Origin of the sequence: Paenibacillus alkalitolerans (genome assembly GCF_016482785.1) — a bacterium.
Lineage (GTDB): Bacteria > Bacillota > Bacilli > Paenibacillales > YIM-B00363 > Paenibacillus_AE > Paenibacillus_AE alkalitolerans.
The window spans coordinates 1-57671 of sequence record NZ_JAEMXM010000013.1; the positions used below are offsets into that span (position 1 = coordinate 1).

53 protein-coding genes, 1 other RNA gene and 1 riboswitch (1 of these 55 running past the window's edge) are annotated in these 57671 nt (G+C 54.4%); of the genes, 48 read left to right on the forward strand and 6 right to left on the reverse strand.

The genetic code is table 11. From position 1 onward, the window contains the following. Nucleotides 1-70: 70 nt before the first annotated feature. Entirely contained in the window at nt 71-1072 is a 1002-nt protein-coding gene (locus tag JET16_RS18810; RefSeq protein ID WP_199618654.1) for an MraY family glycosyltransferase, read from the reverse strand. A gap of 206 nt (nt 1073-1278) precedes the next feature. Here JET16_RS18810 and JET16_RS18815 point away from each other — a divergent pair, with 206 nt between their 5' ends. Beyond that, nucleotides 1279-2964, forward strand: a complete 1686-nt coding sequence (locus tag JET16_RS18815) for a diguanylate cyclase (protein ID WP_199618663.1) — start codon at nt 1279-1281, stop codon at nt 2962-2964. Between the two features lie 113 nt (nt 2965-3077). Here the strand turns inward: JET16_RS18815 and JET16_RS18820 are convergent, their stop codons facing one another. Next, nucleotides 3078-3296, reverse strand: a complete 219-nt coding sequence (locus JET16_RS18820) for a hypothetical protein (protein WP_199618665.1) — start codon at nt 3294-3296, stop codon at nt 3078-3080. Between the two features lie 59 nt (nt 3297-3355). Further along, nucleotides 3356-3496 carry a hypothetical protein gene (locus tag JET16_RS18825; RefSeq protein WP_199618667.1) on the reverse strand — a complete coding sequence of 47 codons (141 nt, stop codon included), beginning with the start codon at nt 3494-3496 and terminating at the stop codon, nt 3356-3358. A gap of 315 nt (nt 3497-3811) precedes the next feature. Between JET16_RS18825 and serC the strand changes: the two genes are divergently transcribed. From serC to JET16_RS18845, 4 genes are all read left to right on the forward strand, one after another. After that, nucleotides 3812-4900: a 3-phosphoserine/phosphohydroxythreonine transaminase gene (gene serC / locus JET16_RS18830; RefSeq protein WP_199618677.1), complete on the forward strand. Its 1089-nt coding sequence runs from the start codon at nt 3812-3814 to the stop codon at nt 4898-4900. Between the two features lie 130 nt (nt 4901-5030). Beyond that, nucleotides 5031-5657 (forward strand): zinc dependent phospholipase C family protein, encoded by a 627-nt coding sequence (locus tag JET16_RS18835; RefSeq protein ID WP_199618680.1) that lies wholly within the window; start codon nt 5031-5033, stop codon nt 5655-5657. Between the two features lie 41 nt (nt 5658-5698). After that, nucleotides 5699-6214 (forward strand): orotate phosphoribosyltransferase, encoded by a 516-nt coding sequence (gene pyrE / locus JET16_RS18840; protein WP_199618682.1) that lies wholly within the window; start codon nt 5699-5701, stop codon nt 6212-6214. A gap of 152 nt (nt 6215-6366) precedes the next feature. Continuing rightward, the gene (locus JET16_RS18845; protein ID WP_199618685.1) at nt 6367-6699 is read left to right on the forward strand and encodes a hypothetical protein; all 333 of its coding nucleotides are present in this window, start codon (nt 6367-6369) and stop codon (nt 6697-6699) included. A gap of 102 nt (nt 6700-6801) precedes the next feature. Here the strand turns inward: JET16_RS18845 and JET16_RS18850 are convergent, their stop codons facing one another. Further along, complete coding sequence (locus tag JET16_RS18850) at nt 6802-7743, reverse strand: ArsR/SmtB family transcription factor (RefSeq protein WP_199619232.1); 942 nt, start codon at nt 7741-7743, stop codon at nt 6802-6804. A 374-nt stretch (nt 7744-8117) separates the two neighbouring features. Between JET16_RS18850 and addB the strand changes: the two genes are divergently transcribed. The 31 genes from addB (at nt 8118) to rnpB (ending at nt 46431) form a co-directional block, all read left to right on the forward strand. Continuing rightward, nucleotides 8118-11657, forward strand: coding sequence for a helicase-exonuclease AddAB subunit AddB (addB, locus tag JET16_RS18855; RefSeq protein ID WP_199618688.1), 3540 nt, complete (start codon nt 8118-8120; stop codon nt 11655-11657). After that, on the forward strand, nt 11654-15550 hold the full coding sequence (addA, locus tag JET16_RS18860; protein WP_325176726.1) for a helicase-exonuclease AddAB subunit AddA: 3897 nt from the start codon (nt 11654-11656) through the stop codon (nt 15548-15550). Before addB ends, addA begins: the two co-directional genes overlap by 4 nt. 29 nt (nt 15551-15579) lie before the next feature. Further along, complete coding sequence (locus tag JET16_RS18865) at nt 15580-16773, forward strand: exonuclease SbcCD subunit D (RefSeq protein WP_199618692.1); 1194 nt, start codon at nt 15580-15582, stop codon at nt 16771-16773. Beyond that, nucleotides 16770-20204 carry an AAA family ATPase gene (locus JET16_RS18870; protein WP_199618695.1) on the forward strand — a complete coding sequence of 1145 codons (3435 nt, stop codon included), beginning with the start codon at nt 16770-16772 and terminating at the stop codon, nt 20202-20204. The genes JET16_RS18865 and JET16_RS18870 overlap by 4 nt, the downstream gene beginning before the upstream one ends. 54 nt (nt 20205-20258) lie before the next feature. Continuing rightward, nucleotides 20259-20450, forward strand: a riboswitch (cobalamin riboswitch). Between the two features lie 751 nt (nt 20451-21201). Further along, nucleotides 21202-23427, forward strand: a complete 2226-nt coding sequence (locus tag JET16_RS18875; RefSeq protein WP_199618713.1) for a ribonucleoside-diphosphate reductase subunit alpha — start codon at nt 21202-21204, stop codon at nt 23425-23427. A 60-nt stretch (nt 23428-23487) separates the two neighbouring features. Continuing rightward, nucleotides 23488-24525 carry a ribonucleotide-diphosphate reductase subunit beta gene (locus tag JET16_RS18880; RefSeq protein ID WP_199618715.1) on the forward strand — a complete coding sequence of 346 codons (1038 nt, stop codon included), beginning with the start codon at nt 23488-23490 and terminating at the stop codon, nt 24523-24525. Nucleotides 24526-24664: 139 nt separating this feature from the next. After that, on the forward strand, nt 24665-24856 hold the full coding sequence (locus tag JET16_RS18885; protein ID WP_199618718.1) for a hypothetical protein: 192 nt from the start codon (nt 24665-24667) through the stop codon (nt 24854-24856). Between the two features lie 107 nt (nt 24857-24963). Continuing rightward, a complete protein-coding gene (locus JET16_RS18890) occupies nt 24964-25305 on the forward strand; it encodes a histidine triad nucleotide-binding protein (RefSeq protein WP_199618721.1) in 342 nt (113 codons plus the stop codon). Nucleotides 25306-25406: 101 nt separating this feature from the next. Beyond that, nucleotides 25407-25580 (forward strand): 30S ribosomal protein S21, encoded by a 174-nt coding sequence (gene rpsU, locus JET16_RS18895; protein WP_199618723.1) that lies wholly within the window; start codon nt 25407-25409, stop codon nt 25578-25580. Nucleotides 25581-25594: 14 nt separating this feature from the next. Next, on the forward strand, nt 25595-26038 hold the full coding sequence (locus tag JET16_RS18900) for a GatB/YqeY domain-containing protein (RefSeq protein WP_199618725.1): 444 nt from the start codon (nt 25595-25597) through the stop codon (nt 26036-26038). A gap of 232 nt (nt 26039-26270) precedes the next feature. Then, nucleotides 26271-27641, forward strand: a complete 1371-nt coding sequence (locus JET16_RS18905) for an NfeD family protein (RefSeq protein WP_199618727.1) — start codon at nt 26271-26273, stop codon at nt 27639-27641. A 29-nt stretch (nt 27642-27670) separates the two neighbouring features. After that, nucleotides 27671-28651, forward strand: coding sequence for a flotillin-like protein FloA (floA, locus tag JET16_RS18910; RefSeq protein ID WP_199618735.1), 981 nt, complete (start codon nt 27671-27673; stop codon nt 28649-28651). Nucleotides 28652-28836: 185 nt separating this feature from the next. Beyond that, nucleotides 28837-29190 carry a hypothetical protein gene (locus JET16_RS18915; RefSeq protein ID WP_199618737.1) on the forward strand — a complete coding sequence of 118 codons (354 nt, stop codon included), beginning with the start codon at nt 28837-28839 and terminating at the stop codon, nt 29188-29190. Between the two features lie 606 nt (nt 29191-29796). Further along, nucleotides 29797-30072, forward strand: coding sequence for a sporulation protein YqfC (gene yqfC / locus JET16_RS18920; protein ID WP_199618746.1), 276 nt, complete (start codon nt 29797-29799; stop codon nt 30070-30072). 24 nt (nt 30073-30096) lie between these two features. Then, on the forward strand, nt 30097-31311 hold the full coding sequence (yqfD, locus tag JET16_RS18925; RefSeq protein WP_199618748.1) for a sporulation protein YqfD: 1215 nt from the start codon (nt 30097-30099) through the stop codon (nt 31309-31311). A gap of 35 nt (nt 31312-31346) precedes the next feature. Next, nucleotides 31347-32333, forward strand: coding sequence for a PhoH family protein (locus JET16_RS18930; RefSeq protein WP_199618750.1), 987 nt, complete (start codon nt 31347-31349; stop codon nt 32331-32333). Nucleotides 32334-32348: 15 nt separating this feature from the next. After that, nucleotides 32349-34646, forward strand: coding sequence for an HD family phosphohydrolase (locus JET16_RS18935; protein WP_199618752.1), 2298 nt, complete (start codon nt 32349-32351; stop codon nt 34644-34646). Beyond that, nucleotides 34643-35110, forward strand: coding sequence for an rRNA maturation RNase YbeY (gene ybeY / locus JET16_RS18940; RefSeq protein WP_199618754.1), 468 nt, complete (start codon nt 34643-34645; stop codon nt 35108-35110). The genes JET16_RS18935 and ybeY overlap by 4 nt, the downstream gene beginning before the upstream one ends. Before the next feature lie 8 nt (nt 35111-35118). Then, nucleotides 35119-35475 (forward strand): diacylglycerol kinase family protein, encoded by a 357-nt coding sequence (locus JET16_RS18945; protein ID WP_199618757.1) that lies wholly within the window; start codon nt 35119-35121, stop codon nt 35473-35475. A gap of 40 nt (nt 35476-35515) precedes the next feature. Then, nucleotides 35516-35929: a cytidine deaminase gene (gene cdd, locus JET16_RS18950; RefSeq protein WP_199618769.1), complete on the forward strand. Its 414-nt coding sequence runs from the start codon at nt 35516-35518 to the stop codon at nt 35927-35929. Beyond that, nucleotides 35929-36828 carry a GTPase Era gene (gene era / locus JET16_RS18955; protein WP_199618775.1) on the forward strand — a complete coding sequence of 300 codons (900 nt, stop codon included), beginning with the start codon at nt 35929-35931 and terminating at the stop codon, nt 36826-36828. The genes cdd and era overlap by 1 nt, the downstream gene beginning before the upstream one ends. A gap of 109 nt (nt 36829-36937) precedes the next feature. Next, complete coding sequence (locus tag JET16_RS18960; RefSeq protein WP_199618777.1) at nt 36938-37090, forward strand: YqzL family protein; 153 nt, start codon at nt 36938-36940, stop codon at nt 37088-37090. Next, nucleotides 37075-37839, forward strand: a complete 765-nt coding sequence (recO, locus tag JET16_RS18965) for a DNA repair protein RecO (protein WP_199618779.1) — start codon at nt 37075-37077, stop codon at nt 37837-37839. Before JET16_RS18960 ends, recO begins: the two co-directional genes overlap by 16 nt. 313 nt (nt 37840-38152) lie before the next feature. Beyond that, the gene (locus JET16_RS18970; RefSeq protein ID WP_199619238.1) at nt 38153-39538 is read left to right on the forward strand and encodes a glycine--tRNA ligase; all 1386 of its coding nucleotides are present in this window, start codon (nt 38153-38155) and stop codon (nt 39536-39538) included. A gap of 60 nt (nt 39539-39598) precedes the next feature. Continuing rightward, the gene (locus JET16_RS18975; RefSeq protein WP_199618780.1) at nt 39599-40075 is read left to right on the forward strand and encodes a YaiI/YqxD family protein; all 477 of its coding nucleotides are present in this window, start codon (nt 39599-39601) and stop codon (nt 40073-40075) included. Nucleotides 40076-40114: 39 nt separating this feature from the next. Beyond that, nucleotides 40115-41950 (forward strand): DNA primase, encoded by a 1836-nt coding sequence (gene dnaG / locus JET16_RS18980; protein WP_199618782.1) that lies wholly within the window; start codon nt 40115-40117, stop codon nt 41948-41950. 18 nt (nt 41951-41968) lie between these two features. Next, a complete protein-coding gene (gene rpoD, locus JET16_RS18985; protein ID WP_199618784.1) occupies nt 41969-43081 on the forward strand; it encodes an RNA polymerase sigma factor RpoD in 1113 nt (370 codons plus the stop codon). 177 nt (nt 43082-43258) lie between these two features. Continuing rightward, nucleotides 43259-44086: a hypothetical protein gene (locus JET16_RS18990; RefSeq protein WP_199618787.1), complete on the forward strand. Its 828-nt coding sequence runs from the start codon at nt 43259-43261 to the stop codon at nt 44084-44086. Nucleotides 44087-44089: 3 nt separating this feature from the next. Beyond that, entirely contained in the window at nt 44090-44866 is a 777-nt protein-coding gene (locus JET16_RS18995) for a tRNA (adenine(22)-N(1))-methyltransferase (RefSeq protein ID WP_199618790.1), read from the forward strand. Further along, on the forward strand, nt 44839-45954 hold the full coding sequence (locus tag JET16_RS19000; protein WP_199618801.1) for a Nif3-like dinuclear metal center hexameric protein: 1116 nt from the start codon (nt 44839-44841) through the stop codon (nt 45952-45954). Before JET16_RS18995 ends, JET16_RS19000 begins: the two co-directional genes overlap by 28 nt. Before the next feature lie 72 nt (nt 45955-46026). Further along, nucleotides 46027-46431: RNase P RNA component class A (rnpB, locus tag JET16_RS19005), an RNA gene on the forward strand. Between the two features lie 84 nt (nt 46432-46515). Here the strand turns inward: rnpB and JET16_RS19010 are convergent. After that, on the reverse strand, nt 46516-48471 hold the full coding sequence (locus tag JET16_RS19010; protein ID WP_233531898.1) for a S8 family peptidase: 1956 nt from the start codon (nt 48469-48471) through the stop codon (nt 46516-46518). A gap of 164 nt (nt 48472-48635) precedes the next feature. Here JET16_RS19010 and JET16_RS19015 point away from each other — a divergent pair, with 164 nt between their 5' ends. The 4 genes from JET16_RS19015 to JET16_RS19030 all read left to right on the forward strand — a co-directional run bounded on the left by JET16_RS19015 (nt 48636) and on the right by JET16_RS19030 (nt 50890). Continuing rightward, a complete protein-coding gene (locus JET16_RS19015) occupies nt 48636-49136 on the forward strand; it encodes a YpuI family protein (protein ID WP_199618804.1) in 501 nt (166 codons plus the stop codon). Nucleotides 49137-49194: 58 nt separating this feature from the next. Beyond that, nucleotides 49195-49425, forward strand: a complete 231-nt coding sequence (locus JET16_RS19020) for a DUF1540 domain-containing protein (protein WP_199618806.1) — start codon at nt 49195-49197, stop codon at nt 49423-49425. 42 nt (nt 49426-49467) lie between these two features. Next, on the forward strand, nt 49468-49950 hold the full coding sequence (locus JET16_RS19025) for a hypothetical protein (RefSeq protein WP_199618808.1): 483 nt from the start codon (nt 49468-49470) through the stop codon (nt 49948-49950). 244 nt (nt 49951-50194) lie between these two features. Next, a complete protein-coding gene (locus JET16_RS19030; RefSeq protein WP_233531899.1) occupies nt 50195-50890 on the forward strand; it encodes a lytic transglycosylase domain-containing protein in 696 nt (231 codons plus the stop codon). Between the two features lie 367 nt (nt 50891-51257). On the opposite strand, the gene JET16_RS19035 is transcribed toward JET16_RS19030, so the two are convergent. Further along, nucleotides 51258-51959, reverse strand: coding sequence for a TerC family protein (locus JET16_RS19035; protein WP_199618810.1), 702 nt, complete (start codon nt 51957-51959; stop codon nt 51258-51260). Nucleotides 51960-52248: 289 nt separating this feature from the next. On the opposite strand from JET16_RS19035, the gene JET16_RS19040 reads away from it, so the two are divergent. From JET16_RS19040 to JET16_RS19075, 8 genes are all read left to right on the forward strand, one after another. Next, nucleotides 52249-52911 (forward strand): TerC family protein, encoded by a 663-nt coding sequence (locus tag JET16_RS19040; protein ID WP_233531901.1) that lies wholly within the window; start codon nt 52249-52251, stop codon nt 52909-52911. Between the two features lie 90 nt (nt 52912-53001). Beyond that, nucleotides 53002-53478: a hypothetical protein gene (locus tag JET16_RS19045; RefSeq protein ID WP_199618816.1), complete on the forward strand. Its 477-nt coding sequence runs from the start codon at nt 53002-53004 to the stop codon at nt 53476-53478. 108 nt (nt 53479-53586) lie between these two features. After that, nucleotides 53587-55422, forward strand: coding sequence for a translational GTPase TypA (gene typA, locus JET16_RS19050; protein ID WP_199618827.1), 1836 nt, complete (start codon nt 53587-53589; stop codon nt 55420-55422). Then, entirely contained in the window at nt 55419-55724 is a 306-nt protein-coding gene (locus JET16_RS19055; protein WP_199618829.1) for a YlaH-like family protein, read from the forward strand. The genes typA and JET16_RS19055 overlap by 4 nt, the downstream gene beginning before the upstream one ends. Before the next feature lie 5 nt (nt 55725-55729). Next, nucleotides 55730-56170, forward strand: coding sequence for a hypothetical protein (locus tag JET16_RS19060; RefSeq protein ID WP_199618831.1), 441 nt, complete (start codon nt 55730-55732; stop codon nt 56168-56170). A 9-nt stretch (nt 56171-56179) separates the two neighbouring features. After that, complete coding sequence (locus tag JET16_RS19065) at nt 56180-56455, forward strand: hypothetical protein (RefSeq protein ID WP_199618833.1); 276 nt, start codon at nt 56180-56182, stop codon at nt 56453-56455. 18 nt (nt 56456-56473) lie between these two features. Beyond that, a complete protein-coding gene (locus JET16_RS19070; protein ID WP_199618835.1) occupies nt 56474-57562 on the forward strand; it encodes an LCP family protein in 1089 nt (362 codons plus the stop codon). Between the two features lie 78 nt (nt 57563-57640). Next, on the forward strand, nt 57641-57671 hold the beginning of the coding sequence (locus JET16_RS19075) for a pyridoxamine 5'-phosphate oxidase family protein (protein ID WP_199618847.1). 422 nt of this gene lie beyond the right edge of the window; the window shows 31 of its 453 coding nt (coding positions 1-31); its start codon is at nt 57641-57643; its stop codon lies beyond the right edge, outside the window.

Below are 57671 nucleotides of genomic sequence, written 5' to 3' on the forward strand. Positions count from 1 at the left end.
GGCTTTCTTCAAACTGTCCACCAACAAGGTCACAGTTCACACTTAACAGTGAACGGGCGGCGGTTTTTTATCAGATTTGCACTAGCAGCAATATAATCGAAGATAAACTAAAGCAGACGCTGATGAGACACAGGAACGCAACGACATGCTTCGGTTTCATGCCTGTCTTAAGCAGCCGATAGTGTGCTTGGCTTGCATCCGCCTGATAAATCGGTTTCCCTTGCAGAAATCGTCTTATAACAACAAATATGTTATCAAAAATAGGCACACCGAGGGCGAGAATAGGGATAAAGAGCGACAAAACGGTTGCCTGTTTAAACACGCCGTCCAAAGCGATGACGCTTAGAATGAAACCGAGGACCGTAGCTCCGGCGTCTCCCATAAATATTTTCGCTGGCGGTTTATTATACCGTAAATAAGCCAATGCGATCCCGACGAGAACGATGGCCATGATCGCTGAATTGCTTTGATCTTTGGCCAGGGCTACTATAAAGAGCGTTGCCGCGGAAATAGCCGAAAGTCCTCCGGCAAGACCATCCATTCCATCGGAAAAGTTGATCACAGTAGTGACGCCGAAGATCCATAGGACGGTAAGAATAAGCTGCAGCCAGACCGGCAGAAGCACATAATGCTCGGTAATTGGATTATAAAAGCCTGTGAATGCAATACCTGAAGCGAAGACCACCAGCGCTGCCGACACTTGTACAATCAGTTTCGGCAACGCAGGAAAGTCTTTGCCTCGCGTTTTATACCAGTCATCGATCGTACCGATAATTAATAAAAGGAGAGCACCGAACAAAATAGCCGCTGTCTGTAACGAGAAATCATTAGTTATCAGAGGATATGTAACCGCAAAACCTGCAAATATGGCGTAGCTGGCCGTAAGCGGAATCGGTTCGCGATGAATTTTCCGTTCTACGTCTTTACGGGGCTTGTCCACAAAATCAATCCGAAAAGCCAGTTTTCTAAGAGGCGGAATCAAGAAATAAACGATTGCGAACGACAGCAGAAATGCAAGCGCGTAAAGGATAACGATCAACTCCAACAATATAAAATTTACCAACGCTGACATACATTATTGTATACTTAAAGCTGGCGTTTGTCGACGAAGTTCGACCGTTCCGCTTAACAATCGACTCTATTCGCCTTTGCGGAGGACAGCCCCTCGAACCGTGATCGGTGCAATGCAGGATTTGTATGGGGAAACGTCGAATGAAGTAGTCAACTTTCCTAAACTCTTTCTGACATTACAAATCTCTTTCAGGGGAGGTTGACGATTTGACCTTATCCATTGAAAGCTGTCCTCAATGCACATTCCAGATCGTCTGGCACCCCGGAGTCAGCGAAGATGAAGTTTGTCCGCATTGTTCCCGCCCGCTAAGCGAAGATTGGAAACAAAACATGCGCGCCAAGCTGCAGGAACAAGCAACCCCGGCTTCGTTCGTTAAGCTGCTTGACCAGCTCGAGGTGATGTACAATCCGAACATCCGGCTGGCGGTTGAACCGGCCAGGCTTGCCCTTGATATTTCTGCGGAGCTTGCTATCGAAGAGTTGGAGAAAAGAGCGCAACTTGTTCACGCCAACGTGTTGGTGTGTCTCGGTCAGATGGCGGAGGGCGGCCGCATCTTGCGCAAGATCAACGCGTGGGCGATTGAACATAACAATACTCACGTCTTGGCGCGCAGCCACCGGCATCTTTCGGCATTTTTTCACCGGATCGGCGACAGTTCCAGCGCGTTAGAGTTTGCCCTCAACGCAATCGAGCATACACCGCGAAATATACCGCCCCAAATCAGGGCCGATCATCTGATGGTGCTGGCCATCGCGCTTGATTCGACCGGGTCGTATGACAACGCCCGCCGCCGCTTTCATGAAGTTCTGGACATCTCCATGGCGACCGGTCATGTACCCCTCGCGATGTATGCGCTAAATAATATGGCTTACACCAGCTACGAGCTCGGTGACGCGAAAGAGGCGGCATCGCTGGTGGCCAGGCTTCGGGTGCTTGCCGCCAAGCACGGCGTGCCTTTGGTTGCTCTCCATCTCGATACGATAGCGAGAGTAGAGCTTCTTCTTGGCAAGCCTGAGGATGCGGAAAGAACGCTGCAGCCGGTTATCGACGATTCCGCCGAACAGTTGGTTGGCGACCTTACCTCTCTCCCGGAGTGCATGCTGACGATTGCGGAGGCGCAGCGGCTGCAAGGGGCGTATGACCGTGCGCAGGAGACGATCGATAAAGCCCGGCAGCTTTGCGAAACTCACGGATTTGACGGATTCCGGGTAAAGGTAAGAGTTGAGCAAGCGCAGCTTTATGCGGCGACGGGACGATACCGCGAAGCCTATGAAGAGCATCTCGGTTTCCATTCGGATTCGGAAGCGCTTCGTTCGACCGAGCGCGAAGTGAGAGTGCGCATTCTGCAAGCGGTCTTCGAAACCGAAGAAGCGAGACGCAACAGCGAATATTTCCGGGAGATGGCGCTGCGCGATCCGTTGACAGGATTATATAACCGGCGTTTTATCGATGCTCATATCGACGGTTTGATAGGGAACTCCGTAACGATGAATGAACCTCTTACGGTTTTATTGATCGATTTGGATCATTTCAAGCTAATCAACGATACGTTCTCTCACGAGACCGGCGATGCGGTGCTCATACATTTCGCGCAAATCTTAACCGCATCCGCCGTCGATCCGGCAAAGTCGGCCCGTCTTGGCGGAGAGGAATTCCTCGTCATTCTCCCCGGATTCACATCGGTCCAGGGGCTGCAATTCGCTGAAGAACTGTGCCGCTTGATCCGCTTCGCCGATTGGGAGCAGATCGCTCCCGGCCTTTCAGTCACCGCCAGCATCGGAATCGCAACGACCAAAGCTCATCTGTTCACAAGATCCGCGCTGTTAGGGCTTGCGGACAAAAATCTTTACACCGCGAAAAATTTGGGCAGGGATCGCGCCGTGGCGTCGTAAGGTCAGGACACTTAGAATAGGGCTAGTAATGAGAACTCGTGAATGTCATTATCCTGTGACCGAATTAATGTATAAAGTCATTATTAATCCTCCTTAACGGGAGGATTTTTCCGTCAGCTTTGATTTTGATTCGGCGCATGCTGCTCCGTGTTGACGTTCGCGCCAGCCGCGCGCCCGGCTTGAGTCAACGACTGGATGCTGTCCAGCGAGCTTTGAATTTTTTGAATTTCCGCGGCAAGCTCGTTCGGTGAGTTGACAACAGCCTGCATCCGGCGGCCCGATTCCTCGATTTCTTTGGCTACTCTGTTCACTGTAGAAATATCGAATTGCATATGAGAGAAGCCTCCTCCACTATTTTGATTAGCTTATATTTTCCCGCAATTTCCAAATTTCATCCGGGCAGCAACGAGAGATTGCAGGCCGAATGGGTAACTTCGATTTTGGTGTAAAGCGTTTCCTCCCCATTGGAATTGCTGGATCTGCCCGTACCTTTTACATGAAAGACGGCAATGGCTAGTATTATTGGTTTCATTATTCTCACTCCACGTATTTTTTTAGTTGTAGTTATGATTGACATTAACCAAATGACAAGTATAATGTTAACAACAATCACAGAACCGGACCATGCCAATGATGAGCATCCAACTCGGAGGCGTTTTCGTCAAGATCATCCTTCCATGGATGTATCCTAAGTCAGCCGGATCCGCCCGTTATCGCGGAACCAAGAGGATCGAATAGTGCAAACAAATTCGATCAAGTTGGGTGGCACCGCGAGTCAACGCTCCTCGTCCCAAACGGACGAAGGGCGTTTTTTTGTTTTCCGAAAAATCTTATGGAGGTTGAGGGAATGATTTATCGTATCAACAATTTTAACCCGGGACCGGCGGCTCTTCCGCTGGAAGTGCTGCAGGAAGCGCAGAAGGAATTTGTCGAGTACGGCGGGCGCGGTATGTCGGTAATGGAGATGTCGCACCGCAGCAAAGATGTGGAACGTCTTAACGAAGAGACGCAACAGTTGCTTTTGGAGATATTAGGTCTGCCTCCGGGGTACCGGATTCTATTTATGGGTGGCGGTGCAAGCACGCAGTTTGCTTTGGTGCCGCTCAATTTTCTCAAGAGTGGAACGGTTGGGCGCTATATTGTGTCAGGCAGTTTTTCGGAGAAGGCATATATGGAAGCGATAACGGTCGGCAAAGCGGAAATTATCGCCAGCAGCAAAGCACATAACTGGAGAAGACTTCCTGATTTGAATGATGTTCAACTGGGAGCGGATACCGCCTATGTCCATATGACGACGAATAACACGATCGAGGGTTCGCAATTTCGGGCATTACCCGCCACCGGCCAGGTACCTCTGATCGGCGACATGACAAGCGATATATTAAGCCGCAGATTCGACTATACTAAGTTTTCAATGTTCTACGCATCCGCTCAAAAAAATCTTGGCTGTGCCGGAGTGACCGTCGCGGTCATTCGAGAGGAAATGTTGAAAGAATGTCCCGAACGAATTCCGGCGATATTTAGATACAGCACCTTTGTTCAGCATAACTCGCTTTATAATACCCCTCCGGTTCATTCGGTCTATATGATGAAGTTGGTGCTAGAATGGGTCAAGCGGCAGGGGGGCGTTGCCGAACTGGAGAAGCGCAATATCGAGAAAGCTAACCTGCTCTATGACGTCATTGATGTCAGCGGCGGTTTCTACCGAGGCTTTATCGAGAAACCTTACCGTTCATTGATGAATATCACGTGGCGAATGTCGGATGTGGAACTGGAGAAGCGTTTTGTGCAGGAGTCCGAGCGCAACGGCTTTGACGGATTGGCCGGCCATCGCAGTGTCGGAGGCTTGCGCGCTTCGGCATATAATGCGGTTTCCGTCGAGTCGTGCAGAGCGCTTGCCGATTTCATGATTGATTTCCAAAAACGTAACGGATGAAGACGAACAACAGCGAGAAACGATGAGGATTATCCATCAATTAGATTGATATGTTCGAAAAATCTATTATTTTGATGTTTAGCCCCTGGTAAAATAAGGTATGCCGCAAAAAACGGGGAGGATCGGTCATATGCCATGGCCTATGGTACATTTCTCGATAGCTTACGAAATGTTTGAAGGCAATCCCTGCAATGAATTCCTGCTCGGAAGCATTGCTCCCGACGCTGTTCAGCTAAGGAACGATAAGATCTCAAAGGCAAAGTCCCACTTGCATCACAGCAGGGGTGAATGCCCTGATTGGTCTGGATTAGTTGATTTTTATTACACTAAGGTAAATGATAGTAAAGACGACGGATTTAAAATGTTCCTTCTCGGGTATGTCAGCCACATTATTGCAGACGACCTATGGGTTAAGTATAAGCATGAACTGAGCGGTTCAGATAAACGGGTTTTGAAGACTTTGTGGGATGAAGAAAATAAGTATGATTTCCACCTTAAACGAACGGTTCCATGGCGAGATGTTGTGGAAGAGCAAGTTACTGACTCTGCTCTTTATATATTAAGCGATTTATACAACTTGGATGAACTGGATCACTGGAGACGTCATGCTTTTATATGGTTACATACACCAGGGAACGAGCTGTTGATTGAAAATCAATACTTGGACGATTCAAATGCAGGCGCCTTTATTGAAGAGACCGCTTCCACTATTTCCGGATGGATGAAAGCAAATGTAATTTATTGCGGTAGTGAATAGCAGTATATGGTAAACTCAGAAGAAAAACTTTGGGGTGCACTATGGAAAAGGCCGCTTTAGCCAACGAGATCTATAAGACGTCACATTTAGCAGGTCGTTTCACACTAAGGTCCGGAAAAGTTTCGAACGAATATTTTGATAAATATTTGTTCGAATCAAATCCAACTCTGTTGAGTGAAATTGCCGAGCATTTATCCAAATTGATTCCACAGGGTACGGAAATACTCGCAGGTCTTGAAATGGGAGGCATCCCCATAGCAACCGCATTATCGCTAAAGACAGGCATTCCGGTTGTTTTTGTGAGAAAAAAAGCTAAAGAATACGGTACTCGCAAACTGGCGGAAGGCGCAGAAATTCAAGGCAAAAATGTATGTATTGTTGAGGATGTCGTCACTACAGGCGGTCAAATATTGTTGAGCTCGGACGACTTGAAAGCATACGGAGGACGCGTTAAAAATGTGTTATGCGTAATCGAGAGGGAACCGTCGGGCAGAGACAATCTTGAAAGCGCGGGATTACAAATGTTTTCTCTGTTCACGATGGATGATCTGAGGTGAATTTGAAAGCCATGCAAATATAATCGTAAATGATGAGGCCGAAACGTTAAAATAAAGTTCATCAATCGATCATAATTTAATAACAATTATTTGGTATCATCAGGGTGAGAAAAACCAAACAAAAAGCAAATTCTGCAAAGGAGTGTTGCTTCATGAATGGTTTTCTAGTCGCTGTGATATTTGCTGTTGTGCTGCTGGGCTTCGTATATTGGAGACGTGCGAAGGTTTGGACAGTCGTTTTTGATGGAATGGAGTTGACGGAACAGGCATCGGACCAATATTCGTTATTGAAAGATAACGGTATCCGTTGCCGGATGCGCAATGCGCCGCTGCGCTCCAACCATAACGCCGATATTGTAAATAACACCTCGTCCGAGCCGTTCGAAGTAAGGATCATTATCGAAATTCATAAGGATGATATACAGAAAGCGAAACAAATACTGCAGCAGCACGTAAGCGGGCAATACGAATTCTCTTTTAAATGAATGAAACCTCCGGCACCGGTGTGTCGGAGGCTTTTTTCTTCTTATCATCAGAAAGAGCGGCAGAAAGTACCGCTGCATACGCGGGTTTCAGCGTTAGCATCATTACTGTGGCGCGTTTGCCAGAGGCATCGGTTGAACGCTTGCGGAGTAATACAGCTGAAACACAATATCTTGATTGTAATTTCCGAATCCGGTCCCGAATAAGGTGACGCCGCCGATATGCTTCGCATCGTCCATGCACGCGATCCGGAAAGTCCATTGCTTTCTTTGGATTTCAATGTCGGCGAGCGTCACGCCTGAAATCTTGTTGCCGTCCATATATGTTCCTTCCGGAGTAATTCGAAGATACTTGAGCAGCCCGTACTGGTTGATTTCCCTCGGCCACCATCCGGGGGTGTAATTGCCGCGGGTATCCCCGAAATCGCCCGGGCTAGTCCAGGTGCCCAGTTCCACGTGATTAAGGGAAAACGTGATGTCCGACGGCCAATTATTGTTTGTGGAAGGGGCTTCGGATGAAAGCTCCATCGAAATGACCAACTCTTGAGGAGTTTGGCTGGATAATAGAAAGTTCGGCACCTTATATTCAATATATCCTTTGCCGAACCACAAAATTTTGGCGTTTACTCTATCGGCATCCCAAAAATACCTCGGTTCGTCCAACTCTCCGATAATTTTCCACGTTGTGGCTAAACCGCAAGTCGGGTAGATCTCGAAGTCGGTGTAATGTCCTACCGATAATTCGGTTCGATGAAACTCTCGTTTCGATTCTTGTTTCGTCGGAAAGTCGATTTCCATTTTATCGACGCAAAGCATGCAAATTTTTTGCACTCCGCCTTTGCCCGGAACCATCTCCGTGCGGATGATGCCCGCTTTTTCCAATTTCTTGATGTGCATGGTCATGATTGCGCTGCTCAACCCGACGGCTTCCGCAATTTCTTTAATGTTCATCGGTTCTTTCGCCAACAGTTGAATGATCTGGAGCCGAACGTTGCTTGCTAGCGCCTCGTACACCGGCAGTGCATTTTCCGATATGTCTAGTCTCATCTGCATGGCGCAATTCTCCGTACACTATAGACGGAAAGGACGCGCCTTCCCTCCTCGTTTGAAATGTGAAATTTGTATACTTTGTTTCATTGAGTTGATCGATTGAAGCTTTTCATATTATAATAGAACATACATTCGCATATTGGAATACTAGAACTATCATTCATAGTGATTAATGAAAATGTTATATAAGTAATATACAACTTTATCGCTATTATCACAATAGGTGTAGACGGTACCCATTGGGCGGAAAAAAATGAACGTTGCCAGGAATGCCGCCGGGTGGTAAGTTGGAAAAAACGGGAGAAGAGCGGTAAGAAGACAACCGTGAGGTTGTCACGGTAGTGTTCTATCACGAGTAAGGGGGCCTGACTTTGGCGGTTCGATGGATGATCGGGGAAGCGGGCACGGGGAAAAGCCGCCGCTGCTTTGACGAAATCGGAGGGGAATTGCGCGCGTCGCCGGACGGACCTCCCCTCGTGCTGCTCGTTCCCGAGCAGATGACGCAAGCGGCGGACCGTGTGTTCGCGGCGGAAGTAGGAGGGACGGTTCGCGCGCAAAGCTTCAGCTTTCGCAGGCTCGCCTTTCGCGTCATGCAGGAAGTGGGCGGAGCGGCCCGCATACATATCGACGATACGGGAATAAAGATGCTTCTGTACAAAATAGCGCGAAGACGGCAAAAGGAGCTTCGCGCGTTTCGCCGCTTGGCCGGGGGCCAAGGATGGATCGACGCGGTCCAAGAATGGTTGGCGGAATGCAAAAGATACCGCGTGGATTCCAAGACGCTGCGGACGTTCGCGGAGAAGGAGGACGGCGAAGGCGGTTTGCATATCTTGAAGGACAAGCTGTCCGATTTATCCATGTTGTTCGCAGATTTGGAGAACGAGCTTAGCGGCAAGTACGTCGATTCGGAAGACTATCTTTCGATGCTGGCCGATATGATACCGCAATCTACATACATAAAGAACGCCCGAATTTGGGTGGACGGATTTCACGGGTTCACCCCTTCTGAACTGAACGTGCTGCAGCGGTTATTCCGGCATGCGGCGGAAGTTACCGTAACGCTTTGCCTGGACCGTGATTACGACGAATGGGAGGAACCGGACGAGCTGCACCTGTTCCATCCGACGGCGTCAACGCTGCTGCAATTGAAGCGGGCTGCGCAGGAAGAGTACGCAGAAGTGCGGGAGACCGTCTTGCTTGCGCATGAAGCGGACGAATGGCGCCATAAGGATAACCCGCAGCTGGCTGCGCTTATTCACGGTTTCGTGCAAAGGGAAACGGGAGAAGCCGTCAAGGGGCGGGCATTGCCTGTCGGCGGCGCCGTGCCCGCAGCGAAATTGTGTGCGGCGGCTCACCCGCGCGCCGAAACGGAAGCGGCGGCGAGAGAAATCGTGCGGCTTGCGGCGGAGGAAGGGTACCGGTGGCGGGACGTGGCGGTGTTCGTCAGAGATTGGGAACGGTACGCCGATGTGCTGTCGTCGGTGTTCGCCGACTACGGCATTCCTTATTTCTTGGATCAAAAGCGCGCCGTTCTTCATCACCCGCTGTGCGAGCTCATCCGTTCCGCTCTCGAGGTTGTGCAAAGCCGTTGGAGCTACGACTCCGTCTTTCGCTGCGTCAAGACTGATTTATTGCTGCCGAAAGATGCGTACCCTTACGATTCAATTGCCCGGTATGCGATGGACAAGCTGGAGAATTATGTGCTGGAGTACGGCATCCGCGGCGGGCGTTGGACGGAGAACGCAAGGTGGAAAATCATTGCAATGGCATCGCTTGAGGATGAAGAAGAGCAGGAGCGGCGCGGCCAACAACTATTGAAAGAAGAGGAAGAGCTGCACCGGTCCCGCACGCTCGTGGCGGCTCCGCTTCGCCGTCTGGAAGAGCGGCTGGGGAAGGCCGCCACGATGCGAGATCAAGCGGAAGCGTTATATTTGCTGCTGGAGGAGTGCGGCGTTCCGGCCAAACTCGAAGCATGGCGCGAGGCTGCGGAAAACAACGGACAGCCGGAACTTGCAAGGGAGCACGATCAACTATGGGACCGCGTTATCGACACGCTTGACCAGTTGGCCGAGCTAGTCGGCGACGAGCCGGCCGATACCGAATTGTTCGCAGGCATGCTTGGCGCTGGCTTGGAAAGCATACGCATGGGGCTCGTACCCCCGGCGTTGGACGGAGTGTTGGCGGGTAGCTTGGACCGCACGCGAACCTTCGGAGTCAAACGGTTGTTTTTACTCGGGGTGAACGACGGCGTCATTCCGATGCGTCCGAAGGAAAACGGCGCCATTACCGAGACGGAGCGCGAAAAGCTGCTCGACCGCGGCCTGCGCATCGCGCCTGACGCAAGGCGGCGATTGTTGGACGAGCGCTACCTGCTGTACTGTGCAATCGCCCTGCCTTCCGACGGATTATGGGTGAGCTATTCCTTGGCCGACCCGGAGGGGAAGACGCTTCTGCCGTCGGAATATGTCCGCGTGATTAAGCAGCTTGCGCCGGGGATCGCCGAACGGTTCGCAGCGGGCGAACCTCCGGCCGGGCTAAGCGACGAGGAGACGGCCGCGCTGCTCACGGGACCGGAGCGGGCCATATCCGAGCTGCTTCCGCAGCTCAGGCGTTGGAAGCGGGGAGAAGCCGTGTCCGGCGTTTGGTGGGCCGTATACAACTGGCTTAGCGAGCATGACGTTTGGCGGGACCGGCTGCGCGATCTGACGCCGTCGCTGTTTTATTCCAACCGTGACTCGAACTTGTCGGAAGCCACGGCCCGCGGATTGTACGGCGCCGTGCTGCGGTCCAGCGTCTCGCGCCTCGAACGGTTCGCCGCTTGTCCGTTTTCCCACTTCGCGGCATACGGCTTGCGTCTGAAAGAGCGGCGCATGTACAGGTTGGAGGCGCCCGATATCGGCCAGTTATACCACGCGTCTCTTAGTTTGCTGGCGAAGCGGCTTGCGGAAGAGGGGCGGACATGGGCCGATATGTCTTACTCCGAATGCATCGAACGCGCGTATATGACGGTGGAAGAGCTGGCGCCGAGGCTGATGGCGGAAATATTGTTCAGCTCGAACCGCCACAGGTACATTACTCGCAAGCTGAAGAACGTGGTCGGCCGTACCGCTTCGATACTTCGCGAGCAAGCGGTTCGCAGCGGCTTCCGCCAAGCGGCCGCTGAGCTCGAATTCGGTCCGGACGGCGCGATCCCGCCTTTGACGTTCCAGCTGCCTAACGGCGTTGTGATGGAATTGTCGGGCAGGATCGACCGGATCGACGGCGCGCAACGCGAGAGCGGATGGTACATGCGGGTGATCGACTATAAATCGCGCCAGCATCGATTGAAGCTGGAGGACGTATATTACGGATTGTCATTGCAATTGCTCGCTTACTTGGACGCGGCAGCGCGGCACGCCAACCTGCTGCTCGGAGCTCCGGCCGAACCGGCCGGCGCTCTGTATTTCCATGTGCACCGGCCGACGCTTGCGCGGAATAACGCGGCGGAACGCGAACGTGCGGAGTACGAGCAGTTTCGGAAGTTTAAGATGAAAGGGCTGCTTCTGAACGAGGAAGTCGCGGCCCGCTTAATGGATACGGGAACCGATAAAGGACATTCCCCTGTCGTTCCGCTGGAGTGGAAGACGGACGGCACGTTGTCGAAGCGCTCTTCGGCGGCGGACGCGCAGAGCTTGGAGCTGCTTCGCGCGTTCGTCCGGGAGAAGATGGCGGAACTCGGAACCGGCGTAAGCAGCGGAATCGTACAAGCAGCCCCGTACCGCAGAGGAGCGGAGACGGCTTGCACCTTCTGCAAACTAAAGCCGGTCTGCGGTTTCGACGCCGACTTGGAAGGCAGCGAGTATCGGAGCTTGCAGCCGTTATCGGATGATGAGGTATGGGAACGTCTGGGTAAGGAGGATGAGCGCCCATGATGGAAACGCAACAAGGTCACAATGGGCCTCCGCCAAAACCCGCGAATGCGACATGGACGGACGAGCAGTGGCGTGCCATAACGGAACGGGGAAGTCACCTGCTCGTCGCCGCGGCGGCCGGCTCAGGCAAGACAGCGGTTCTTGTGGAGCGGATTATCCGGACGGTCGCCGACGAGGAATCGCCCATCGACATCGACCGGCTGCTCGTAGCGACGTTCACGAATGCGGCGGCGGCGGAGATGAGGCACCGGCTGAGGGACGCGCTGGACAAGGCGCTGTCGTCCCGGCCCGGATCCCGCCACCTGAGAAGACAGCTGGCGCTCGTCGGACGGGCGTCGATCACGACGCTTCATTCCTTTTGCCTAGAGGTGGTAAGGCGTTACGCTCACCTCACCGAATTGGATCCGGCGTTTCGCATCGCCAACGAGACGGAAGCGGCGTTGCTCCGGCAGGAAGCGCTGGAAGCCGTATTTGAAGAGGCGTATGGCGGGAGCGAGGAAGGAAGCGCGTTCTGGCAGCTGTCCGAACGGTTCGGAGGCGAACGGGGCGACGAGGCGCTGTACCGGTTAACGGAGCGGCTGTTCGATTTTTCCCGCAGCCATCCGTTTCCGGAGCTTTGGCTTGAGGAGGCGGTTCAGGCGTTTCGCGTGGAAAGCGAAGGCGATTTGCCGCCCGGCCATCCGTGGCTCGCCAGTTTGGAGAAGGATGTGCGTCTTGAACTGGAAGGCGTCGCAGCGGCGCTGCGAAGAGCGAAGACGCTTTCGCAGCGGCCTGCGGGACCAGGCGCGTACGCGGAAAATTTGCAGGACGATATGACCGGCGTCGAGAAGCTGCTGCATGCGCTGGAAGCGGGCGGATGGCACGGTCTTCAGCAAGCGGTGGCGGAAGGGGTTGATGCCTCGGCGTTCGGCCGCCTGAAGCCTCAGCGTGGGGACGTAGACGCGCTGCTGCTCGAGCGGGTGAAATCGCTGCGGCAGGAAGCCAAGGAAAGGCTGGCCGCGCTGAAAGACCAGCTCCTAACGAGAACGCTGGAAGAGTACGCGAAGGAGCTGGCGGCGCTTGCTCCGATGATGGACGAGCTCGTCCGTCTGACGATGCGTTTCGGAGAAGCGTACCGGGAGCGGAAAGCGGAGAAAGGTCTCGTCGATTTCACGGATTTGGAGCATGCGTGCCTGCAGGTGCTGCGGGATCCCGCGTCGACTCCGGACCGGTTGGTCCCGACGGAAGCGGCGCTCGCTTACCGGGAGCAGTTTGTCGAAGTATACGTCGATGAATATCAGGATACGAACGCCGTACAAGAGACGATATTGCGGCTCGTATCGCGGGGCGACACACCGGAGGAAACCCGCGCGGGGAACCGGTTCATGGTCGGCGACGTGAAACAGAGCATTTACCGGTTCCGTTTGGCCGAGCCGGGACTTTTTTTACATAAATACAAGACGTACGGAACGGAAAAAGACGATCGCGGAACGCCGGCGGCAGGAGTCAGGATCGACTTGGCGCGAAATTTCCGCAGCCGGCGCGAAGTGGTTGACGCCGTTAATTTCGTGTTTCGCCAGACGATGCACGAAACGGCAGCCGAGCTGGATTATGACGAACGGGCGGAGCTCGTTTGCGGCGCATCGTATCCGGAAGGTGACCCCATCCACGATTTGTCAGCCGATCTCGTGCTGATCGACCGCTCTCCGGAGACGGATCAAGGCGGGGGTCGCAATTATGACCGAGCGGACTCGGAGGAGGACGGCGATGACAACACGGCGGACGAAGCCGATGGAACAGCCGATTGGAACGCGGCCGACATGGAAGCGCGCGTCATCGGGCAGACGGTCGCGCGCCTGATGGGACGCACCGGGCTTCCGCCGATGCAGGTGTTCGATAAGTCGGCAGGCGGAACGCGGGACCTCATGTTTCGGGATATCGTCATCCTGCTGCGCGCCGATAAATCGTGGGCGCCTGCGTTCTTGGAAGGGCTGCGCCAGTACGGCGTGCCCGCGTATGCGGAGCTTGGCGGAGGGTACTTTCAAGCGCTGGAAGTCGAAACCGTAATTTCGGTGCTGCAGACGATCGACAATCCTCTGCAGGACATTCCGCTTGCCGCAACGCTTCGATCCCCGATGTTCGGCTTTTCGGCGGAGGAGCTTGGGAAAATCCGGATTATCGGCGGCAAGGAAGGCAGCTTGTACGATTCGGTCGGCGCCGTCGCCGCGCTGCGGGAACCCGCGGATGAAACGGCGGCTGCGCTGAGGGATAAAGCCGCGCGGTTCCTGACGACGCTGGAGCCGTGGCGGACGGCTGCCCGGCAAGGAACGCTCGCCGATCTGATATTGCGCATATACCGGGAGACGGGTTATGCGGATTTCGTGGGCGGACTGCCTGGCGGCGCCCAACGGCAGGCGAATTTGCGCGCGCTTTACGACCGGACGCGGCAGTATGAAGCGACAAGCTTCCGAGGGCTGTTCCGGTTCTTGCGCTTCATCGAGCGCCTGCGCGATTCCGGGGCGGACCTGGGGGCCGCGCCGGCGCTCGGAGAGACGGAAGACGTCGTGCGCATCATGTCGATTCATAAGAGCAAAGGGCTTGAATTTCCCGTTGTCTTTGTTGCGGGATTGGGCAAGTCGTTTAACCGCAGCGACGAGCGCGAACCGTTCCTCATCCATAAAGAATTGGGCTTCGGCCCCCGGTTTGTCGATGCGGAATTAGGCGTCGCATATCCGACGCTGCCCCAACTTGCGATTCGCAGGAGGCTGCGCGCGGAGGCGTTGGCGGAAGAGATGCGGGTGCTGTACGTTGCGCTGACGAGGGCGAAAGAGAAGCTCATTCTCGTCGGGTCGGCCAAAGGATTGGGCAAGCGAATGGAAGCATGGGGGACCGCGGCAGCCGAAGATGGCCCGACACTTCCGGCTTACGCCGTCGCAAGAGCTTCTTCGTATTTGGACTGGCTCATTCCCGCATTGCTGCGCCACCCGGCCTCTGAGGAGCTAAGATCAAGATTCGGCATCGCCGTAGAAGGCTCGGAAATTCGGGACGGTTCCCGGTTCCGTCTTGCCGCGGTGCTGCCCGAATCGCTCGCTGAGGCCGCCGTCGCGCGCGAGAAGACCGAACAGTGGATCGACAATGCTATCCGCCAAGGGCTGCCCGTTCCGGACGATTGGACGGCGAGTGATACCGACGTTGCCAGAAGGTTGGGCTGGCGTTACGATCGGCCCGCGGCGGCCGCGCTGTACGCAAAGACATCCGTCACGGAGTGGAAACGCAGGATGGAAGAAGATGATACGGATATCTCCCATCCTGCCGCGATGGCGCGAATAAGCGCGGTTCCGGCCCGGCGGCCGAGATTTTTGGAACGCAGAGGGTTGACTCCGGTCGAACGGGGGGTTGCCTACCATTGCGTGATGCAGCATTTGCCGCTGCGCGCCGGTTTATCGTCAGGGGATGTGGATGCATTCCTTTCCGATTTGGTCATGCGCGAATTGCTTACCGCGGAGCAGCGGGAGTCGATCGATCCCGAGGCCGTCTGCCGGTTTATCGAGACCGAGGCGGGGGAGCGGCTGCTGCGCTCGAATAGGGTGTATCGCGAGCTGCCGTTCAGCGTAGGGCTTCCCGCGTCCATCGTATATGGACATGAAGCGGGCGGATTCATCCTCGATACGGAGACCGCCCGGGAGCCGGTGCTTGTGCAGGGCGTGATCGATTGTTTATTTGAAGAGGACGGCGGGTTCGTTCTCATTGATTATAAGACGGATAGAGTTTGGGAAAACCGCCTGGAACAACTGCAGGAGCGTTACAGGCTGCAGCTGCAGGTGTATGCGGAGGCGGTCAGCATGTCGCTTGGCAGGAACGTTTTGGCGAAATATTTGTATTTCTTCGACGGCGGCCGCCTGTTGAAATTGTAGAGTTTCTGTTGAGAGGCGGGGAGAAAAGGATGCGGTTATTACATACGGCGGACTGGCATTTCGGACGGACGCTCGAGGGGAGAAGCCGTTTTGAGGAACATGCGGCGTTCGTGGAGGAGCTGGTTCGCGTCGCGGACGAAGCTTGCGTCGATGCTGTTTTGATTGCCGGAGACGTGTACGATTCCGTCAATCCGCCGGCCGATGCGGAGACGTTGTTTTATGAAGCGCTGACCATGTTGTCCAAAGGCGGCGCCAGGCCTGTCATCGCCATTGCTGGCAACCATGACCATCCGGACCGGCTGAGCGCTTCAGGACCGCTCGCGCGGCGGCACGGCATCACGCTTGCCGGCTCTCCGACGGTGAAGACGGTCGAGTTTGGCGTCGAACGTACGGGGGAACGCGCCGTCGTTTACGCGCTTCCGTATCCCTCGGAGGCGCGGCTTCGCGAAGTGCTAAGCGTCCAAGCGAATGAGGAAGCTTTGCAGAGGGCGTACTCGGAGAGGATAGCGGAATTGGTCAAGGAAGCGACGGCCGAGCGCTTTGCGCCCGATACGGTCAATGTGGTGATGAGCCATCTGTATGCGCTCGGCGGATACGAGTCGGATTCGGAGCGGCCGATCCAAGTCGGCGGAGCGTATACGGTACACCCGTCCGCGTTCGGTACGGCTGCGCATTATGTGGCGCTCGGCCATTTGCATCGCGCGCAGATGGTAGGCGTTCGTGAAGAAGGCGCGCCGATCGTGCGTTACTCCGGATCGCCGATCGCGTTTTCTTTCTCGGAGCGCGGGCAGGCGAAGTCGGTGACGATTGTGGAAGTGTCGCCCGGGAACCGTTCTTCGGTTGTTCTCGAAGACGTGCCGTTGTCGTCAGGCAGGCCGTTGGTGCGCTGGGAAGCGAAGGAAGGGTTGGCTCAAGTGCGCGCGTGGCTGGATGAAGGGAAGGACGCCCGGGCGTGGATCGATTTGGAGCTGCACTTGACCGAGGCGTTGTCGATGGAAGACATTCAAGGGCTGCGCCGCGCTCATGAAGGCTTGGTGCTTATTCGCCCGGTGTATGCGATGAATAAAGAAGAGATTGCGCTGCGTTCGGAAGCGGGATTGCCGATCGACGAGCTGTTTCGCAGGTTCTACTCGCGCCAGACGGGCGGAGCGGAAGCGGGGGACGAGCTCGTGAGCTTATTTTTGGACCTCGTTCGCGAGGATGGGGAGGCGGAGCCGGCATGAAACCTGTTACATTGACGCTTGCCGGCCTGCAAAGCTACCGGGAAGCGCAGCGCATCGATTTTTCGGCATTGTGCGAAGCGGGCGTGTTCGGCATATTCGGTCCGACGGGCAGCGGGAAGTCGACGATCCTTGATGCGATCACCCTCGCAATGTACGGTTCTGTGGAACGCGCCGGAAACAGCATTCAAGGAATTATGAACGCGATGGAGGATGCGCTGTCCGTGTCTTTCGAGTTCGAACTGGCGGAAGGTACGAGGCGCAGAACGTACCGGGTGGAACGTACGTACCGCCGCAAGACGGACGGTTCCGTAGAACAGCGACTCAGCCGGCTCACGGAAGTCGGGGTTGAGGCCGGTTCGGAAGATGTTGTGTTGGCGGATAAATCCGGAGAAGTCACTTCGATGGTGGAGAAGCTCATCGGCTTATCCATGACCGACTTTACCCGGGCCGTTGTGCTGCCTCAAGGGAAGTTTTCCGAATTTTTAGGTCTGAAGGGGCGGGAACGGCGCGAAATGCTGCAGCGACTGTTCCGGTTGGAGCGGTATGGCGACGAGCTTGCCGGACGTCTCGCCGGACGGGTGCGCGGCGTAGAGTCGCGGATGAGGGAAACCGCGGCGGAGCTGCAGGGGCTTGGCGACGCCTCGCCGCAAGCTGTGGCGGCCGCCGAGAAGGAGCTGGCCGATGCGTCCTTGTCGGAGCAGGCCAGCCTCGAACGGCTGCGGGCGATCGAGGCGAAGCACGCCGAGACGGCGCGGCTTTGGGAATGGCAAGGGGAAGCGCGGGCGCTGGAGGCGGAACGGACGTCCTTGTCGTCCCGTGAAGAGGAAGCTGCGGCTATGGAGGCCGCGCTAGCAGACGCTGCAGCTGCGGACAGGCTTGTTCCGATGGCTGATGAACGCCGGGAAGCGTCGAATCGGGCGCAGCGATTGGAGGCGGAATGCCGCCGGTTGGAAGCGGCTTTCAAGGAGGCCGCCGATCGTTATGCGGCGCTGCGAGAGGAACACCGCGCCGCCGAGCTTCGGCTCGCCGAAGGAGAGGCGCCTGCGCTTGTCCGGCTGGAGCAGCTGCGTCAGGCGATTGAGCTGTCGGAACAAGTGCGCGCCGGGGAACAATCGGCGCTGTCTTGGGCAGCCGCCCGGGAGAAGGCGCTTATGGAACGCGATGCGTGCGCAGAAGCGCTGGAGAAGAAGACGACGCTGCGGACGAAAGCGTTGACTAAACAGAACGAGCTGAGGAAAGAGTTTGTAGGCTGCGACGTGTCCGCGGACGAGCGGCGTAGCGTTGCTTCCGCCGAAAGTGCGCGCAGCGCTTGGGCTGCCGCTGTTAAAGCGGCGCAAGCGGCCCGGGCGGAGGCTGACGCGTACGCGAAAACCGTTGCCGGCCGCGAAGCGGAAGTTCTCCGGTTGGAGGAACAGGCCGACGGGTACTTGCGCAGGCTGCTGCCGCTTCAGGATTCGCTGGGACGGTACGCCGCCGAATTGCGCGAAACCGACACGATCGTTGCGGGATGGGAAAGAACTCTTCCGGAAGCGATTGATTCCGCGCGCGCGGACATCGCCGCCGGCGAACGCAAGGCGCTGGCGCTAACATTGGCCCAGAGTCTCGTTCCCGGGGAGAGCTGTCCCGTGTGCGGTTCGACTCATCACCCCGGGATCGAGTCCTCCGCCGGTGATGAGGAGCATAAGCGAGGTCAAGAGAATCGGGAGCGGCTGCAATCGCTTGAGAAGCTGTTGACCGGCGTTCGCAGCTTGTCGGCGCTCGTGAGCAGGGAAGCGGCAGCCGCAGGGAACGGGTTGGACCGGCTTTTCGCCGCTTTAGGGGTGCAGAACGATACGGAGCGGGAAAGCAGCGCGGTTGATGAAGCGGCAGCCGCATTGGACGTGGCGGATGCGGGCGCACTATCCGAGGCGTTCGAGCAGCGCCGTACGGCAGTGGCTGAAGCGTCGGAGCATATCCGCGGCATTGCGGCGGAAATTGGGCCGGCGCTTCAACAATGGGAGGCGTGCAGGAGCCGCCTCCGGGACGCGTCCGCCGCGCTCGCGGCCGAACGCGGCGTGAAGGATACGGCCGTCTTTAAAGCGAACGCGCTCGAATCTGACGCGGCCTCTCTTGGGGCAGCGTGGGCGCGCGAGTTTCCCGGGCTTACGCCGGAAACTTTGGAAGAGCGCATGCGCGACATCGAGCGCCGCGATGAAACCGCCCGCGAGCTGCGGGAACGCCTTGATAAAAGCGAGCAGTTCCTTGCCGGCATCGCTGCGGAGCTCGAGGCGCTCCAGCGCGAGCTCGCGGAGAAGGATAAAGCGCTCATCTCCGCCCAAGCGCAAGAGGAGGCGGAGTCGCGCGCCCTCGCCCTTAAGCGGGAGTCGCTGCATCGCGCGGCGGGCGACGGCGGCGACCCTTCCGAGCAAGCCCGTCAGCTGCAGGCGTCGCTTGAACGGTTGCGCGAGCAGGAGCGCGGTTTGCGCGCCGCCGCCGAGGAGTCGCGGTTGTCGTCGGAAGACGCAAGCCGGGCGCTTGCGGCCGGAGCCGAGGCGCTGAAAGGCGCGCGAGAACGGCTGCAGGAAACCGAGGACCGCTGGAGGAAGTCGTTAGAAGCGAGTCCGTTCGAGTCGGAAGAAGAGGTCCTGTCGAAGCGGCTGCCGGAAGAAAGGCGCCAAGCGTTGGCGGAATCGGCTGCCCGTTACCGGGAATCGGTCGCGAGCGTCACCGCCCGGCTGGAGGCCGTATTGGCGCGCCTTGGAGGCCGGACGGTCGAAGAGGGCGAGTGGAAGGAAGCAGCCGATTCGCTCGAGTCCGCCAAGCGGGAGCGGGAAGCGGCGCTTGAAGCGCGGGCGGCGGCGGAGCGTTCGGCGGTTCAACTGAGGGAGAAGCACGAGCAGTGGATGCGGTTGACGAAGGAGCATGAGCAGCTGGCGGATCTGCACGGGAAGCTGTCCAAGCTGCAGGCTGTGTTCCGGGGCAACGCATTCGTGGAGTTTTTGGCGGAGAAGCAGCTGTACGGCGTGACGCAGGCCGCTTCCGAACGGCTTGCGCAATTGACGCGCGGCCGTTACGCGATCGAGGTCGATTCGAACGGCGGTTTTGTGATCCGCGACGATGCGAACGGCGGCATCCGCCGCCCGGTATCGACGTTGTCGGGCGGCGAAACGTTCCTGACGTCTCTAAGCCTCGCCTTGGCGTTGTCCGCTCAAATCCAATTGGGCGGCAAATATCCGCTCGAGTTTTTCTTCCTTGACGAAGGGTTCGGCACGCTCGATCCGGAGCTGCTGGACAATGTGGTCACCGCGCTCGAGCGGCTTCATGTCGAACGCTTTTCCGTCGGCGTCATTTCGCACGTGCCGGAGCTGCAGGCACGACTGCCGCGCAAGCTGGTCGTCAGAGCGGCGGACCCGCTCGGCGCCGGATCCCGCGTGCGAATGGAAACGATCTAACTTAATGTCATTGACAACATCCATATGTTGTATTATAGTACCTCTATCACAACTACATATTGTATCGTATAGGGTGCCCTGCCTAGCAGCAGGGCTTAATAGGGAAGACCGGTGAAAATCCGGCGCGGTCCCGCCACTGTAACGGACGAGCCCACAGCATTCATGCCACTGACCTGATCGGGTTGGGAAGGCGCTGACGGGTGTAGACTCCGCAGCCAGGAGACCTGCCTTATACTTGAAACACTGAAAAACCTACGGAAGATAGGGGGGTGTTGTGCGAAACGCGCCGCGATCGCAAGATCGGGCGTCCGTTCGTTTGTCATTGCGCGCACAAGCATTGCTTTCATTCCGGGAGCAATGCTTTTTTTGTTTTTGGCGGAGAAACTCCGGTTACAAGGCGGAAAATCGTGTCCACGACGCGAAATAGCCGGACAAACTCCGGTTACAAGGCGGAAAATCGGGTCCGCGACGCCAAATAGCCGGACAAACTCCGGTTACAAGGCGGAAAATCGGGTCCGCGACGCCAAATAGCCGGACAAACTCCGGTTACAAGGCGGAAAATCGGGTCCGCGACGCCAAATAGCCGGACAAACTCCGGTTACAAGGCGGAAAATCGTGTCCACGACGCCAAAGAGCCGGAGAAACTCCGGTTACAAGGCGGAAAATCGTGTCCACGACGCGAAATAGCCGGAAAAACTCCGGTTACAAGGTGGAAAATCGTGTCCACGACGCCAAATAGCCGGAGAAACTCCGGTTAGAAGCCGTAAAATCGGGTCCGCGACGCCAAATAGCCGGAAAAACTCCGGTTACAAGGTGGAAAATCGTGTCCACGACGCCAAATAGCCGGAGAAACTCCGGTTAGAAGCCGTAAAATCGGGTCCGCGACGCCAAATAGCCGGAAAAACTCCGGTTACAAGGCGGAAGCCTGGTCCAATAGGCGCTTTCTTGTTACAGAAAATTATAGATGAATCTCAAACAAAAGGAGAAACAAACCGCTATGGAAATTGTCAAAAGAAACGGTGCCAGAGAAGAACTTGTCTTCGCGAAAATGAAAAAAGTGATCGATTTCGCGTGTGCTCCCCACAAGGAGACCGATCCGCTGGAGCTGGAAGCCGCGCTGCTCCCGCTGTTTCGCCACGGCATGACGACGAAGGAGATCCAGAGGCTGCTCATCCAAACCGCGGTGGAAAAGACGAGTGTCGAACAACCGGAGTGGCAATTCGTCGCCGCAAAACTATTAATCTACGATCTCTACAAAGAGGCGGGTATCAACCGGCAGTACGAAACGTTCGGCTACGGCGACCTCTACACGTTAATCGCCGATCTCACCGAGCGCGGCCTCTACGGCAAATACATACTAGAAACGTACACGAAATCCGAAGTAGACGAGCTTTGCGGCTATATCAAACCCGAGCGAGACTACCTCTTCAACTATATCGGGCTCAAAACTCTAGCAGACCGATACCTGATCAAAGGACGAGGCAAAGAGGTGCTGGAGCTTCCGCAAGAGCTGTTCATGGGCGTCGCGATGCACCTGGCGATGAAAGAGAAAGACCGCGTTCATTACGCAAAGCAATTCTATGACGTGTTAAGCAAGCTCGAGATGACGGTGGCGACGCCGACGCTCGCGAACGCGCGCAAGCCGCACCACCAGCTTTCTAGCTGTTTCATAGACACCGTCCCGGACGATCTATGGGGCATCTATCAAGTGGATCAAAGCTTTGCGCAAGTATCGAAGCACGGGGGCGGCATGGGCATCTACATCGGCAAGGTGCGCAGCAGAGGCTCAGACATCCGGGGGCATAAAGGAGCGGCGGGCGGCGTCGTTCCGTGGATCAAAAACTACAACAATACCGCTCTTGCCGTCGACCAGCTGGGCGTGCGTTCGGGCGCGGTGGCCGTCTACTTGGACGTGTGGCACAAAGACATCTTGGATTTTCTCAACTTGAAGACGAACAACGGCGACGACCGGATGAAGGCGCATGACATTTTCCCCGGGGTGTGCATACCCGACGAGTTCATGAAGCAGGTGCAGCAGCGCGGAACGTGGTACTTGTTTGACCCGCACGAGGTTCGCGCCGTCATGGGCTTTTCGCTCGAGGACAGCTGGGGGGACGAATGGTTGCGACGGTACGCGGCTTGCATCGGCAACCCTGCCCTAAGCAGGGATGAAATCCCGGCCATCGACATCATGAAGCGTATAATGACCAGTTCGTTCGAAACAGGCACACCGTTCCTGTTTTTCCGGGACACGGTCAACCGCTCGAACCCGAACAAGCACGCCGGCATGATCTACTGCTCGAATCTGTGCACCGAGATCGCGCAGAACGGCAGCGCCACCGAGCTGGAGCAAATGTTCCACGAGGACGGCGTCATCACGACGCGCATGCGCGCAGGAGACTTCGTCGTATGCAACCTGTCGTCGCTCAATCTCGGGCGGGTGCGCACGAAGGAGGACATCGAGCGGGTCGTCTCGCTGCAGATGCGCATGATGGACAACGTGATCGACTTGAACCGCTATCCTGTACCGCAGGCTGAAATCACGAACAAGAAATACCGGGCGGTCGGACTCGGGACGAGCGGGTACCACCAGCTGTTGGCGGAAAACGGCGTCGCTTGGGAATCCGAAGAGCATTTGCAAACGGCCGACGAGCTGTACGAATGGATCAACTATTGCGCAATCAAAGCTTCCAAAGACATCGCCAAAGAGAAAGGCGCCTACCCGATGTTCGAAGGGAGCGAATGGCAAACCGGCGAGTACTTCAAACAGCGCGATTACGCCACCTCCGAATGGAGCGAGCTCCAAGCCGAAGTTGCGAAATACGGCGTGCGCAACGCATGGATGTTCGCGATCGCGCCCACCGCATCGACGTCTCTCATCGCCGGTTCGACGGCGGGTATAGATCCGGTGTACAGGAAGTTCTTCGTCGAAGAGAAGAAAAACGCCGTCATCCCGCAAACCGCTCCGAACCTCGGGCCGAAAACGATGTGGTTCTATAAGGAGGCGCACCGGATCGACCAGCTTTGGAGCATACGCGCGGCGGGCGTCAGACAGCGCCACATCGACCAGTCTCAATCGTTCAACTTGTACATCACGCCGGAGCTGTCGGCGCGGGAATTTCTCGAGCTGTATATGGCTGCCTGGGAAAACGGTCTGAAGACGGTGTATTACTGCCGCAACCAAAGTCTTGAAGTGGAAGATTGCGTCTCTTGCTCGGCTTAACCGCTCGAATCAAGCATTCCGCGGGAACATTTTTCATCATAAGAAGGGATTTGAAAATACATGGTATTGGAAAAGAAGAAGCTGTTTAACGAGCGCGGGGACCGGGATTGGGGCAAGCGGCGCATGATCGGCGGCAACACGACGAACTTGATCGAGCTCAATAACGTGAAATACGAGTGGGCGACGAAAATGTACCGGACGATGATGAACAACTTTTGGATACCGGAAGAAATTCCGCTCGCTCAGGACGCCAAGGATTACAAAGCATTATCACAGGAAGAGCGTCAGAGCTACGATAAGATCATATCGTTCCTCATCTTTCTCGACTCGCTGCAAACTTCCAACTTGCCGAACATCAACGAGTACATTACGGCTCCGGAAGTAAATCTCATATTGACGGTGCATGCGTTCCAGGAGGCGGTGCACAGCCAAAGCTATTCGTATATCCTCGACAGCGTCTGCCCGGCGGAGGTGCGGGACCGGATTTACAACGAGTGGAGAGAGGACGAGCACTTGCTGGCCAGAAACCGGTTTATCACCGACTTGTACGAACGGTTTTTGGAAGATCCGTCGGAGACGAACCTGCTGCGCACGATCATGGCCAATTATATTTTGGAAGGAATTTATTTCTACAGCGGCTTCAGCTTCTTCTACGCTCTCGGCCGGCAGGGCAAGATGCTCGGCACCGTGTCGGAAATCAAATATATACAGCGGGACGAGCTCACCCATCTGGCGCTGTTCCAAGGCATCTTCCGCGAGCTGCGGCGGGAAAATCCGGAGCTGTTCACGCCGGAGATGGTCGAGGAGCTGCGCGGGATGATGCGCACCGCCGTCGAGAACGAAATCGCTTGGGGCCAATACATTACCCGCAACATGATCGCAGGCTTGAGCGATGAAATCATCGACCGGTACATCAAGTATTTGTCCAACGAGCGGCTTCGCAAGCTGGAGCTCGCGCCGCTCTATCCGGAAGTTTCGGAACATCCGATGAAGTGGGTGGAAAGCTTCAGCAACATGAACGGGATGAAGACGGACTTTTTTGAGCAAAAGGTGACGAATTACACGAAATCCGCGAATTTGAACTGGGACGAGCTGTGATAACGGGATAAGGCGGCGAAGTTCTCCGAGATGCCGTGCTTGATTTTTTGCGAGTGCAAGTAGCCTTTTGCCCATGGGTGAATATACATATCACCATGGGAGGTGTATTCCGACGGAAAAAAAACAAGCGCAGGAACTCGTGAAAAAACATATGCACAAATACGTGCTCGTTCAATTGAAGGACGGAACGAGCATCGACGGCATCGTCGTGGAGATGGACGACGACAATGTATACTTAGCGGTGCCGATGTCCGACGCGGAAGCGATGGCCGATATGCGCCGCGCTGTTGGCGCTTTCGCTGCTCCCTTATTATTAAAGTTTACCGGCTGAACTCGCGTGACCGCAAACGCGAGTTTCGGCGTATGAAGGTTGGACGAGCGGTTCGTTTTTCGTTAAAATGTGGAAAACGACATCCCGACGGAGGTATGCGAAGAACGATGGACTGCATTTTTTGCAAAATCATTGAAGGATCGATCCCTTCGAAGAAAGTGCTCGAAACCGACACCGTGCTCGCGTTTCACGATATTCAACCCGCCGCTCCCGTACATATTTTGATCATTCCGAAGAAGCATATAGCCACTATGAACGACGTTGAGCGTGAAGATTTGCGCTTGCTCGGCGACATACATCATGCGGCGCAGCAAATCGCCGAGCAGTTCGGCATCAAGGAGCGGGGATACCGGCTGATCAATAACTGCGGGCCGGAAGGCGGACAAGTCGTGTATCATCTGCACTATCACTTGCTCGGGGGGCAAAAACTCGGAGCGATCCATCATTAACCGTTCATTGTTTTAAGTTGACACCCTGTTTCCTTTTCACATATAATATTGTCTGATATACCATGTTTCTTGGAGTGAATGGTCGGAGGGAGGGAAAACAGGTGTCCGAAACAAAAGTTCGCAAAAACGAGACGATCGACGCTGCTCTTCGCCGCTTCAAGAGATCAATCTCCAAAGACGGCGTTTTAGCGGAAGTAAAAAAACGCAGACATTACGAGAAGCCGAGCGTGAAGCGCAAGAAGAAGTCCGAAGCTGCCCGCAAGCGGAAATACTAGGAGGCTTTTAACCGATGAACTTGAGCGAACGTTTGAACGAAGACATGAAACAAATGATGAAGAGCGGCGATAAGTTTGCCCTCAGCGTCATCCGTATGATTCGTTCATCGGTCAAGAACGTGGAAATCGATCAGCGCAGGACGCTCAGCGACGAAGAAGTGCTGGATATCCTTACCCGTGAGATGAAGCAGCGAAAAGACGCCCTCCAGGAGTTCGAGAAAGCCGGCCGTGAAGACCTTGCCGACACCGCGAAAGCCGAAATTGAAGTTATACAGCGTTATATGCCTCAACCGCTTACCGAACATGAACTTCAAGCGATCGTCCAAGAGACGATCCAAGAAGTAGGTGCATCCTCCAAGAGCGACATGGGGAAAGTGATGAGCGCATTAATGCCGAAAGTGAAAGGACGCGCCGAAGGCCGATTGGTTAACGAGACCGTCCAGAGGCTGTTGTCATAGTTATACGAGATGCGAACGCTCCCGAAAAATTTATTCGGGGGCGTTTTTTGCTAAACATAAGAATTGAAAAATCAAAATGTGAAATCTTAAGTTGCAAGAAAAACTTCCTTAAACGGACGTACCCGCTTCTTCGAATTACTTCGATCGGAGTTTTTCTTATAATATTGAAACAGCAGGATTTTTTATGCGTATACATCTTAGGAACAAAAAGATCGGAGGGTTGTATATAAGAATGAAATCGATACGGTTCGGTTTGTGCGCCGTGCTGATCCTCGGCTCGCTTTTGTCTTGGTTGGCCGGTGCCGCCGCCGGTGCGGAAGATGGGCAGGATGCGCCAGATGCTGCGAATGGTGTCGCCGTTATTCCGGTAAACCAGACGATTGAGACGGGGCTGCAGAAGTTTATGGAACGGGCGTTTGCGGAGGCGGAAGCCCGGGGGGTCCGGACCGTCGTGCTGGAGATCGATACGTTCGGCGGACGTGTGGACGCCGCGAGCGATATCGGCGCGCTGATCCGCAACAGCACGATGGAAACCGTAGCTTATGTGAACGGGGAAGCGATATCGGCAGGAAGCTACATCGCCTTGAACGCAGACCGCATCTACATGCGTCAGGGCAGCACGATCGGTGCCGCCGCGGTGGTTACGGTGTCGGGCGAACGGGTGACGGATTCGAAGATCGTCTCCATGTGGGTCGGCGCGATGAGCGGGGCGGCGGAAGCGACAGGGCGAAACCCGGACATCGCCGTCGGGATGGTTGACGAAACGGTGAAAGTCGAGATGCCGGAAATCCCAAGAACGAAAGAGCCGGGCCAATTGATTACACTGACGGCGGAAGAAGCGGTAAAAGTCGGGTATGCTTCGGCGGTGGTCGATTCGTTGGAGCAAGTCATGAAGGAGCTCGGAGTTTCAGATTACGATACGATCGAGCCGACTCTGGCGGAACGCCTCGCCAGGGTGCTGACGCATCCCGCGACAACGACAATATTGTTTATTTTAGGTTTGGCCGGACTGCTGATCGAGCTGCTCGTACCCGGATTCGGAGTGCCGGGCATAGTCGGAATTTGTTCGTTCGCGCTGTATTTTTTGGGCAATTATGTCGCGGGATTTGCGGGGGTGGAGCATTTGGCGCTGTTTATTGCGGGCGTGCTGCTGCTGGTGCTGGAATTGTTCATTCCGAGCTTCGGCATACTAGGCATTCTGGGGATCATTTCGTTGATCAGCGGCGTGGTGATGGCTGCATACGACACAGGCAATGCGCTTGTATCGCTCGGCATAGCCGTACTTGCCGCGGGCGTCATCGTGGCGGTGTTCGTTCGCTATTTTAAGCATAAAGGTGTTTGGAACCGCTTCATCCTTAAAGAGGAGCTTCGCACCGAGGAGGGATACGTCTCCCATAAAGCGAAGAACGAATTGATCGGCCGGACGGGAACGGCAGTGACGCCGCTTCGCCCGTCGGGGGTCGTACAGATCGACGGCGAACGTATCGACGTAGTCACGTACGGAGATTGGATCGCTGCGAATGCGAAGGTGGAAGTAGTGGAAATCGAAGGTGTTCGCGTCGTCGTTAGGGAGGTCTCTCCCTCGCCCGGCGAAAACCGATAAATCATTTTGGACGAAAGGTTGTTGAAACGATGGAACTTGCAACATTATTACTGATTGCTGCGATATTGATCGCGGTTGTGGTTTTCTTGAGCTTCTTCCCGATTATGCTGTGGATTTCCGCACTCGCTTCCGGCGTGCGCGTCGGAATCATTACGCTCGTCGCGATGCGTCTTCGCCGCGTCATTCCGAGCCGCATCGTCAACCCGATGATCAAGGCTCGAAAGGCCGGACTCGGAGTGAGCGTGAACCAGCTTGAGAGCCATTACCTGGCCGGCGGCAATGTCGACCGCGTCGTCAACGCGTTGATCGCGGCGGAACGCGCGAATATCGAGCTCGCGTTCGAGCGCGCCGCGGCGATCGATCTTGCGGGGCGCGACGTGCTGCAGGCGGTGCAGATGAGCGTCAACCCGAAGGTGATCGAGACGCCTTGGGTGTCCGCGGTCGCGAAGGACGGCATCGAAGTCAAGGTGAAAGCGCGGGTTACGGTGCGCGCGAACATCGATCGCTTGGTCGGCGGCGCCGGGGAAGAGACGATCATGGCGCGCGTCGGCGAAGGGATCGTGACAACGGTCGGTTCGGCGACTACCCACAAAGACGTATTGGAAAATCCGGATTTGATTTCCCGCACCGTGCTTGGCAAAGGTCTTGATGCCGGCACCGCGTTCGAAATTTTGTCCATTGATATCGCGGACGTTGACGTCGGCAAAAACATCGGCGCCCACCTGCAGACGGAACAAGCGGAAGCCGACAAGCGCATCGCCCAGGCGAAAGCGGAAGAGCGCCGCGCGATGGCCGTAGCGCAGGAGCAGGAGATGAAAGCGAGAGTCGAGGAGATGCGCGCGAAAGTCGTCGAGGCGGAGTCGCAAGTGCCTCTGGCCATGTCGGAAGCGCTGCGGAACGGGAAGCTTGGCGTTATGGATTACATGAACCTCAGAAATATCGACGCGGATACGAACATGCGCGAATCGTTCGGCCATATGTCGAATCCGGGAGAATCCGATAAGAAGTAACCGTTATGCATCGCTCCCGCGTGTTGAGGCGGCGACTGCCATAAGAAGCGAGGTGACGGAAGCTGTTCAGAATCATTGAATTTTTGTTTGAGAATATATTTGTGCTCGTGTTTCTGTTCGGTATTCTCTCCTTTCTGTTTCAAAGATTGCGCGGAGCCCCAGGCGCGGGCAGGAGAACGAATCCGATGCCCCCGTTCGGGCAAGGCCCTGTTTGGGGAGACACGCGCCGGACAGCGGGTCCCGTCGCCGTCGAGCGTGAACCGGAACCGAAGCCCGTACGGGCAGAGGTTCCGGACGTGCGCGGTGATCAATCCGAGTACGGGGAACGCGATGTACCGAAGAACCATGAAGTTCGGGCGAAGCGCGATGACCGCTACTTGAGGCCGCAGCCGGCTGCGGAGCGTCCGGACTCGAAGCATCCGTATGGCGCGGAAACGCCGTTGTCGGGCGCTGCCTCCATGAATCCGGCGCAGGGGATGATGTGGGCCGAAGTGTTCGGACCACCGCGATCGAAGAAGCCATACGGGACAAGACGATAGGGACTGTTGGAAAACTCCAATCCGCTTTTAAAGCGGCTTTGGAGTTTTTTTGTTTGCGACGGTATTTTTTGGTTGAAATCGAGTGGGGGACCGCTGCCATCGCACCATAATAAGGTCAAAAATTGACCCTATCGATCACAATAGGATCAGTTTTTGACCTTATTTCAGAATTGCATCCGTCATCCGCTCAAATAGGCTCAATTTTTGACCGTATCTCGGTCAATCCTCCTTTCCGGAGGCTCAATTCAAGATGGTAAGGTCAATTATTGAGCCTATCGATCACAATAGGGTCAAAAATTGACCTTAAAGGATTGTCTTTAACTTGTGCGAGCTTACGGTCGTGATTGGCCCGAGATTTTGCCGGTGTTGGGCTGCAGTTCCAGTATCTACACTTTTTAGCCGAAATTTTTCGGTTTCGATCGCACTCGGTTAGAACTTAGCTCCCCGCAACGGACAAAAGTTCCGTTGCAGAGGCGCACGAACGTCTTCCCTACATGTGCCCGCAGCCATTGCGCGCTTTGGCACCGTGGGAGCAGGCCACTCATCATAAATGGCCGATTCGCGGCATATTTTGTTAAGAGCAACAGGAGGGGGGCCCGCAGACCCATGCGCCGCTTTACACGCAAGTTCACCAAATGGACGGCCGACATGCTCGATCTGCCGCAAGACGTCATCTTCGATTTGCCGCGCGTAACGATGATCGGCAATATGCAGCTGTATGTTGAAAACCATCGCGGCGTGCTCCAGTTTACGGGGGAATACTTGAAGCTTGCGCTTTCGCAAGGAAGCATGGAAGTATACGGGCAGCAGCTATCGATCAGGACAATCCTTCCGGAGGAAATGTTTATCGAAGGGATCATCCGCGAAGTGAAATATTTGTAAACAGAAAGACAAGGAGGAGCGCCCATGAATTCAGGTCTCGTCTCGTTCATTAGAGGATATGTCAAAATAGCCGTTGCCGGGGAACCGTTTGAGCCGTTTATCAACCGCTTGATCGAACGGAATTACCGGGTATGGGATATTCGCCGAATCGGGGAAGGGAAGGCGGAGTTGTATGTGGTGCTTTCCGATTTTTTTCGCCTGAAACCGCATTTAAAGCAGACAGGCCTTCGCATTCGCGTGTTGGAGCGGCACGGGCTTCCCTTTTTTTTGGACAAACTGGACAGGCGTAAGTGGTTCATGGCGGGAGCGGCGGCGTTTCTCATCGGATTGTACTTGCTCTCATCTATTGTTTGGAACATCGAAGTTTCGGGCAACGATACGATTCCGGAAGATCGAATTTTAAATGCGGCTCGCTCCGAAGGGCTGTTCCTTCACCAATGGAAGTGGAAATTGAAAGACCGCAGCGAGCTGTCGCAGCGCTTGTCCAAAGCGGTTCCGAACGTCGCTTGGATCGGGGTCGAAATCCAAGGAACGACCGTGCGCATTCAAGTCGTCGAATCGACCGTTCCGAAGAAGAGAGAGCCTCGCAATCCGAGGCATATAGTAGCATCGTCCGACGCAGTCATTACGCGCATCTTGGCGGAAACGGGAGTGCCGCAAGTCGGCGTTAACACCCGCGTTCGGAAAGGCGACATTCTTATTTCGGGAATTCTCGGCGATGATCAGAACCGTAAGGTGGTCGTGGCGGATGGAGACGTCAGAGGTCTTGTTTGGTACGAATACACGGTGCAATCGCCGCTTGAACGCAAACATACGGTGTTGACCGGAGAACGGCAGTCGAGATGGTACCTTGTCATCGGCAACCGGGCGCTGCAGCTGACGGGTTACGGGCAAGAAGCGTACAAGCAGGAGAAAATGACGAGCGAACGCAGCCGGCTGCAGTGGAGGGATTGGCTGCTGCCGGTCGGATGGCTGCATGAGACGTATCAGGAAGCGAGGATCGTTAATGAAAAGGTGTCCCAAAACGAAGCGAGGGAAGCCGGATTGCGGAACGCCAGGGCTGATCTTCTGAGCAAAGTAGGGACGAAAGCGGTTATTCGGGACCAAAAAATTTTGCATGAGCGTGTCGACAATGGTAAAGTGGTGTTGAAAGTTCTTTTTGAAGCCGAGGTCGATATCGCGGCGGAGCGGCCGATACTCGAGCAAGAACTGCAGCCGCCCGAGGAAAAGTCGCCATGAACAGCAAACGAAACCTACCGACTGAGGAGTGAAGGATGCCGTTGATCGAACGCGATGCAGCCAATTCCGCAAAAATTCCGCTGCGAAATGCCGCTGAAGGTCTCGCGCTTTTCGGACCGCAGGACGCATTCTTGCACCTGATCGAGAAACATACGGAGGCCGCGGTATTTTCCAGAGACGCGGAGATCGTGATCCGCGGAAACGCACGCGAAGTCGAGCAATTGCAACAATTGTTCGAAGTGTTGTTGGAGCTCGTACGGGGCGGATATTCGCTTTCCGAACGGGACGTGCTTTATGCGCTGGAGCTTTCGGACAATTTGCAGGCCGACCAGCTTCTCCATTTGTTTAAAGGCGAAATAACGACCACATATAAAGGCAAACCGATTAAAGCGAAGACGATCGGCCAGAATCATTACGTTACGACGATCCGGAAGAAGGATATTGTGTTCGGGATCGGCCCGGCGGGGACGGGCAAGACGTACCTCGCGGTCGTGACCGCCGTAGGAGCGTTGAAAGAAGGCAAAGTGAAGCGGATCGTTCTTACGAGACCGGCGGTGGAAGCCGGGGAAAGTCTCGGTTTTCTTCCGGGCGATTTGCAGGAGAAGGTCGATCCGTATTTGCGTCCGTTGTATGACGCGCTGAACGACGTGCTCGGGCCGGAAGCGGTTGCCAAGGCGCTTGAGCGGGGCTTGATCGAAGTCGCTCCGCTTGCGTATATGCGGGGTCGGACGTTGGACGATTCGTTCATCATCTTGGATGAAGCGCAGAATACGACTCCGGAGCAGATGAAGATGTTTCTTACCCGCCTCGGTTTTGGGTCCAAGATGGTCATTACCGGCGACGTGACCCAGATCGATTTGCCGCGCGGCAAAATATCCGGGCTCGTCGAAGCCGAGCGCATATTGAAACACGTTGAAGAGATCGGCTTTATCTACTTTGCCGAAGCGGACGTCGTCCGCCATTCCTTGGTTCAGAGAATCATCTCCGCATACAACAACGACAAGGAAAACCAACAGCAGTAGGAGGACCGACGCTCTATGACGTCGAATGAAGTTCGCATTCGCGGGAAACACCGCTATCAGGCAACCGGTTGGAAGTATAGTGCGGGTGTAAGGGCAGCGCTTTTGTTGTCGTTCGCCCTTCTTTTTTATTTCTCGTTATCCGGTGACGTTATTAAACCGACTTTCGACGTTGAGGTGGATTCGTCCAGCCCGGAAACGATCTACGCTCCGGAGCGGCTGGAGGATAAAATCGCGACGGAGGAAGCGAAAGAGACGGCCTCGAAACGCGTACCGCCGGTATCCACGTTCGTGCCGATGAAAAATACGGAGCTCGTCGAGCGGCTCTTCGACGAAATCGAGAAAATCAACGCCGACGAAAGCTTGACGTCGGACGAGAAGGCAAGCATTTACCGAAACAAGCTTCCGGACTTGTATCATGAAACATACGACAGCTTTATCAGACGTCTGCAGTCGGCCGGCACATACAACGAGTCGCTGCTGGAGCAGATGACCGCCAAGCTGCGGGAGCAGCAGTACCGGTTCCCCGAAGAGGACTTTTATAAATTACCGAAATTGAAGCCGTCGCAGTTGAAAGAAATGGAACCCGTCGTCATCGATTTGGTCAACCGTCTGATGAGCGATCCGGTAAGCGACGCGGATACGGTGCGCCAGAAGGTGCCGGAACTGGTCAACGCTTCTTCGATAAACACGAGTTTTGCGCGCGGGCTTGCACAAGAGCTGGTGCGATTCACGCTGACGCCGAACCGGTTCTACGACGCGAAAGCGACGGAAGACGCCAGGGAAACGGCTCAACGGGAAACGCAGACGATTTATATTGAAAAGGGCGAGCCGATCGTGGAGAAAGGCCAGCTGATCACGTCCGAAATTTACTCCAAACTCGAGAACGCCGGTCTTATTCAAAATCGGGACAACAACTTACTGCCGCGTGTAGGACTGGCCATCCTTGTCCTATTATTCACAGGCGCCCTGTATATGTTCGTGAGGAACAGCCGGTTGACGATCAGAAGCGATAACCGGCCGTTGTTAATGCTGCTGCTTATATTCATAATCAACGTGATCGCAATGGAGACGGTCGCGATCGGACAAGGGATTGACCCGTCTATCGCGTATTTGGCGCCTATCGCCATGGGGACCATGTTGATTGCGGTTCTATTGGACGACCAACTTGCGCTTATTTCGTCCTCTATTTTCGGGGTGCTTGCGAGCATTACGTTCAATATGAATTCCGATCTGATTTTCGATTACAATTACGGCATTGTCTTTACGGTGATCTGTTTCGTTTCCATATTCGCCATCCGCAAAGCGAGCCAACGCGCATCGATATTGCGGGCGGGCTTGTCGGTTTCCGTATTTTCCGCGCTGACCGTATCGGCGATCGCTTTCATCTCGGAGCCCGGCGGATCCGATTATCAAGATGTGCTTCTGTCCGTGGCATATGCGTTTACAGGCGGGCTGTTGACGGCGGTATTCGTCATCGGGCTCATGCCGTTCTTTGAAGTAACCTTCGGGATATTGTCGCAGCTCAAGCTTGTGGAATTATCGAATCCGAACCATCCGCTGCTGCGCAAGCTGCTGACCGAAGCGCCCGGAACGTACCATCACAGCGTCATGGTCGGCAATTTGTCCGAAGCGGCGGCTGAAGCGGTCGGGGCGAACGGACTGCTGTGCCGGGTCGGATCTTTCTATCATGATATCGGAAAAACGCGAAGACCGGGTTATTTTATCGAGAATCAGATGAACAGGGAAAATCCGCACGATTCGCTTCAGCCTAGCGTCAGCAAAGCGATCATTATCGCGCATGCCAAGGACGGCGTCGATATGTTAAGCGACGCGAAAATTCCGAAGCCGATCCGGGATATCGCGGAGCAGCATCACGGCACGACGCTGCTGAAATATTTTTATTACAAAGCGTTAAAGCAACAAGAAGAACTTGCGGGTCGAGCCGAACCGGACGGAACGGGAGCGGAGGAGTCGGCTGCCGCCGCGGAAGCGGTCAGCGAAGCCGAATACCGCTATCCGGGGCCGAAGGCGCAAACGAAGGAAGCCGCGATCGTCGGCATAGCCGACTGCGTGGAGGCGGCCGTTCGAAGCTTGCGCAATCCGACCGTCGAGCAGATCGACGGCATGGTGCGCAAAATTATTAAGGACAGGCTCGACGATCAACAATTCCATGAATGCGACATGACGTTGAAGGAATTGGACACCATTGCGAAGAGCATGAAAGAAACGCTGCTCGGCATCTTCCATTCACGGATCGAATATCCGGAAGCCGCGCAGGCCGCGAAGGACAAGGAGGAACCGAAAAGCTCATGAGCTTGAGACTCGAAATGATGAATGAACAAGAGACCGTTCCGCTGCCGGACGGCATCGGAGAGACGCTCGAGCGGCTGCTGGCGTTGGCGGGCGCCGCGGAAGGAGTGGACAACGGCGAAGTCGCCTTGACGTTCGTTACCGACGAAGAAATCCGCGATTTGAACCGGCAATACCGCAATATCGACAAAGCGACCGACGTGCTGTCGTTCTCAATGTGGGAAGGTGACGAAATGGCTGACGCACCGGAAATCGAAGACGACCCGATCGGAGATATCGTCATATCCCTGGAGACGGCCAAACGCCAATGCGAAGAATACGGGCATTCCATCGAGCGTGAGATCGGTTTTTTGTTCGTCCACGGGTTTCTTCATTTGATCGGGTACGACCATGAAGATGAAGCTTCGGAGAAAGAGATGGTCCGAAAGCAAGAATCCGTGCTGCAGCAAGCGGGACTCACCCGCTGATCCCCGCCATGAAATGGCTGCGCAGTTTCGGATACGCATTGGAAGGCTTCGTATTCGCTGTCCGTACCCAAAGGCACATGAAATTTCATCTCGCGGCGGCAGCCGCCGCGATCATTGCATCCGTCTTCGCCAGGCTTGAGCCACAGGAATGGCTTTGGGTCATTCTCGCCATCGCTCTCGTATGGTCCGCCGAATTGCTGAACACGGCGCTGGAGCAAGTCGTGGATCTCGTCTCGCCGGACCGGCATCCGATCGCGAAAGCGGCGAAAGATACGGCGGCCGCGGCCGTGCTGATCGTGTCGATATTCGCTCTTGCGGTCGCAATCATTATTTTGATTCCCGCTTTTATCGAGCAATGGAAATAGTTATTCCGCGAATGAGGAAAGTTAAGGACGGGTGGAACCGATGACAACGGTAACGAACGAGCAATTAACGGAGCATGCGTTGAAGGCGCGGCAGCGCGCATATGCGCCTTATTCCCGGTTTGCGGTCGGCAGCGCGCTGCTGGACAAGCACGGGCAAATTCATTACGGCTGCAACGTGGAGAACGGCACATACTCGCCGACGAATTGCGCCGAACGAACAGCATTGTTCCGCGCAATCGCCGACGGCGTGAAGCGGGGCGATTTCGCCGCGATCGCGGTCGTCGCCGACACGGACGGTCCTTGCACGCCTTGCGGAGTATGCAGGCAAGTGCTTGCGGAGCTTTGCCCGCCGGACATGCCGGTCATCATGGGCAACTTGAAAGGCGATACGGCCGTAATGACCGTTTCCGAACTGCTGCCGAGGGCATTCATACTGGAGGGATACGACGATTGATGGCGGACGCACCTTTTCACTCGGGATTCATTACGATTATCGGCAGGCCGAACGTGGGCAAGTCCACACTGATGAATCAGATCATCGGACAGAAGATCGCGATTATGTCCGACAAGCCGCAGACGACACGGAATAAAATACATGGCGTATATACGACGGACCGGATGCAGATCGTATTTCTGGATACGCCGGGCATACATAAGCCGAATTCCAAACTCGGCGATTTTATGGTGAAGGTCGCTACCGATACGTTAAAAGAGGTCGACGTCGTGTTGTTCCTCGTCGACGTCTCCGCGGGACTTGGAGGCGGCGACCGGTTTATCATCGAGCAGCTGGCAGGCGTGCGCACCCCGGTCATACTGGGCTTGAACAAAATAGATACCGTGCATCCGGAGGAGCTGCTTCCGATTATCGCGCAATACAAGGAGCTGTACGAGTTTGCCGAGATCGTACCGTTTTCCGCTCTGCACGGCAACAACGTGACCGTTTTGCTTGAACAGCTCGGCAAATATTTGCCGGAAGGACCGCAATATTATCCTGCCGATCAAGTGACGGATCATCCGGAGCAATTCGTATGCGCGGAGCTGATAAGGGAAAAAATTCTGCACCTCACCAAAGAGGAAATTCCTCATTCCGTCGCTGTAACCATAGAATCCATGAGTGTCAGGGACAACGGCATTGTCGACATATCCGCCGTCATCTTCGTCGAGCGCGATTCGCAAAAGCCGATCGTGATCGGGAAGAAGGGAGCGTTGTTGAAGGCTGTCGGCGAAGGAGCCCGCCGGGATATCGAACTGCTTCTCGGCTCGAAAATTTTCCTCGAATTATGGGTCAAAGTGAAGAAGGATTGGCGCAATCAAGAACGGGTGTTAAAAGATTTAGGCTTCAGGCACGATTAGACAAATGATCTCCGGAAGGTTACCATCAATTGTATGGGATAGCTTTATCGCCTCAGTATCATTCTAAATGTAAGAGCGTCATGTCATTACACCGGAAGGGATGAATACGATGCGAGATTTTTCGTGGAAGTATTTTACTTTGACTGGAGACGTCGATGCTTACATGTTGTACAAAGAATGGGACCAACTCGAAGGTTCCGGCGACGTCCATCCAGACGAAGTTCCGGGAGATGAAGATGCAGAGGTATGTTATACCGAGTAGAGGGCATCGTGATTCGCGCCGTCGAGTACGGTGAAGGCGGCGTTATTATTACCCTTTACACAGCCGGTAACGGAAAGCAAGGGGTGATGGTGCGGGGTGCGAAAAAGATGCGCAGCCGCCACGCCGCCGTCACCCAGTTATATACATATGGCGAGTATGTGTTTTTCAGGTCGGGCGCCGGTTCGTTAGGCACGCTGAATCATGCGGAAATCATCGATTCTTATCAAAGAGTCCGAACCGATCTCAGATCGTCCGCATATGCGGCTTATTTTGCGGAATTAATTGACCGGCTTGTTCCCGACGGCGAAGCTTCATCATTTTTGTTCGAGCAGTTGAAAGCGTCGCTTGCCGCGTTAAATGACGGTAAAGACCCGCAAATTGTCGCGCATCTGCTGGAGATGAAGCTGTTTCAGTTTGCCGGCATTCCGCCGGTGCTGCATGAGTGTGTAGCATGCGGACAACCGTTTCCGGCGGACAGCCCCGTTTCGTTCAGCGTAACCCGCGGCGGAGCGCTGTGCCGTCGATGCGCCCAAACCGCCGAGGATGCGGCGCCGATAACGCAAAGCGTTCATAGACTTCTCCGGGTGCTTCAAACGACCGATGCGCGTTCGATCGGATCGGTAAACGTCCGCAAGGAATCCAAATCCGCCGTAAAGGCGATCCTTCGCCGGTGGATGGATACGCATGCGGATGTTCGTTTGAAAACTCGCGGAGTGTTGGATCAAGTGGAAGCGGTATATGACTCTTGACTTCAGGCATTTTTTTTGATATAACATATTTCAATTTCAATAATGATTGCGGAGCAATCGGCACGTTGACGAAAAAGAGTACCTTTCACGGCGGAATCAGCGAACGGGGACAGTGGAAGCCCGGACCGTGCGGGTTAGGGAACGGCATTTTCGGAGTGCCGGCGTTCCGGTGGAAAAGTGGGTATGTCCGTCCGCATTGCGGACGGACATCTGCCAAGTAGGGTGGAACCGCGGGAAAAGAACCCGTCCCTACGTCCTGTTCGCAGGCGTAGAGGCGGGATTTATTTTTTTCATTAAGAAGGGGAGATTAAGCATGACGGCAAAATCAATGGATGCGATTACGGCGCTGGCCAAGCATCGGGGTTTTATATTTCCGGGTTCCGAAATATACGGCGGGCTTGCCAACACATGGGATTACGGGCCGCTCGGCGTAGAACTGAAAAACAATATCAAGCGCGCGTGGTGGAAAAAGTTTATCCAAGAGTCGCCTTACAACGTCGGTTTGGATGCGGCTATATTGATGAATCCGCAAACTTGGGTGGCGTCCGGCCATGTCGGCAACTTCAACGATCCGATGATCGATTGTAAACAGTGCAAATCCCGGCACCGCGCAGACAAGCTGATTGAGAACGCTCTGGCGGAGAAAGGGCGGGAGATCGTCGTAGACGGCATGACGTTCGATCAAATGATGGATTTGATCCGCGAACACCATATCGCATGTCCGGATTGCGGCGCATTCGACTATACCGACATCAGGCAATTTAATTTGATGTTCAAGACGCATCAAGGCGTCACCGCTTCGAGCGCGAACGAAGTGTTTCTTCGTCCGGAAACCGCGCAAGGCATATTCGTGAACTTCAAGAATGCGCAGCGCACGATGCGCCGCAAGCTGCCGTTCGGAATCGGGCAAATCGGCAAAAGCTTCCGCAACGAGATTACTCCGGGCAACTTTACGTTCCGGACGCGGGAATTCGAACAGATGGAGCTCGAATTTTTCTGCAAACCGGGAGAAGATCTGCAGTGGTTCGAGTATTGGCGCTCCTTCTGCCGGGACTGGCTGCTCGGTTTGGGCATGAAGCCAGACAGCATCCGCCTGCGCGACCATTCCGCAGACGAGCTTTCGCATTACAGCAACGCGACGACGGATATCGAATACCGTTTCCCGTTCGGCTGGGGCGAATTATGGGGCATTGCCGACAGAACCGATTACGACTTGAAGCAGCACATGGAACATTCCGGAGAAGATTTCAATTATCACGACCAAGAAACCGGGGAGAAGTTCATTCCGTATTGTATAGAACCTTCTCTTGGAGCGGATCGAGTGACGTTGGCGTTCTTGGTCGACGCTTATGAAGAACAGCAGCTGGAAGGAGACGACAGCCGCGTCGTGCTGCGGTTGCATCCGGCCCTTGCTCCTTATAAAGCAGCGGTGTTCCCGTTGTCAAAGAAGTTGAACGACGGCGCGCAGAAGGTGTTCCAGCAGCTTTCGAAATGGTTCATGACCGATTACGACGACGCCGGCTCGATCGGCAAGCGTTACCGCCGTCACGACGAAATCGGCACGCCGTACTGCATTACTTACGACTTCGATTCCGAAACGGACGGACAGGTGACGGTCCGCGACCGGGACACGATGGAGCAAGTCCGCATGCCGATCGACGCTCTCGTATCGTTCTTACGGGAAAAGACCGAGTGGTGAGCCGCATATTAAAACGGCAATCGAAGAAGGATTTTTTCGGTTTTTACCGTATATAATAGTATGGGTAACGATAAATTGGAAAATAAAGTATTCGTTGATGCGGACGCATGTCCGGTGAAAGAGGAAATCGCCCGCGCGGCGTTGCCGTTCGGCATTCCCGTGTGGATGGTTTCCTCTTATAATCATGTGCTGCCCGACTTGCCGGGAGTGACGAACTTTACTGTCGACGCTTCCTCGCAGTCGGCCGATTTGTTTATCGCCAACCGGCTGCGGCGCGGAGACGTGCTTGTAACGGGCGATTACGGTCTTGCAACGATCGGTCTTGCGAAGCAGGCGTTCGTTATGTCTCCGAGAGGGCTGGTGTTTACGGATGAAAACATCGGCCGGTTGCTCGACGAGCGCCATTATTCCGCAAAGAGGAGAAGGGCGGGGCTGCGCTCCAGGGGGCCGAAACCGCTGTCGGTTCATGAGAAAGACACATTTCTACATGTTTTGACAAAAGTTTTGCGCAACTTGCAGGAGAATGGGTACTCATAGCGAATACTATAGATGCAATTTCGGAACGTGGTGGTAGGTATGAAATCCGGAACGATCCCGAACGAGGTCATCCAAACGGTGCAGAAGCGGGCGGATATTGTCGATGTTGTCGGCAAGTACGTCTCTTTAACCAAGCGCGGACGTAACCATATCGGGTTGTGCCCGTTCCATTCGGAGAAGACGCCCTCTTTTAACGTGTCGCAAGAGCTGCAAATATTCAAGTGCTACGGCTGCGGCGTCGGAGGAGACGTATTCAAATTTCTCGTGAACATTGAAGGGATTACATTCCCGGAAGCGGTTCGCATGTTGGCCGAGGAAGCCGGCATTCCCTTCGATTTCGCCGCGGAGAAAGCCGAGTTGACGCCGGAACAGCGCGAAGCGCACGCCATGATTGCAGCGAACGAAGAAGCGTCGAAGTTTTTTCACTTCGTTCTGAACAACACGGCGCAAGGCCAAACCGCTTACAATTATTTAAAGGATCGCGGGTTTTCCCAGAAGCTGATCGACGAATTCCGGCTTGGGTTCGCTCCTCCGATATGGGACGCTTTGGGGAAACATCTTCAATCGAAACAATTTTCCGTTTCGTTATTGGAGAAAGCAGGACTGGTCATCCGTAAATCGGAGGGCGACGGAACATTCGACCGGTTTCGCGACAGGGTCATGTTTCCCATCCAAGACCAGCAAGGGCGGGTGATTGCGTTCGGGGGCAGAAGCCTAGGCAACGAACAACCGAAATATTTGAATTCGCCTGACTCTCCGCTTTTCCACAAAAACCGGACATTGTACCGTCTCCACGCGGCAAAGGCGGCGATTCGGAAGACGAGACAAGCCGTGTTGTTCGAAGGTTACGCCGACCTGATCAAAGCATGGGAGGCAGGGGTGGATAACGGCGTCGCTACGCTCGGTACGGCATTATCCGAACATCATATCAATACGCTTAAGCGATATTGCGACCGTATCGTTATTTGCTACGACGGCGACCGTGCCGGACAGAGCGCCGCTCACAAGTGCGTGTTGCTATGCGAGAAGCTGGGATTGCACGCAACCGTCGCGATGCTGCCCGACGGATTCGATCCCGACGATTACATCGGCAAACACGGCGGAGAAACGTTCCGCACGGCGATTGTGGAAAACGCCGTTCCATCAACAAAATATAAAATACTATATTTAAAGAAAGAACATACACTACAAGATGACGGCGGTAAACTGTCATACGTCCGTTCGGCGCTTGGGATTGTCGCATCGCTGCAATCGCCCACGGAACGCGAACACTATGTAAGAGAGTTGGCCCAAGATGTCGGATATTCCTTTGAATCTCTGAAACAAGAGATGAACGAGCTTCGCCAAAAATTGAGATATCTTGGGGATAAGAACGAAAATCAGTGGAATAATGATATGAATGACAAGGGGAGCCGGCAGTCGATCCCCGAATTGCGTCCGGCCTATCATAATGCGGAACGGCAGCTCCTCTCCGCGATGATGCGCAGCGGCGAAGTCGCCGAGCTGGTTCGCGAACGGATCGGGGACGGATTTCATGTGGAAGCTCATGCAGCCTTAGCTGCTTTCTTATATGCATATTATGCAGACGGCAAATCGGCGGACCCCGCCGCCTTCATAGGAGGACTCGGGGACGACCGGCTTACGTCGTCAGCCAGTTCGATTTTGCTGCAATTTCCTCAAGAGGCGGTGAACGGGAAGGTCATCGAACATTGCCTTCAAGAAATTCGAAAGCACGGAATGGAACTGACCTTAAAGCAGAAGCAACATGCGCTTGTAAATGCCGAACGCGGCGGCGACATCGCGCTCTCGGCACAAATCGGAATTGAGATTATAACCCTAGAGAAGGAACTGAAGTTGCTCGCCCAACGTATCTAGGGAGGAGGGAGTGGTCGTATGACGAACGAACAACATACGGAACAAGAGTCCGAGCTTACCTTGGAACAAGCGAAAGAACAACTGATTGAACTGGGTAAGAAACGTTCGGCGTTAACGTATAAAGAAATCATGGAACGGTTATCTCCGTTCGATCAAGATCCCGAACAGATGGATGAGTTTTTCGAACAACTGGCGGAACAAGGCATCGATATCGTGAATGAAGCGGAAGATACGATGCGGCTTAATGAAGAGGATGGCGACGAGTTCCACTTCGACGACGATTTGTCCTTGCCTCCGGGCGTGAAGATTAACGATCCGGTAAGAATGTATTTGAAAGAAATCGGCCGTGTGCCGCTCCTGTCCGCCGAGGACGAGGTAGGTCTCGCGAAGCGGATCGAGAACGGGGACGAGGAAGCGAAGCGCCGCTTGGCGGAAGCGAACTTGCGACTCGTCGTAAGCATCGCAAAGCGTTACGTCGGACGCGGAATGCTGTTCCTGGACCTCATTCAAGAAGGAAATATGGGTCTGATCAAAGCGGTAGAGAAATTCGACCATACGAAGGGGTACAAATTCAGCACGTACGCAACATGGTGGATTCGGCAAGCCATTACGAGAGCGATAGCGGACCAAGCAAGAACGATTCGTATCCCCGTACATATGGTGGAGACGATCAATAAGCTCATCCGCGTATCCCGGCAGCTGCTGCAAGAGCTCGGAAGGGAACCGACTCCCGAAGAGATCGCCAAGGAGATGGACTTGAGCACCGAGAAAGTCCGGGAAATAATGAAGATCGCACAAGAGCCGGTTTCGCTTGAAACGCCGATCGGCGAAGAGGACGATTCGCATCTGGGCGACTTCATCGAGGACCAGGAAGCGCTCGCTCCCGCCGATGCGGCGGCATACGAATTATTGAAAGAACAGCTGGAGGATGTGCTCGATACGTTAACCGAACGTGAAGAGAACGTACTTCGCTTGCGTTTCGGATTGGACGACGGCCGGACGAGAACATTGGAAGAAGTAGGTAAAGTGTTCGGCGTCACCCGGGAACGCATTCGCCAAATAGAAGCGAAAGCACTGCGGAAGCTGCGCCACCCGAGCCGTAGCAAACGGTTGAAAGATTTCTTGGAATAAGAAAAACTTCTTCGAAGAAACTCCAGGAAGCCAGACCGCGATTAAAGGAAGTTTTTCTTGAAACATAAGAATTTACCTTTACATGCCTGAAAAATTATTAATTCTTATGTTATAACTACACCCTATCAAGACCTTCCTCTTTGCAGCGAAGGTCTTTTTCTTGGCGGAGGTGCGCGCGTGGAGCGTGAGAAGCGAACGATTATAGTAACGGAAATCGAGCACTGGCGGCGAAGCAAGCTGCTGCCGGAACAATACTGCGATTTCCTGCTCAACTTATACGCCGAATCTGCCGACATCGATGTCAAGCCGGACAGGCATTGCGGCAAACAAGCCGTTCTGGAAAGCAATGCGCTGCAATGGGTGTCACTTTTTGGAATCGTTGCTTGTATTTGTTATGTTGCTTTACATTTTAGCTCTTTTCGGCCGCAGTTGCAAATCGGATTGTTCGTATTCGGCTGCGTCGCGCCGTACGTGTCCGCAGCGTTGATCCGCCGTCGTAAACCGCTTGCGGCCAACGTATCGTCGGGTCTCGGGACCGCGCTTATGCTGATCGCCGGACCGTTGTTGTTGAGACAAATGGGCTGGCAGGAATGGGTGCAAACCGCGCTTTATTTTTCAGTTTGCTCATTGATTTGGCTGGGCGCTGGGGTCGGCTTCCGAATGTCATGGCTCCACTTTTGCGGATGGTTGGGTCTCATTGTGTCTTACGCACTTGTGCTCAATCGATTGTCCGTACCGGGCGATTGGGTTACGCTTGAATTATGCTGGCTCCCGCTGTCATTCTTGCTCGGCTGGCTAGGCTGGCTGTTCAGCCGAAGGGCGAAGAACGCGGGGGCGGTACTCTTGGTTGTGTCTTGTTTGTTATGGTTTATGCCCGAAAGCTATGCGCTGCTGCTTACGGATTGGTCCGTAACCGCCGCACAAATGCTGCTATTGGGTAAACTAGCGTTACTGGGAGCATTGGCATTTATGCTCCGGAAAATTTGGATCGAATGGGTTGTCTAACGAATGGTACAATTGTCCAAACGGCTTGAGACGATAGCGAATATGGTGCCCAAAGGCGGTACGGTGGCGGACATCGGTTCGGATCATGCGCTGCTGCCTGTCTTTCTCGTTGAAACCGGCACAGCGCAGCGTGCGGTGGCAGGCGAAATTAACGACGGTCCGCTGCAAGCGGCACGAAAGCAAGTGGCCGAAGCGGGGTTGAACGATCGCATTTCGGTACGGCAAGGCGACGGCCTCGATGTCATCTCTCCGGGAGAAGCGGATACGATAGTGATCGCCGGCATGGGAGGCGGCACCATCGCCGACATATTGACCCGCGGAGAAGCGGCCGGCAAACTGAGCGGAGTTTCCCGGCTGGTGCTCCAACCGAACATCGGCGAACGCATCGTAAGGGAATGGTTTCTTTCCTACGGCTGGAAGCTGGTTCAGGAGCGGCTGTTGGAGGAAGACGGGATAACGTACGAAATACTTGTTGCCGAACAGACCTCTTCATGCAGCGATGCGGAGGAGCATAATCGGGAGTTGTATTCGAAGGAGCTTCCGTTCGCCGGCTTCGTGCCCAAAGAGCTTCGTCTCCTTATGGGGCCGTACCTGCTTTCCGCTCCAAACAGGGTATTTCTCGAGAAATGGTCGGCGTATGCGGACAAATTGGATCGAATGATCGAACAGATCGGCAAATCCGAGGCGCTTGAGGCAAAACGCAAAAGAGACGCATTAATTGAAGAACGCAAAGGTGTGAAGGAGGTTCTGGCATGCTTGTCCGAGTACGTGATATCGTAACGCTGTTGGAACGGTTCGCTCCGCCGTATTTGGCCGAGCCGGACGATCCGATCGGCCTGCAAATCGGGCATCCAGATAATCAAGTGTCGCGAATTTCCGTTGCGCTTGAAGTCACGGAAGAAGTGGCGGAGGAAGCGATCCGGGAAGGGGCTCAGTTGATTTTTGCGCATCATCCGCTCATTTATCGTCCGCTGAAATCGATCCGCACGGACCGGCCTGAAGGGAAGCTTGTCGGAAAGCTGTTGGTGGGCGGCATATCGGTCTACGTTGCGCACACGAATCTCGATGCCGCGCACGGCGGAATCAACGACATGATGGCGGAAGCGATCGGTCTCTCACAGCTGTCGCCGTTGCGCATTTCTTATACGGAACCGTTGTATAAGCTCTCTGTGTTTGTGCCGTCCTCTCATCTGCATGCGGTCCAAGAAGCGATATTTTCCGCCGGGGCCGGTCATATAGGCAATTACAGCCGCTGCAGCTTCAACGTCGAAGGATTCGGTACGTTCATGCCTGAGGAAGGCAGCGAGCCGTATATCGGAACTCAGGGGAAGACGGAGCGGGTGTCGGAAACGAAAGTCGAAACGATCGTTCCTGCGGGAAGGCGGCAGGCGGTTGTGGAAGCGATGCTGAAGGCGCATCCGTACGAAGAGGTCGCGTACGATATATATGCATTGGAGCTGAAAGGGAAATCGTTCGGACTAGGCCGGGTCGGCATGCTGCCGGAGCAAGTCGAGTTAGCGGAATTCGCCCGCAAGGTGAAAGAAGCTTTCGGAGTGCCTGCGGTTCGCGTGGTCGGCGATGCAGACCGGAAGGTGTCAAAAGCCGCGGTTCTTGGCGGCTCCGGGAAAAGCTTCCTCCGCGATGCGATTGCGGCGGGTGCCGACGTATTCGTCACCGGAGATTTCGACCACCATACGGCGCACGATGCGTTGGCGGCGGGTGTGGCCATCGTCGATCCGGGGCATCACGCAGAGCAGATTATGAAGCGAGGAATGGCGGATTGGCTCAACGGCCGGTTGAAAGAAACAAACGCCGCCGCTAAAGCATACGCTTCCGCCGTTCATACCGAACCTTTCAAGTTTATCTAAGGATTAACATCGAAGGAAGCAACATCACATTGCGGCAGTGACGATTTATTTGTATACTTACTATATACTTGAGAAGTTTGACAGACAATCGCCGGCGGCCGTGTGCCGCGGGAGGAAAGTCCGGGCTCCATAGGGCAGAGTGCTGGATAACGTCCAGTCGGCGCGAGCTGAAGGATAGTGCCACAGAAATGGACCGCCGATGGCGCGCAAGCGCACAGGCAAGGGTGGAACCGTGGTGTAAGAGACCACGAGGAGGCATGGCGACATGTCTCCTGGTAAACCCCACTTGGAGCAAGACCTAAGAGGAACGCGGCGGCGCAATGCCGCAGCCCTTGCCCGGGGCGCGTTCGGGTTGGTCGCTTGAGCGCAGCAGCAATGCTGCGCCTAGATAGATGATTGTCGCTTCATGCGTGGCAGGGAAGGTGACCCGATACGACCACTAGAAGCACAGAACCCGGCTTACGGCAAACTTCTCCGTTCACCGATCCATAAATACGAAAGCTGGTTGCAACAACGCGTCTAAGGCGCCGTTGATGCAGCCAGCTTTTTTGTGGTAACAACCTATGTTATGTCCCCGGTGATCAAGCGCCAGAGCCAATCAAAGATCGACTCGGTACCGCCGAATGTTCGTTTCTCAGCTTGTTCGTCGGCATTTGCGTTGGGAGTTACGCCTGCCGCAAGCTGAAGTGCGCGCTGCACGTGGATTTGGCCGTAACCGAAATAGTCGTCCCGCCCCTGAGCTCCCAAATCCTCTGCGCTTTGGCGCATGATATCGTAAACTTCGGTGTTCTTTAATTGCGAATTGACCGAACGAATAAGCGCGGCCAGAGCGGCCGTGTGCGGGCTCGCCATCGATGTGCCCGAGAGCGCCGCATATTGATGGTTCGTATAGGTGCTGGCAATGTTTTCGCCGGGCGCTACGACGTCGACATAACCGCCGTAATTAGAGAAGGAAGCTTTCTCCCTGTTCGCGTTGGTGGCGGATACCCCGAACACTTCCTCGTACGCGGCCGGATAACCGGGCTGTGACGTGTTGTCGTTGCCGGTTGCCGCCACTATGACTACATCCCTGTCGAAAGCGTAGCGGATGGCGTCGTGCAAAAACTGAGCGCTTGCATAATTGCCGAGACTTAAATTAATAACCCTCGCCCCATGATCGGTCGCCCAGATGATGCCTTCGGCGACGGCGTATGTGCTTCCCATTCCGCTCGAGTCGAGCACCTTGACCGGCATGATCCGGTTATACCATGTCATCCCCGCAACGCCTTCCCTGTTATCCGTAAGAGCCGAAATTACGCCCGCGACATGAGTGCCGTGACCGACATCGTCCTCTGGGGGTTTGCTCGAATCGATCACGTTATACCCTTCGGCAAGCCGTCCTTGCAAATCCGGGTGCGACATGTCGACACCGGTGTCGATTACGGCGACGGTCACCTGGTCGTTGCCGCGGGTCAATTGCCAGCCGCCCGGCGTTTGGATGATGGGCAGATTCCACTGGTACCTGCTATACAGATCGTCGTTCGGAATAATCGGTGCGGCGGAGTCCGTTTCATTCGTCACATATAAGTAATGGGGCTCGACATATTGCACGCCCATTGTTTGAAAGTATTTCATCATATCCTTCGTGCTTTTATGCCGGGATTCAAATACGTATGCGTAACCGAGTTTTTTCACGTTTACTGCGCCGATTTCGTTGGAAATCTCGCGCAGCCTTTCTTCGGAAGGCTCCTCTTGGAAACGGACAACGACCTCCTTACGAATATAGTGGCTTACGCCTTTGTTTTCTTCCGCCGTATCGACATCCATTTCCTTGCCGGTGTTCGGATCGTACGCGCGAATGCCGAACCGCTTCCTTTCATCGGGAAAAGGCTTTATACGGAGGTTTCGAATTTGATGGTCGGCCACTTTTCGCAAAATATCTTGGTGCACCAACCCGACAATTCCTCCGCGCGGATCGCTGCGTGACGGCACCCCAAGAACGAAATATTTATCTCCGTTCGTATCCTCCAGTGCATTCGACTCATATGTTTGTCCGCGAAGCACCGACGCTTTGGCGCTCTTCATAAGCGGCGCGGCCTTCTTCCGAACCGGCTCCGGAATGCTTCCGGCGGCAATGCTCTTTCCGACATTCGGATCGATCCATTCCAATCTTTCCATATGCGGGTGCTCTTTGCGCATCTGCCGCAGATGCTCTCGAAGCCGGGCTTGACCGGCGCCGTTCATATGCTCGGTCATTTTCTGCAAATCGATGCGGCATTGGCTCCGGCACAGCGCGTTCGTGGCGGCTACGTCGGTGCTCAGAAGCCTTTGTTTGCTTTGCGTCTCCCAGACGGTGCCGGCCGGTTGCCGAACCGATTGCTGCCGTACTCCCGCGTTCCGGTCCAATGCCTCATCCTGGGTGCCGGCAATCGGAGCGGGCGGCGGGATGTCCTGCGGATTGCTTAAGAACATGCCTACGGGCAGAGCCAGCGCAAGCAAGCCCACAATAATTCCCAACGTTATTCTTCGGTTGCGCATTCCGTTTCCTCCTTGAGAATGAACAGCTCACACTCTATAATTAGGTTGTCAAAAGCGTTCGACGTTATGCACGGGGAGTACCGTTTTGGCTCGATTTATGGTACGATGGTGGGGAGGCTGTCTGGGCTCTTTTTTTGGAATGTGACGAGGAGGATTTTGCATTCATGGCCATTCATAATGTGCAGCGTTTATGCGAAACGACGAAAGAAAAATTGAAGCGGGCGATTGCGGTGTTGGAACCGTTTTTGAACGAATCGGCCCTCACTCAGTTAAATCCCGAGAATGATACGGGGATGGACGAGTTTTACAAAGGCTTTTTGACGGATATGCGCACACTGATCGTATATTCGGAAGCCCAATATGAGAAGCTTGGCGTGGCGTTGCGGCGCCCTTCGTTTAATGTGGAGTATGCGGAACGGGTTCTTTATGATGTGTACCACAGCTGTGTGAACGCGTTCTTTTATCCGAAGAACGAGTGTTATTCGGAAGACGGGCGTTATGCATATACGGGACAGGACGCGATCCGTTTCCGCAAGAAACCGGTTCGCAGCGTGAGGGATACTACTCTCGAGCTTTCCAAAATTTTCGAAGAGCTGAGGGAAGACCTCGCATATTACGAGACCGATTATGTGACCCAGCGCCGCATGCAAGGCGAAAAAGCATAATACTGGACAGTATAAAACCCTCTCCGCGCGGGAAAGTTGTGGAGGGGGTGATTCTTTTATGCCGCAAGAAAATCCGAAAGTAAAATGCAGCGTGTCCAATTGTGAATATTGGGATCAAGGCAACAACTGCGGAGCCGATGTGATCATGATCGAAATCGACAAGCATGCGCGAATGAACTTTAAAGAAGAATTCGCGGGCGAAGCGTTCGACTCGGAGCACAAGGATGAAGCCGGCAACTCCTCTTCCACGTGCTGCCATACGTTTAAGCCGAAAGCAGCAGGGCAGTAACCGAATTATGGCTGGAACAATGCTCGCGAGGGGGCCGCTGAGTTGAGCGAGAAACTACGGAAACGGACAACCGGACAACGGAAATCCGGGCAACGGAAAACGAAAGCCCGGAGCAACGACAATGAATTCGGTCCGGATACGGGTTTCGAAAGCGAGAGCTCGGTATCCGACAAAGCATTTCTTCAAGCAGTGTCGGTAAATCCGATAGCCCAAGATGCGGAGCTTCCGGGCGATGAGGAGTTTGCCGCAGAGGTGGCGGCTCCGATTGCGGACCGGCCCGTCCGGCGGGACGAAGCGAGAGCGGCCGAGCGCGAAGAAGCGAAGGCAAGGACAACGCTGGGATACTGGGCAATTATTGCATCTGTCTTGTCGTTGTTTTGGCTACCGAGCATATTGGGCCCTGTGTCCGCTGTAATCGGCTTTATGGCCTTCGTCAGAGGGAGCCGCGCGCTCGGCGCGTGGTCCATCGTCATCGGAACCATTGCTTTTGTCAGCTTCTTGACGACGATACCGTATAATTACTAGTTTTGGGCGGCAAATGGCAGGCGTGAGCTTGCCGTTTGCTTTTTTAAAATATTATCCTTGGCGGTAAATAGATACATGAAAAATGCTGCCAAGAAATGAATGGTCACCGGAGGAGGTTGTAATAGACTAAAGTTTATAAGAAGTGTCGATTGATGTCGTTTTAACCTCGAAGGTATTATGATAGAATAGCTTTATAAAATCATCTTTCATTACCTACTTGATCGGATGGGGCGGACGCAGAGAAATGGAAGTCGATCCTAGATATATTAGCGAATGGCTGCGCACGCAATGGGCTTCGGACGCAACAAGGCTGATTGCGAACAGAAGGGCGGCTGACGCCGCGTATTCTGACAACGCAATCGATTTTGCCGCGATGCTGCAGATGCTGCTCTCTGAGAGCGGAGTAAACGGCAATACAGCGAACGGCGGCATTCCGGCCGACGAAGCGCTTGCTCAGCTGGCGGCGGCGAATGCCGCATTTAACACGGCTATGCCATATACACATGACGAATCCGCGGATATGGAGAATATAGACCGAATCGTATCCGACGCAAGCCGCGATTATGGCGTCGACCCCGCGCTCGTCAAAGCTGTGATACGGGCGGAATCGAATTTTCGTTCGGACGCGGTGTCATCGGCCGGAGCGAAAGGGCTGATGCAGCTAATGGACGGGACCGCAAGAACGCTGGGCGTGACGGATTCTTTCGATCCTGTGCAGAACGTGCGCGGCGGGACGCGCTTTTTAAGCTATTTGTTACATAAGTACGATGGAAACACCGGAGTGGCGCTCGCCGCATACAATGCCGGTCCCGGCCGCGTCGACCGGTTGGGCATACGCACGGAGGCCGAACTCGCGCAGCGGTTGGAATCGCTGCCGGAAGAGACACAACGGTATGTGGGGAAAGTGCTTGCATTCCGGGAACAGTTTAATGTCACGTAAAGAGTACGGTTGTACACTTGTCTTGACGAAACTTTATTTGCTGGAATCGTGACTTGAGTTTAGCCAACTGAATAACGCCGCAAATCGAGGTAAACATGGTTTAAAGGAAATTTATGTATTTAATTCTTATGTTATTGGGCGATAACGATCACTTAGCGGAATATTATGTACTTAAAAACAGACGCAACTGATGATTGTCGTTAGAACAGTGTCCATTAAGTACAAAAAATTCCATTAATCTGTATATCATACCGACTACTGATCAGGTTAAGCACACGAAATTCCGTTATCGATTTTTGTTCATCCCCCGGTAGCAATAAAAAAAATCGCCCGTTCCCAAATACCAGGGAGCGGGCGATGCCGTTACTCAAGCGTTCGTCTCTTGACTCGTTCCTTGCTGCACAGCGTTGGCGCGCTGTCCGTTGCGAATGCGCCCGGCAACCAATACTCCGATCACGACAACGGCCATGAACGACCATTCAACTGCGGGGAGTGTGAAGAAGTTATGCAACAGCTTCTCATGGGTGATCATCTTGGCTGAAGTATAGGCGAGCACCCCGGCACCGATGTAGAGGACCGACGGGAACCGGTTGATGAGCTTAATAAAGAGTGTGCTGCCCCAAACCACGATCGGCACCGATACAATGAGACCGATGATGACAAGCAGCGGATCTCCGTGCGCCGCGCCTGCTACCGCCATTACGTTATCTATGCCCATGGCGGCGTCGGCGATAACGATCGTCCATATGGCTGCCCCCAAGCTGTCCTTCGCTTTGACGTCCTTGTGGTCTTCATTGCTCACCAACAATTTATACGCGATCCAAACGAGCAGCAAGCCCCCTGCAAGAGATAATCCCGGAAACTTCAACAGCTCGACGACGACAATCGTTGCGAATATCCGGATCGCCACAGCGCCGACCGTTCCCCAAATGATCGCTTTCTTCTGTTGTTCCGGAGGAAGTTTTCTTGACGCCATACCGATGACGATTGCGTTATCTCCTGCCAAGACCAAGTCGATAAAGATGATGCTGATCAGTGCGGTCCAAAATTCCGGAGACATTATTTCCATTCTCCAACACTCCCCCATTGTTTTTGAGCAAAAAAATAAAGACCTGTACCGAATGGCGACTCCATTCGGCAAAGGTCTTGCTAACAACGCGTCCGTTGCCAACAAAGCCGGGGACGCTTCTCATCCCGTATTGACGACTTTGTTGTACAGCTACTCCCCTTTTTCCATTGAGTCTATTATAAATCAGCCGCTTTTCCCGAGTCAAGGAGAACGACTCATACGATGGGGGCTTGTCACATATAATTTGAAAGGAAGGCTTGTCAGCCGCAGGTACGAGGGGGGCTATGGATTGGAGAACGCAGTACTGATTTTGGAAATCATATTGATCAATATAGTGTTGAGCGGCGATAACGCCGTCGTCATAGCTATGGCGAGCAAAAATTTGCCGGAGCATCAGAGGCTGCAGGCTGTTTGGTGGGGCGCTTTCGGCGCGGTCTTCCTGCGCATCGCGCTTACTGTAGTTGCCGTGTTTCTTTTGGAAATTCCATATATTCAGCTGGCCGGCAGCTTGCTTCTATTATATATTGCCATTAAATTGCTGGTCGACGAAGAAAGCCACGGAGACGTGAAAGGAGCGGCAACTTTGGCAGCCGCCGTGTGGACGGTCATTGTAGCCGATTTCATCATGAGCCTTGACAATGTGCTGGCGATTGCGGCGATTGCGAAAGGCGACTGGGTGCTGCTCATCATCGGAATACTCATATCAATACCGCTCATCGTGTGGGGCAGTACATATATTATGAAGCTGCTGCACAATTACCCCGTTCTTGTTTATATCGGGGCAGCCATACTCGGGTTTACGGCCGGGGAGATGTTTGTCGGTGACAGGCAGGTGGCGCAATGGATGGCCGGGGCTCCCGCTTTCGTTCATCAGCTCATTCCGATCTTGGGCGCCGTTATCGTCATTGCGGCCGGACTGTGGAAGAAAGGCTTCCGTTTCCGCGCGATATAAATAGTATGGCGTTTTCCTCCCGTTTCCGCTAAACTGGAAAAGAAAAACTTGTCGAATCAAGCGGAATTGTGCAGAACGGGGGACGGGTACATGTCAAATCGAACGATGCCGCTCGCTATTGGAATCATTATTGCCGGCGTAATCATTTTGCTGGGCAAACTCGGCTTCTTCCAGACGGTGGGCGCTTTGTTCTGGCCGCTCATTCCGCTGGCCGCCGGCGCCGCGTTTCACTTGTTGCATTGGAATCGGGTGCTGCCGTCGGGCGTGCTGATCCCCGGCGGCATCCTCGTTGTGCTTTCTTTGCTGTTTTTGTTTTGCTCCTGGTTCGGATGGGGCTGGATGAAGGTGTTATGGCCTGTAATACCTTTCGGGGTGGCCGTCGGGCTGTATGAATTCTCTTCCGCAGAACGCATTCCGGCACTGCGCGCGGTATCCTTCGGGATCGGCGGGGGAGCGCTTTTATTGCTGGTAATTATGCTCGTTGCGCAAGTGAATGTGTATGTCCTCGCACTGTTGCTGATTGTCGGGGGAGTGGTTTTAGCCGCGAGAAGACCCCGAATTCGGTGAGTTGTTGCTTTTTGACCGTCTCGTGCTTTATAATGAAATATATCGCAAGCGTCGGAAGTTGTTCTCCGACGCTTTATTTATGAAAATATACGGAGTGGAGAATGCTTAATGTTTTCTAGAGAGAATATTCGAAATATCGCCATTATCGCCCACGTTGACCATGGGAAGACGACGCTCGTCGACAAGCTGCTGCAGCAAGCGGGAACGTTCCGCGAGAACGAGGCCATCCAAGAACGCGCAATGGACTCGAACGATTTGGAACGCGAACGCGGCATTACCATTTTAGCAAAAAATACAGGTGTGACGTATAAAGATCATCTGATCAACATCGTCGATACTCCCGGACACGCCGATTTCGGCGGGGAAGTGGAGCGCATCATGAAGATGGTGGACGGCGTGCTTCTGGTCGTCGACGCTTTCGAAGGCTGCATGCCGCAGACGAAATTCGTGCTTCGCAAAGCGCTCGAACAGCACTTGACGCCGGTCGTGGTCGTTAATAAGATCGACAGGCCGAACGCCCGTCCCGCCGAAGTCGTCGATGAGGTGCTGGATTTGTTTATCGAACTCGGCGCAGACGATGAGCAGCTTGAGTTCCCAGTCGTATACGCATCCGCGTTGAACGGAACTTCCGGTTTGGAGCCTGACGCGCTTGATGACACGATGCAGCCGTTATTCGAGACGATTGTTAAAGCAATTCCGCATCCGAAAGAAAGTGTGGATGAGCCGCTCCAATTTCAAGTCACGCTGCTCGATTACAACGAATATTTAGGGCGCATTGCAGTGGGACGCGTGAATCGCGGACAAATCCGCGCCGGACAGTCCGTCGCAGTGTTGGACAGCGAAGGAAAAGCACGCCAAGCCCGCGTTGAGAAGCTGTTCGGCTTCCAAGGATTGAAGCGGATAGAAATCGAAGAAGCGGCCGCCGGAGACATTGTGGCCATCGCAGGCATTAAAGAAGTGAACATCGGCGAAACCGTCGCCGATCCGAATAAGCCGGAAGCACTGCCCTTCTTGGTGATCGACGAACCGACGCTGCAGATGACGTTCGTCGTCAACAATTCGCCGTTCGCGGGCAAAGAAGGCAAGTGGGTCACATCGCGCAAGCTTCGCGAACGGTTGTACAAGGAGCTTGAAACCGACGTTGCGCTTCGCGTGGAAGACACCGAAAGCCCGGACGCGTTCATTGTTAGCGGACGCGGAGAGCTCCACCTCGGCATTCTCATCGAGAACATGCGCCGAGAAGGGTACGAGCTTCAAGTTTCCAAGCCGGAAGTTATCGTGAAAGAAATCGACGGGCAACAAATGGAGCCGATCGAACGTCTATTAATCGATGTGCCGGAAGACAGCATGGGCGCTGTGATGGAAAGCTTGGGAACGCGCAAAGCCGACATGGTCAATATGATCAACAACGGCACCGGGACCGTTCGTTTGGAATTTTTGATTCCGTCCCGAGGTCTGATCGGCTACCGTACCGATTTCCTTACACTGACCCGCGGTTACGGTGTCATGAATCACGCCTTCGACTCGTACGGTCCTTATGCGGGCAGCGGCGTTGGCGGGCGACGACAAGGAGTTCTCGTATCCAGCGAAACCGGAACATCGACATTCTACGGCATGATGTCCGTTGAAGACAGGGGGGTTCTGTTCCTCACTCCGGGTACCGAAGTGTACGAAGGCATGATCGTCGGCGAGCACAACCGCGACAACGACATTATCGTCAACATCTGCAAAGAGAAGGCGCTCACCAACGTCCGCTCCGCAACCAAGGAGGATACCGTCAAATTAAAGACGCCTCGAATCATGTCGCTGGAGCAGGCGCTGGAATATTTGAACGACGACGAGTATTGCGAAATTACGCCGAAATCGATTCGCCTCCGCAAGAAGATTTTACAGAAAGGCGAGCGCGAACGGGCGGAAAAAATGCGGAAGTTGGTTAACACATGAACGACTTCTTTATCGAGCACATCTGGGTGACGTACGCGCTTATCGTGTTATTGGTATCGTACGTCTATAACAAAGTGTTTCGTGTGCGCAAGCTGCCTTTGTTGAAAGACATCGTCATTTATTTGCTCATCGCGGTCGGTTCGTTCATTCTATGGTTCTTTCAATTGAACGGGCTGCCGATCATCGCGAGTTTGGCGGTTGCCGTATTTTTAATGTTCCTCGTCCGCGTCCGGTACTTTGTCGAAGCCCGCGCGAAGAAGAAGGAGCACAATAGCGGCAGCGGCAGCGGCTCGAAAGGGTGACCGCTTTGACAGTCTATTGGCTGACGCCGGTTACGGCGTTATCTCCCGCAACGTTGGGGGCCGAGCGAATTAAGCTTAACGGCGAGGATGCCGAGACGTTCCGGCGCGCAATGCATGCGATCCATCCCCGCTTGCTGCTGTCGTTCAAATCCGCTTTGCTTCTAAGCGACGAAGAAGACGTGTGCGGCGCGCAAGGGGATGAAGATTCGCTTGACTTGGAATCGGAAGGTCCGATCGTGTTTGACGGAGGCTCCCGCCAATTATCGCATTGCGCGGAAGCGTTTCTTGACCGGCTTCCGGATCCCGCGGAAGCAGCCGCGCTGGTACGTGCGGCGGAACCCGCTCTCAAGATTGAGCTGCAGCGGCCACCGTTCGATTGCTGGCTGGAAGCGGCAGCTCTTTGGTGGTCGCAAGGGTACCGGGTCATGCTGTTAAAAGAGGAGTGACGCGCTTAGATGAACTTTCAAGACGCGCTCTACAATTGGCTGCAAATCCGCCTCGTTGCCGACGCGCGGCCCGGGGACGGAGCGGCGGTGGAAACCGAACGTTTTTTTGCGGACATTTTGAAGGAAGATCATGGGTTGGAACAGTTTACGATAGGAAACGCGGACGAAACGATGTATTATGTTCACTACGTAAAAGAAGGCAAAAAGAAAGTGCAAATGTACGATCGGGAAGCGGCTGAGCAGCTGCTGGCGGACATTAACAGCAACCCGAAATATAACGACTGAAATCAGGTGTGATTGCTCATGGGCGAAACTTCGTTGCCACCGCGCGTGGATCGCGCGGCGCCGAATAATGAAAAATCGAACAAACAGCCGCGAGGGTTGAGCTGGTTTAAAGGCGTCATCATCGTCATGATTATAGCGTTGATCGCGCTTTTGGCATATGCAGGCTACTTATATATGAAATACCGGGAAACGCTCGGAGAAATCGGTACCGAGGCAGTGGTGAAACCGGAGGAGAAGGCCGACGCGAAACCGCTCGCTGTCCTGCTGCTCGGGGTCGACTACCGGGAGGAGCTGCGCAGCGCCAATACCGACGTCATTATGGTCGCAACGTTGAACCCGGTAACGAAAAGCGCTACGCTCGTCTCGATTCCTCGGGATACGCGCATCGATCCGGAAGGGTTGAAGCCGAACAAAGCAAACAGCTTTTATTCCACTTACTTATACGGTAGGCTTTCATCCGCCCCCGAGGATAAAGATGAGCGCCAAAATTGGGCAATGGAAAAGATCAAAGAGATGTACGGCGATTATTTGGACATCCCCATCGACTACGTCTCGGTGGTCGATTTCAAGACGTTTACGGACGTTGTGGACGGGTACGGCGGCTTAACGATCGACGTGGACCAAAACATGTGCCATAAAGATAACGCCGACGGCACCCATATTAATTTGAAAGAGGGCGTACAGCATCTTGACGGCAAAAACACGCTCGATTTCATCAGATACCGCAAATCGCAAAACTGCAGCCCAAAAACGGACGAGTCGAGCGATTTCGAACGCAATGCGCGGCAGCAGCAGGTCATATCGAAGCTGCTTGAGAAGATGAAGACTCCGGGAGGCATCGCGAATCTCGGCAGCGTGTTCGACGCCGTGGGGAACCACGTGAAAACCGACATACCGTCGCAGCAAATCGATGCGCTCATTCAAACATATATAAGCATCGACACCGATAAAATAAAGTATATCCATCTGGAAGGCGATTGGGACGGCCACTACGTCCGCGTGTCGGACGAGGATGTGGAGAACGCCAAAAGCGACTTGCAGGCGCAGCTGGATTCCGCGGTTCCGGAATCGGGAGGCGCCGAAGCCGAAGAGGCTGCCGTCCAATAGACCTGACAGGCAGCATTTCCCTGTGATATACTGTAGTTGCACGGTTACACACGTTTGTTGCTGGGAGGAACTGATCGAATGCCGGAAACCATCACTGAACTGTCGCCGG

Coding starts and splice junctions, on each gene's coding strand:
- JET16_RS18810 (WP_199618654.1), bottom strand. CDS start 1,072: ATGTCAGCGTTGGTAAATTTTATATTGTTGGAGTTGATCGTTATCCTT.
- JET16_RS18820 (WP_199618665.1), bottom strand. CDS start 3,296: ATGCAATTCGATATTTCTACAGTGAACAGAGTAGCCAAAGAAATCGAG.
- JET16_RS18825 (WP_199618667.1), bottom strand. CDS start 3,496: ATGAAACCAATAATACTAGCCATTGCCGTCTTTCATGTAAAAGGTACG.
- serC (WP_199618677.1), top strand. CDS start 3,812: ATGATTTATCGTATCAACAATTTTAACCCGGGACCGGCGGCTCTTCCG.
- JET16_RS18835 (WP_199618680.1), top strand. CDS start 5,031: ATGCCATGGCCTATGGTACATTTCTCGATAGCTTACGAAATGTTTGAA.
- pyrE (WP_199618682.1), top strand. CDS start 5,699: ATGGAAAAGGCCGCTTTAGCCAACGAGATCTATAAGACGTCACATTTA.
- JET16_RS18845 (WP_199618685.1), top strand. CDS start 6,367: ATGAATGGTTTTCTAGTCGCTGTGATATTTGCTGTTGTGCTGCTGGGC.
- JET16_RS18850 (WP_199619232.1), bottom strand. CDS start 7,743: ATGAGACTAGACATATCGGAAAATGCACTGCCGGTGTACGAGGCGCTA.
- addA (WP_325176726.1), top strand. CDS start 11,654: ATGATGGAAACGCAACAAGGTCACAATGGGCCTCCGCCAAAACCCGCG.
- JET16_RS18865 (WP_199618692.1), top strand. CDS start 15,580: ATGCGGTTATTACATACGGCGGACTGGCATTTCGGACGGACGCTCGAG.
- JET16_RS18870 (WP_199618695.1), top strand. CDS start 16,770: ATGAAACCTGTTACATTGACGCTTGCCGGCCTGCAAAGCTACCGGGAA.
- JET16_RS18875 (WP_199618713.1), top strand. CDS start 21,202: ATGGAAATTGTCAAAAGAAACGGTGCCAGAGAAGAACTTGTCTTCGCG.
- JET16_RS18880 (WP_199618715.1), top strand. CDS start 23,488: ATGGTATTGGAAAAGAAGAAGCTGTTTAACGAGCGCGGGGACCGGGAT.
- JET16_RS18890 (WP_199618721.1), top strand. CDS start 24,964: ATGGACTGCATTTTTTGCAAAATCATTGAAGGATCGATCCCTTCGAAG.
- JET16_RS18900 (WP_199618725.1), top strand. CDS start 25,595: ATGAACTTGAGCGAACGTTTGAACGAAGACATGAAACAAATGATGAAG.
- JET16_RS18905 (WP_199618727.1), top strand. CDS start 26,271: ATGAAATCGATACGGTTCGGTTTGTGCGCCGTGCTGATCCTCGGCTCG.
- floA (WP_199618735.1), top strand. CDS start 27,671: ATGGAACTTGCAACATTATTACTGATTGCTGCGATATTGATCGCGGTT.
- JET16_RS18915 (WP_199618737.1), top strand. CDS start 28,837: ATGCCCCCGTTCGGGCAAGGCCCTGTTTGGGGAGACACGCGCCGGACA.
- yqfC (WP_199618746.1), top strand. CDS start 29,797: ATGCGCCGCTTTACACGCAAGTTCACCAAATGGACGGCCGACATGCTC.
- yqfD (WP_199618748.1), top strand. CDS start 30,097: ATGAATTCAGGTCTCGTCTCGTTCATTAGAGGATATGTCAAAATAGCC.
- JET16_RS18930 (WP_199618750.1), top strand. CDS start 31,347: ATGCCGTTGATCGAACGCGATGCAGCCAATTCCGCAAAAATTCCGCTG.
- JET16_RS18935 (WP_199618752.1), top strand. CDS start 32,349: ATGACGTCGAATGAAGTTCGCATTCGCGGGAAACACCGCTATCAGGCA.
- ybeY (WP_199618754.1), top strand. CDS start 34,643: ATGAGCTTGAGACTCGAAATGATGAATGAACAAGAGACCGTTCCGCTG.
- JET16_RS18945 (WP_199618757.1), top strand. CDS start 35,119: ATGAAATGGCTGCGCAGTTTCGGATACGCATTGGAAGGCTTCGTATTC.
- cdd (WP_199618769.1), top strand. CDS start 35,516: ATGACAACGGTAACGAACGAGCAATTAACGGAGCATGCGTTGAAGGCG.
- era (WP_199618775.1), top strand. CDS start 35,929: ATGGCGGACGCACCTTTTCACTCGGGATTCATTACGATTATCGGCAGG.
- JET16_RS18960 (WP_199618777.1), top strand. CDS start 36,938: ATGCGAGATTTTTCGTGGAAGTATTTTACTTTGACTGGAGACGTCGAT.
- recO (WP_199618779.1), top strand. CDS start 37,075: ATGTTATACCGAGTAGAGGGCATCGTGATTCGCGCCGTCGAGTACGGT.
- JET16_RS18970 (WP_199619238.1), top strand. CDS start 38,153: ATGACGGCAAAATCAATGGATGCGATTACGGCGCTGGCCAAGCATCGG.
- JET16_RS18975 (WP_199618780.1), top strand. CDS start 39,599: ATGGGTAACGATAAATTGGAAAATAAAGTATTCGTTGATGCGGACGCA.
- dnaG (WP_199618782.1), top strand. CDS start 40,115: ATGAAATCCGGAACGATCCCGAACGAGGTCATCCAAACGGTGCAGAAG.
- rpoD (WP_199618784.1), top strand. CDS start 41,969: ATGACGAACGAACAACATACGGAACAAGAGTCCGAGCTTACCTTGGAA.
- JET16_RS18995 (WP_199618790.1), top strand. CDS start 44,090: ATGGTACAATTGTCCAAACGGCTTGAGACGATAGCGAATATGGTGCCC.
- JET16_RS19000 (WP_199618801.1), top strand. CDS start 44,839: ATGCTTGTCCGAGTACGTGATATCGTAACGCTGTTGGAACGGTTCGCT.
- JET16_RS19010 (WP_233531898.1), bottom strand. CDS start 48,471: ATGCGCAACCGAAGAATAACGTTGGGAATTATTGTGGGCTTGCTTGCG.
- JET16_RS19015 (WP_199618804.1), top strand. CDS start 48,636: ATGGCCATTCATAATGTGCAGCGTTTATGCGAAACGACGAAAGAAAAA.
- JET16_RS19020 (WP_199618806.1), top strand. CDS start 49,195: ATGCCGCAAGAAAATCCGAAAGTAAAATGCAGCGTGTCCAATTGTGAA.
- JET16_RS19030 (WP_233531899.1), top strand. CDS start 50,195: ATGGAAGTCGATCCTAGATATATTAGCGAATGGCTGCGCACGCAATGG.
- JET16_RS19035 (WP_199618810.1), bottom strand. CDS start 51,959: ATGGAAATAATGTCTCCGGAATTTTGGACCGCACTGATCAGCATCATC.
- JET16_RS19045 (WP_199618816.1), top strand. CDS start 53,002: ATGTCAAATCGAACGATGCCGCTCGCTATTGGAATCATTATTGCCGGC.
- typA (WP_199618827.1), top strand. CDS start 53,587: ATGTTTTCTAGAGAGAATATTCGAAATATCGCCATTATCGCCCACGTT.
- JET16_RS19055 (WP_199618829.1), top strand. CDS start 55,419: ATGAACGACTTCTTTATCGAGCACATCTGGGTGACGTACGCGCTTATC.
- JET16_RS19065 (WP_199618833.1), top strand. CDS start 56,180: ATGAACTTTCAAGACGCGCTCTACAATTGGCTGCAAATCCGCCTCGTT.
- JET16_RS19070 (WP_199618835.1), top strand. CDS start 56,474: ATGGGCGAAACTTCGTTGCCACCGCGCGTGGATCGCGCGGCGCCGAAT.